Source organism: Providencia sp. PROV197 (assembly GCF_028479625.1).
In the GTDB taxonomy this organism is placed as follows: Bacteria; Pseudomonadota; Gammaproteobacteria; order Enterobacterales; family Enterobacteriaceae; genus Providencia; species Providencia vermicola.
This window is the reverse complement of the sequence record NZ_JAMPNZ010000015.1, coordinates 115343-173013: the sequence shown is the minus strand read 5'-3', so window position 1 is coordinate 173013 and position 57671 is coordinate 115343. Positions and strand designations below refer to the sequence as shown.

The window sequence follows — 57671 nt, the reverse complement described above, 5'->3', positions numbered from 1 at the left end:
GGTCTTGCTCCGCTTCTACCACTAACCAACCATTTTCATATTGGCTATTTTTCAATACTTTGAAAACTTCTGGGTAGTTAACACAGCCATCGCCAGGTACTGTAAAGACCCCTGCCAGTACCGCATCTAAGAAGCTTATTTTACGGTTTTTCACATCGTTAAGTACGTCAGCACGAACGTCTTTACAATGTACATGGTTAATACGTTTAGCCCAACGTTTCGCCACTTCAACAGGGTCTGCCCCTGCAAACGTTAAGTGACCCGTATCAAGCAATAAACCGACTTCATCACCCGTATATTTCATTAGGTTATCCACATCTTCGGCTGATTCAATCACGGTACCCATATGGTGATGATAGGCAATTTTAACGCCTTGGGATAACGTATATTTCGCAAATTCCGTCAGTTTCTTACCGTATTCTTCCCATTTGTCCGCAGGGAACAGTGGGCGCATATGCACAGGCTTATTTTGATCCCCATGAATACAATGGGTAACCTCAGCGAATACCATCACTTTCGCACCAAGGTCGCGTAGTAGCGCTAAATGGCCTTGGACGGCTTCAATTTCTTCTTCTACACTGCGGGTTAATAGCTCACCCGAATACCAGCCTGAAACTAATTGTAAATCGTGTTGTTTTAAAATTGGCCCTAAAACGTCGGCTTTACGGGGAAATTTATTTCCCAGTTCAAAGCCTGCAAACCCTGCCTGACGGCCTTCTGTCAAACAAGTTTCCAGTGACGTTTCCGCCCCCAGAGTGGGTAAATCATCATTGGTCCATGTTAAAGGGTTGATACCAAGTTGGATTGCCATGATGAAGCTCCTGTGTAGGTAAGAGGGATATTATTTACGCTGACGCCATAGGGCTATCAGGTTTAAATAGTTTGTTTTAATTTTCTGCACTAGCTCGTCATCATTTAGCTCGCCTTTCATCCATTCTAAGGAGGGTTTACCAAACAATGTGCGACCTACTGCGAATCCTTTAACAATTGGTTTTCCTGCTGCGGCATTAAAACCTGCTTGTAACTCATCTTGCGGTGCATCTAACCCTAATAACACCACGCCGCGGCAATACGGGTCACGCTCTTGAATTAAAGCATCCACCGCATCCCAATTTTCCGCTTTCAGCGGTGGCAGCTTCCACCAATCAGGCTTAATACCTAGGTTATAGAAGCGTTTGATGGCGCGTAAATACAGCTCGTCAGTGCGTTCCATATCTGCAGGTAAAATCACTTCAAGCAATAATTCATGGCCAGATTGGCAACATGCGCTATACACTTCTTGCACCGTTTTTTCTTGTTCTAAACGCAGAGGGTGGTTATCTTCTGGGTGGAAGAACACCAAACATTTCACGATATGCTCTTTCGGCCAGCTAATCAGTTGTGAGCCAATATTGCCATGCTCTAAACATAATGGCCTTGATGCTGGTAATTCGATTGGGCGACCAATCCACCAGCCACGACCTGTCACATCATTGAGTACATCTTGCCCAAAGGTACTGTCACACAGTAAACCAGCTTTACCTTGTAAATTCGCTTCTTGCGACACTTCAAGGCTGGCGCGGAAAATCAGTTTTTTCAGATGAGGGATGCAGGAAATATCTGCTCCAGCAGCACGCGCCATATCCACAAACTGAATACGATGGTCAAATGCCATCACACAAAGTTCATTCCACTGTGTGCTACGTGTGGTGACTCGGTGTAGATGATTTAATATTGGATCAAGATCTGGGCGCGGCACTGCGGCAGCTCGCTGAAGATAGTTATCCAACTCAACCTTTGTTGGCATTGCTGGCGCACAGCCGTGGCGTGAAACCACCAGCGCACCACAAGCATTCGCATAGGCACAGGCTTTTTCCCAACCATCACCATTTAGGTAGCCCCGCAGCAAGCCTGACATAAACGCATCTCCCGCACCTAACACATTAAGTACGTCAACTCGAACACCGTGAACCGTAATGCCTTCGTCCAGAGTCTCTGGGATAGCGCCACTGAATACCGAACAACCTAATGAACCGCGTTTACACACTAATTCAGCATCCGTTAGTCTACGGATATTTTTCAGTGCTTGAATGGTGTCGGTTGTTCCCCCTGCAATGTGAAACTCTTCTTCAGTTCCCACAATTAGGTCAAACATCGATAACACATCTTGCAGTTGCTGCGTCACACTATCTGAGGCAATAAAGCGGGTTTCGCCATCACCCAAAGAGGTTAACCCCCACAATACTGGCCGATAATCGATATCAATCGCAGTCTTCACATTATTGTGCTTCGCATATTCCAACGCTTTCAAAACTGCTGCGCGAGTTTTTGGGTTCGATAAATGCGTACCTGTGATCGCTAAACAACGGGAAGAGGCGATATATTCCTCAGTAAAATCATCTGGCGTAATAGCCATATCCGCACAATTATCACGATAGAAAATCAGCGGAAACGTATCTTGGTCTTTGATCCCTAAGATCACTAATGCCGTTAGTCTGTCTTTATCCGTGATCAAATGGCTCGTATCGCACCCTACGCGTTGCAGTTCCTCACGTAGAAAGCGCCCCATATGTTCATCCCCCACACGGGCTAACATCGATGATTTCAAACCTTGTATTGCTGTACCAAATGCAACATTACCTGATGAGCCGCCTAAATATTTGGCAAATGTACTCATGTCTTCTAAACGAGAACCTATCTGTTGTCCGTACAGGTCAACGGCAATACGGCCCATACAGATAACATCTAACTTCTTCTGCTTATCCATTAATCACCCCTTAACTACAACAGAATTAATTGATTTCTTTTACTTTGACCCAGCGCTGCTCTTCATAAGAACGCGCGATGGCATCTAAAATACGCGACACTTTCCAACCTTCTTCAAAGTCTGGCCACAGGGCTTTGCCTGTCGCTACACCATCAATTAAATCGCGCACTTCAACTGTTTTTTGATCGTTAAACCCGATTCCATGACCTGCCCCTCCGCAAAATGGCGCATAGTCTGGGTGCTCAGGCCCAACTAAAATTGTTTTGAACCCTTGACGGTTCGATGGCTCATCGTGGCGATATAGTTTTAATTCTGCCATTCGCTCTTGGGTAAATGACAACGTACCTTTGGTGCCCGTCACCACATAGGTCAGCCCCATTTTGCGGCCAGATGCGATGCGGGAAGTCTCGATCACCCCCATGGCACCGCCTGCAAAACGCACCATTGCATGTGCTTGGTCTTCATTTTCTACCGCAACCATCACTGAAGAACCTGCCTTTTCAGGGCGTTCTTTAATGACAATTTCCATATCGCCACACACCGTTTCAATATCGCCCACTAAATATTGCGCCATGTTGATAATGTGAGCGCTAAGATCCCCCAGCGCACCCAGTCCCGCCTTTTCTTTAAAGCAGTGCCAATGAATCGGCGCCGTTGGATCCGCCATATAATCTTCGTTATGGGTGCCGTAGAAATGGATAACTTCCCCGATTTCACCATTTTTGATGATCTCTTTTGCCAATTGCGCCGTTGGGTTCTTCATATAGTTAAACCCCACCAAGGTTTTTACTCCTGCTTTTTCAGCTGCGGCAACCATCTCTTTTGCATCGTGGGAATTAAGGGCTAGTGGCTTTTCGCAATAAACATGTTTGCCATGTTTAATGGCTTCCATCGCCATCTCTTTGTGTAAAAAGTTAGGGGAACAAATATCCACCACATCAATATTTGGATCCGCTACGAGTTTGCGCCAATCATCCGTTGAACGATTAAAGCCCATTTCCTGTGCACGGGTTTGTGCAAGCTCTGGTGTGACTTCCGCAATCATTTCGCGAACTAACGTTCCTTTTAGAGGGAAGACCGTTGATGCTTGTGCATAAGCAATCGCATGAGCGCGCCCAATGTAGCCTGTTCCAATCATACCAATACGGATTTCTTTCATTTGTTCTCTCCCTCGCACATTCTGTATGGCGCAATGGCTGTCCCAATGCTTTATTGAGTACTTTTGATTTGATAATACTGTTATACGGAATATTTATTTCACTTTCAATAAAATTAGAAATATTAATTTCATTATGTGATCTGGCATAGATTTTTCTGTAATTAGCTAATTTATAAAGAATTAAAAGTTCATAGTTTCTATTTAACCAAATAAGCAGAGAGGGAAAGTCAAATAAAAAGACACTAAATGAAATGAAAAATGAAATAAAAGGGGATGTGATTGGTATTGTATGAATTTAAATTACACTTATAGATTAATTGAATCTATAGCTTCATTTAACTCCTGAGTATCATTATTTCTCTTTTACTGTAATGTTCATGGAGGGTAACAATGTTTAAAATTAAAATTCATGAAGATGCATTATTGCAGGAATTAAAAGCTCTGCCAGCCTCATTACAAGGGAAAATGGTTCGCCAGATAAACAAACTATCTGAATTCGGTACCTTACTGAAAGAACCTGATGCTAAAGCTATCACAAATGGTTTTTTTGAACTTAGAGCAAAAGCAGGCAATATCGGTCGGGCGATTTACGTTTACCGCTATGGAAAAAAATCTACATTTTAAAGATTTTTGCTAAAAGTACGGCTAAATTACCATCAGCTATTTTAACTTCAGTAGCAAAGCGACTAGAGGAGATGCTAAACGATGAGTAAAAAATCAATTGCTTGGGAAGATGCTCTGCTGGGCTAACGAGTTCTCAAGTTGCAGCACAATTAGGCATTTCCCCTTCAGCCGTATCGAGAACCGAAAGGCATGCGGAAAAAGCAACAATCGAAACACTCGCTCGCTATGCCGCCGCATGGGGTATAAAAAAACCTAAAATTATGCTGTAAACTCGGAATATTACACCCACCATGTAAGTCAGTATCACCATGGTGGGCGCATTTATGTGCTAAAACATTAACGATGAAGGATACTCAAAAATTCCTCTTTGCTTGAGGTGAGTGATAGCGCATTCGCAATAAATTCATCACTAAAGATCAACGCAATTTCTCTGAGCACATCAATATGCTCCCTTGACTTTGCGATAACACCAATGGCGATGAACATCACATTTGTTCGGTCCCAAATTACCCCATCGGGAAATTGGAAAATCTCTACACCACTGTGCAAAATAATGTCATTCGCCGATTTGGGTAGGTGCGGTAAGGTAATACCATTACCTAAAAAGGTCGAAATTTGCTGCTCTCGCTCTGTTAAAAAGTGGACGCAGTCCCTATCGACATAGCCTTTTCGTTTAAATTCAGCGCCAACCATTTGCAATACTTCGGCTTTATTTCTTGCTTGGCAACCTAAATGCAAGCTTTGTGTGGTTAGTTGTTCAATCATATTCCACCCTATTGTAAATTCATTATGTGCATTCACTAGATGAATGCACTGTAATTACATTGATGACAATTCTTCTTCCAGCTGTTCCAGAGATTTGTTTGATGTTTCAGGCAATAATTTCACCACAAACACAATAGCAAGATAGTTTATCACCGCGAAAATCAAGAATACTGGGCCTAATCCTAGCTCTGCCTGCAATACAGGGAACAGATAACTGACAACCGCGTTCATGATCCACATAAAGAAAACAGAGATCCCCATGGATAGCCCACGAATTTTCAGCGGGAAGAGCTCTGCCAATACCACCCAAGTTAGGAAGCCCATAGTCCCTTGCATTACTCCGACAAACACCGCACCCAACAACCAAATTAAGGTCGCTTTCACATCTCCAGTTAAGAAGTAATCCGTTGCAGCGATTAATAAGTGCAATGAGGCCATCAAGGCAAACCCCCCCACAATCAGGGTTTTACGTTTGAAACGATCAACTAAGAAAAGTACTCCGATAACCATACCACCGACAGAGAATACTCCGTTAAGTACGTTGAAAACTAACGATGTTTGCTCAGAAAAACCTGCTGTTTTTAGGATTTCGGTCCCGTAGTACATAATCACGTTCACACCCGTGGTTTGCTGCAATGCTGCCCACACCATACCGATGAGAACTAACTTTAAAATCCACGGTGTATTGAGGATAAGGGCTAAATTTCGCTTGTTAGCATCTGGATTTTTCTTCGCTTCTGCCGCTTCAACGTCTAACAGCGTCACGATGTCTTCGTACTCTTGTATTGCACGTTTTTCAGGGCGAATTTGCTTTAGAATTTTCAATGCTTCTTCACGGCGATTTTTGCTCATTAACCAACGTGGGCTTTCAGGTGCTTTCCACATACCAAATAATAAGCACAATGCAGGAACAGCTTGAACAAGCAACATATAGCGCCAAACGTCGGGTAAATGTCCCCAAATAGAGCCAATAATGGCATTAATCGCAAATGCTGCTAGTTGACCAATAACAATAGCAACTTCGTTGAGCCCTGTGAGTTTTCCCCGCATTTCTGTCGGGGCCACTTCCGAAATAAAGGTTGGTGCTGTAACAGAGGCACCACCAACAGCAAAACCAAGAATAAACCTTGCCACTAATAAAACTTCGATATTTGGTGCAGCCGCGGATAAAAATGCCCCAAATAAGAATAAAAAGGAAAGGTAAAGTAGGTAAGTTCGTCGCCCCACATAGTCAGCGACACGCCCACCACAAACACTACCGAGCGCTGCGCCCACTAACAGAACGCTCATCACTAAGCCTTCAGTCGTTGGCGTGAGCCCCATATTTTCTTTCAGTGATGAAAATGCACCGTTGATAACACCAGTGTCATACCCGAAAAGTAATCCACCAAAAGTGGCAACCAGTGTAATTTGGTGCAACCTTTTTCGCTGTTGTTCATTGAGATTCATTATTAATGACATATTATTACCTTATTATTTGAATCATTATGTCAGTCAAAAAATACCTTTTCAGTATTTAAGTAAATGCTTTAATTTTAGGTTTAAATAATGAAAATATTTTTTAACACGCTGAATTGAATCACTATTTAATTAACTTCATTATGTTTTCAAACCAGCTCCACAGAGGGAATTAAAATCAATAAATACAACAAGTTAATTAAATAGAGCAAAAATAAGATTGTAAAAATCCCTCAATCTATATCGGAATATAAAAAGTCTGAAGAGTTTTTTATTAAGTATAAAATCCATTGTTTTTATATTTGATTGATGCGTGGACATCATTAAATACATTTAGGATTTTACTGCGGACGAAATTATTTTTCGCCCGCAAATTTGTAATCGAATTTAAAACATGTTCAAAGAAACAAATTACAACTTAACTTCTTTACCTGATTTTAATGACTCAAGTGCTTTATCCGCTAAGTACAGCGCTAACTCACCATCTGTTCCTGTCGTTTCTGATTGCGCGCGACCAGCTAAAATGTCCACGAAATGTTCCCATTCCGCCTTATAAGCTTCATGGTAACGTTGCAAAAAGAAATATTCAGGTTTCGCAGATAATGCCCCTGCTTCACTTAACAATGAAACACTGTTTTCCTTAATGTTCCCTGCGGTTAATAAGCCTTTTTCACCATGTAATTCGATGCGCTGGTCATAGCCATAACCTGAACGGCGGCTATTGGAAATGGTTGCCATCGCTCCTGATGGGAATTTCAATATAATAAATGCGGTATCGATATCACCAGCTTGGCCAATGGCAGGGTCAACGACATTGCTACCCTGAGCAAAAACTGAGCATGGTTCTTCGCCTATCATAAAACGCGCCATATCAAAGTCATGGATAGTCATGTCTCTGAACATGCCGCCAGATACTTTGACATATTCTGCTGGTGGAGGTGACGGGTCACGAGAAGTAATAATTAAAGATTCCGCTTTACCAATTGCGCCTTGTTGGAATAAATTTTTCAGGTGGCGAAACTGTGGGTCGTAACGGCGGTTAAAACCGATAAATAAGGGTACATTATGTTCTTTAACGCTTTTGATACACTGTTTAACACGTTCTAGGTCAAGGTGAACTGGCTTTTCACAGAAAATGACTTTTTTATGTTTAGCAGCAAGTTCGATTAAATCAGCGTGGGTATCTGTCGCGGAAGCAATCAGAACACCGTGAACATTCGGGTCTTGCATCGCTTCTTCTGTCGTTTGCACTTTTGCTTGGTATTTCTCAGCCAAGGCAACCGCGTTGGGTTGATAAGGGTCGATAACAGAATAAAGTGCGGTTTCTTTATGGCCGGCAATATTAACAGCATGAACCTGTCCGATACGTCCTGCGCCGAATAGTGCTATATTGAACATTCAAATGCTCCTTGATACTTTAAATCCACTATTTGGATAGTATGAAATATACCAAACAAAACGTTCATTTCAATTTATAATTTTTTGGAAATTATGTTTTTGGGCTCTAGGTAACAAATGTTACATTAAAGTGGATTTTTAGTGTTATTTAGATCACAAAATAATAATGCAAGCTATCAGCATCTGACAATAAAGTCTGCGCGCTATATCCCTTTTTTATTTCATTGTCTCCTTCATCAACTTACCAAAGTGATATTTTAAAACATTCATTCCATTTTATTTGTTTTTAAATTATTAAAACCATAAAAAAACCCAGCAAAAGCTGGGCTAAAATGAAAGTAAGCTAACGCGCACGTTAACCTCAGAGAATATAGAATAAAAAGCAATCCTTGCTAAATTTCCAATAACGACCCTACCTGACGATGTTAACGCTATAGGCATGACACACAGAAGCGCTCCTCGGCGGTTAACAACCGCCGATTCCATTCAATGAGTCACTAGACATTCATTAATAAAGACGAACGTTGTTCTCAACCATCTGTTTAATATTTTCTGCCGCTGCAACGATTTCTGGTTTCTCAGAGACTTGAGCCGTACCTGTACGCCACCATGCCTCATAGCCATTTGTCATTGTTTTTGGCAATACCTTAATATCAATCAATACACAACCTGAATGTTCTTTAGCACCCTTAAGTGCTTCCAAGAGCTGTGTTTCATCATGTACTCGATAACTTTTACATCCATAACTTTCTGCGTTTTTCGCAAAGTCCACTTTCACTAATGGCCCATCCATTAAGCCTGTTTGTGGGTTTCGATAGCGATTTTCTGTGCCAAAACTGCCCATACCTTGGCTCATCTGTAAGTTATTAATGCAACCAAACCCTGCGTTATCAAACAATAAAATCGTGATTTTAATGTTCTCTTGAATGGCGGTTTGTAACTCACTATGCAACATTAGGTAAGAACCATCGCCAACCATCGCATACACAGGTTGCTTCGGTGCGGCAATTTTAGCACCGACTGCTGCCGCAATTTCATATCCCATGCAGGAATAGCCGTATTCTAAATGGTAGGTATCGCGTTGTTTTGGTAACCAAATACGCTGTAAGTCACCAGGTAATGAGCCCGCTGCTCCCACAATAATGGCGTTATCTTCCAGATGTTGCTGCATCAGCCCCAGTACGCGGGTTTGCGTCAATTCGGTACCTAGAACTTTACAATATTCTTCAAGTTTATCATCGAGATGACCTGCAATTTCAGGAACAAAATCTAACGGCTGGTACTGAATACTAAACAAGCGGTCGAGTTCCGCTTTCCACTGTGATTTCGCCTGTTTAATTTCATCACCCCATTGCCCTTGGTAGCCCGTCACTTTCATTTTAGCATCAAGTGCTTGCAGTCCTTCTCTTGCATCTGCCACCACTTTTAATGCATCCAATTTACTTGCATCAAACTCAGCGACATTAATGTTCAAGAATTCAACTTGGGGATGACTAAATAAAGATTTAGAAGCTGTTGTAAAATCGGTAAATCGGGTGCCGACACCAATAATAAGATCAGCGTCTTTCGCTAATAAATTCGCCGCTAATCCCCCTGTCGTGCCGATCCCCCCCATGTTAAGTGGATGACTCGCAACAATAGCACTTTTCCCTGCTTGGGTTTCACCAAATGGAATGTGGTAATCTTCTGCAAACTGGATAAATGCATCATGTGCTTCAGAATAACGCACCCCTCCACCGCAGACTAACAGTGGCTTTTTCTTACTTTGAATCAGGGCAACTGCCTCTTCAATACTCACCGTTGTTGCAGGGCGCCGCTCGATACGATGAACTCGTTTTTCAAAGAAGTAATCAGGGTAATCCCACGCTTCACCTTGCACATCTTGTGGTAAGCAAATGGTTACCGCCCCTGTATCCGCAGGGTCAGTTAATACCCTCATGGCATTAACCATAGCAGCCATCAATTGTTCTGGCCGTGAAATTCTATCCCAATAGCGGGAAACAGGACGAAAGCAATCGTTGGTGCTGATAGTTCCATCACCGTATTGTTCGACTTGCTGTAAAACAGGGTCTGGCTGACGCGTTGCAAACGTGTCACCAGGTAATAACAACAATGGGATACGGTTTGCCGTGGCGGTCGCAGCAGCGGTGATCATATTCGCTGCACCAGGCCCCACTGAAGAGGTAACCGCAAAAATCTGCTTACGTTTTTTTTGCTTAGCAAAACCTGTCGCAATATGCGCCATGCCTTGCTCGTTACACCCTTGATAAACACGCAGGTGACCAGGCGCCTCTTCAAGCGCCTGACCTAAACCTACAACGTTACCATGGCCAAAAATCGTAAATACTCCCTGAATAAACGGATACTGCTCACCATCGACATCAACATATTGTTGGTTAAGAAACTTTACCAATGCTTGAGCTGTGGTCATTTTCTGCTTATTCATCTGGGTCTCCATTTATTCCATGGTTGGCATTGTGAAACTACTTTCGTGATGCTCTAAACGCACACTGGCTGGCCAACGGCTTGTCACCGTTTTCATGCGAGTATAGAAGCGTACACCATCATTTCCATGCACATTTAAGGGGCCAAAAATTGAACGTTTCCATCCACCAAAGCTGTGGAATGCCATTGGAACAGGAATGGGAATATTGATACCAACCATACCCGCTTGAACATTCTCTTGGAATTCACGCGCCGTTTCGCCATCACGGGTAAAAATCGCGGTTCCATTACCATATTCGTGTTGATTAATCAGTTTCAACCCCGTTTCAAAATCTGGTACACGGACAACGGCAAGCACGGGTCCAAAAATCTCTTCTTTATAAATGTCCATTTCAGGAGTGACATTATCAAATAATGTTGGCCCAACGAAATAGCCATTTTCAAACCCCGTCACTTTAAAATCTCGACCGTCAACTAACAGAGTCGCGCCTTGTTTTTCACCACTGGTAATGTAGTCACAAATTTTGGCTTTATGTTGCGCAGAGATAACTGGCCCCATATCATTTTCTTTACCTTCTGTGATACCAGGGCCAACTGTCATTTTAGCGATTTGCCCTTTCAGGTTCGCAATCAACGCATCTGCGGTTTCATCACCAACTGCTAACACCACAGATAGAGCCATACAACGCTCACCCGCGGCGCCAAAACCTGCACCCATAATGGCATTTGCAGCCTGACCCATGTCGGCATCAGGCATTAAGATACAATGGTTCTTCGCACCGCCTAATGCTTGGCAACGCTTGCCATGAGCAGATGCTGTTGTGTAAATATATTCTGCAATTGGTGTTGAACCGACAAAACTGACCGCTTGGACTTCTGGCGCGGTTAATAAGACATCAACAGACTCTTTATCCCCTTGTACAACGTTAAACACGCCATCTGGTAATCCCGCTTCTTTCAGCAGTTTTGCTAGTTCCAATGCTAAGGATGGATCTTTTTCAGAAGGTTTTAAAACAAAGGTATTTCCCGTTGCAATCGCTACTGGAAACATCCACATTGGCACCATTGCAGGGAAGTTAAACGGCGTAATCCCAGCACACACGCCTAAAGGTTGCATTAATGAATGGCTGTCTACGCCCGTTGCCACATTGGCTGAGTGCTCACCTTTTTGTAAATGCGGAATCCCACAAGCAAATTCAACAACTTCCAATCCACGGGTCAACTCCCCCACTGCATCGGAAAAAACTTTACCGTGTTCTTTTGAAATTAGGCGAGCCAAATCATCCATGTTGTCTTCGAGTAATGCTTTAAATTTAAAAAGGATGCGAGAACGTTTTAACGGTGATAATTTTGCCCATTTAGGGAATGCGTTATGTGCAACTTCTATGGCTTTTTTCGTTTCATCAGCGCTGCTAAGCCCCACTTGTGCAATTTGCGTTCCTGTTGCAGGGTTAAATACTGGCGCAAATCGCCCACTTTGACTGGATACGATTTCACCACCAATAAAATTATGAATCTGTTCCATGCTGCCTCTCTTTAGCTGATAGAGTTACCTTGTGTTATTTAATGTATATGAAATATTCATTTCATTTTCAACCAAATTTGAAATAACATTCAATTTATGTGATCCAGCCAAAGTTTTTATGAAATTTTCTATTCACTTTAAAGACACTCGTTTCAAAAACTGTATTTAGCCATTAACTCCCCCAAGAACAATCAAACTTATCGGGTTAAATGCGGCGGTTCTAGTGTATTCAATAAAAGAAGAACATGAGATAACCCATTCAATTTGTTGAATGAAAACTACATAGTTTAAGATAGGCGATGAGAAAAGGCTTGGTCGTATGAACTGATTGTTTCAAAAAGATTCGACTAACGGCACAAAACAACTACAATTAGAGCCAAATCATGGAGGTTATATGTCAAGTGCAGCAAATTTAAATGAGTTTCAAGAGCAAGTTCGTGCACGTTATGACGAACTCAGTAAACGCTTACAACAGGTAGCGAGGTATGTGCTCGATAATACTAACAGCGTTGCCTTCGATACCGTTGCCGTTATTGCTAAAGAAGCCGATGTTCCCCCATCAACACTGATCCGCTTCGCCAATGCTTTCGATTTCAGTGGCTTCAATGAAATGAAACAACTATTTCGAATGAATTTGGTTGAGGAAACCGCTAGCTATACAGATAGAGCAAGACTCTTTCGTGAAATGGATAGTGAGCAGGAGCTAAGCGATGATCCAGCTCAAATTTTAAAAGAATTTGCGCATTCAAACGCACAAGCATTGCAGCAAATGGCAGCAAGAACGCCTGCTGAAGATATGGAAAAAGCTGTATCATTATTGGCAGGAGCACAAAATGTCTACATTATTGGCTTACGCCGTTCCTTTAGCGTTGCAACTTATCTCAGTTACGCACTGAGTCATTTAGAATGCCGCCCAATTTTAATTGATGGGCTGGGTGGAATGTTTAAAGAGCAAATCAGCCGAATTAGCGAAAATGATGTTGTTATATCGATCAGTTTCACACCTTATGCCTCAGAAACTGTGATGGTAAGTGAAAAAGCGGCTCAAACAGGGGCAAAACAAATTGTTATCACAGATAGTCAAATCAGCCCATTGGCCAGTTTTAGTGATGTCTGCTTTGTGATTAAAGAAGCCCAAGTTGATGCTTTTCGTTCACAGTCTGCTACATTATGTTTAGCCCAATCACTTACTGTAGCCTTAGCCTATCGCCAAGGCAGCAAGCTCATATAAGCATAATTGCTCTTAACTCACTCCTCCATGGGTTAAGAGCCTTCTATTTAGCTGCTCTATATTAGCCATTCTTCCTCTCCCACACTTTTGTTCGACTCGACAATTTAAATGTGATTTTTCGACATTATTTTCTGTAAATTGTGAGTTACATCAGAAAATACAAATTCCAACAAAACATTAAAATGAAATTATTATTTCACCCTGTTATGTTGAGATTATGTGAATTTCCGATAGGCAGCAAAAATAGGGGTAAAACATGGTAAACACACACTTTCTGTATTTACTAGGTCACCTTCGTTTACTTGAAGAGCAACATTCCGTCACGTCCCTAGAGCGTACTGGCGTTGGTTTAATCGGAACGTACAACCAAAATTTACCGTATATTCAAGCAGTCAAGTTGAGCGCACATCATTGTGAGCTCAAAGCAATTTGTGATATTGAACCATCGTTACCATCAATGAGCTATTATATGTGCCAAAAGCGCAAAATCGAGGAACTGATAAATAATGATGATGTGAACTCCATCATCATGACATCAGTGTGCAGTGATGAATTACTCAAATTCACGATAGAACGCACTATCGATGCAGGAAAAGATCTCTTGCTGAATAATATCCCCAACTATAAAGAGCCTGAGCTAACTGAGTTATTTAAACAAGCAAAACGTAACGGCGTTTGCATTTATTACAACCCAGTGCTTTCTTTTGAAGATACATTTAATCAACTCAAAACGTCTTTAGCTGTCAAAAATAAATCCGAAACAGGGTTATTACGACTTTCTTCCCATCGAATGATCGAGCCTGAAAATAGACTCCCTTTCAATACATTACGCAGTGCATTGACGCAAAAAGTTGAATTACTTTTATCGTTATTACCTGACTTATCCCTAACCGAAACTTCAGTTCAATACTCACACCCTTTCGCAAAAATGGAAAATGGTGATGTTCTCATTATTAACCTTCGCCATAAAGGCGGGCTGCTCGTTTCAATTGAGCTATTTTTTAATACTGGAAATATTACCGATAAAATTTCACTTAAACAGTGTAATCACAGCTATGAAGCTGAGAGTGAATTTATTATTAATAAAGAAAATCAAAGCATTAACGAGAAAACATCTATCGTTAAGCAACTTGACCAATTTATCCTAAAATTACATAACGACGAAAAATTATTGCAAAAGAATCACTGGTTACAAGCGAACAAACTTACTGACGAAATAATAAACCATCTAACTAATAATGGTTTTATTTAGTGTAACTCCATTTTTGAATACCTGATGAAGTAAAAAGCAATTCGCTTTCGTATTTCATAACGTATTGAATTTATATAATGTATATTCAAAATGACAATTCACAAAAGACATCTTATAGAAGCTAGTCTGATGACTGACATTACAAATTAACTAATGCAATGTACTGCGCACTCCACTATTCGTGTTAACAACGCCATATAAAAAAGTGGTTGGCTCTAAATTAAATAAATAAGCAAATTGAAATAATGAATCAACATCAATACAGCTATCACCGTTCTCAAAACGACTCATTTCATCCTCAGAAACGCCAATTAAAGTCGCTGTTTGTTTTATTGTCATTTTATGACTCTCTCGTTGCATTCTAATTTTTAAGCCTAACATTTTAGCGATATTATCTTTACTCATAACTCCTCCAAATAGATTTAATAACATTACAATTAATCGAGGCGTAAATTACCATCCCCATTAAGTGTATAAATTGATTCATAATAATAAAACCTCAGTTAAACACATCAAAATAAGACTATTTCTTTATAGATAAAACCAAAAAATAGAAACATCCATTTGAAAACAAACGTTTTTTTAAGATTACATCATTACACTTTAAAGTTGAATTAGATCACAAATTAATTCCCCAAAAAACAAAATGGATTTTCTTTTTAAGAATAATCCAATAATGTTATTCTAGTTTTGTAATTTACTTTTTAATTAAGTTAAAATTCTAGCTTATTTTCCCTATCTTATAAAATCAATCTGAGCTATTTATTGTTATTTCCTTAGAATTAACGTGACAATTTGTTTTCAACCGTATCAATAAGTTTCCATCACCAAGGATTAGTCAATAAAAACAAGCTCAAAACTAATTTTCAACCTTCAAATCATAAAAAATTCAGATATCTATAAAAATATTCAAATAACTTATCCCCCCCATAAAATAAAGACAAGATTATCTGCTGCATACAATTCTTTTTTTAATAATCATTAAAATACCATCTAATATTGACGTATCATAAGTGATAATCTTCTACCTTATTTGACACCTTATTTTTATATATTAATTTAATACTAAAATTAAGTTTATAAAAATTGAGTTTTATCTTTTTATTAGGCAATAATTTAAGTTAACACCGAATAGGCGTATTGCGTTGATTTTTATTTAAATCATACAATTGCAAAACTTACTTAACTTCACATCTTTTTAATTAAATTGTCAGTAGACGTGCTATCCTTATTTAGAGGACTCATGAATACTCACCTAACATTGGCTCCTGCTATTGATAGTTTTGCATTCTGTTGATCTTAAGTAAAAAGCGAATTGAAAGGATTATCATGCTACAAGAAAGCGTTATCAGAGAAATCATTCTTTGGATTGAACAAAATTTAGAATCTCGCCTATCCCTTGATACAGTTGCCGATAGGTCTGGATATACTAAATGGCACTTTCAGCGTCTATTTAAAAACCAGACGGGCTTAGCATTAGGCTCTTATATTCGTGCTAGGCGTCTATCTTGTTCCGCTGTTGCGTTGCGATTAACCAATGATAGCATTATGGATATTTCTCTTCGTTATCGCTTTGATTCTCAGCAAACATTTTGCAGGGCCTTCAAAAAGCAGTTTAACCTGACACCATCTGAATACCGAAAACGTGAAGGCTGGAAAGTTGACGGATTCTGCCTCCCAATTCGAGATAGCAAAGAATTACAAGTGCAAGTTAGATTAACCCAATTAACTGCAACCAATTTATTGGGTGTCCAACACCGTTATACACAAGATATCAATGAATGGAACCTTAAGACTGAAGAGCTCAGACGTCATTATTGGAAATTATTCCTTGATAATAACCAATATGTTACCCAACATTTATATGCTATTCATGGTGTTGATTTAAATGCTACCGAAGAAGGCCGTTTCTTATATACCACGGCTTTAGATGAAAAAGATGTAGATATCGTTCCTGCACAAGCAAAAAACTTACAAGTCCCCGCAGGAAATTATTTAGAAATCAAATTCGATGGCAGTCTGCAAGGGATTGATTATAACGATATCATTTACACAGCATATGGCAAAGTACTCGCAGAAATGGACATTATGCGTGGGGATGGCTCCGATGTTGAGCTCTACATATTGAAGTCTAAGCCAACTTATCATGATTTTATTAATGACCCACATAACTATATTCAAGAACTCAATTATTATATACCCGTCATAATTTAAAAAATTTCTTAGTAACCCGCTAATAAATAGCGGGTTACTCTCATATTATAAATTAAAATGTCACGTTTACTTTAGCCCAAAACGTTCTACCAGGTTCATTCACTGGCATATTAGATGAATAACCAAATCCGCTATTACCCGCTAAATTTAAGTGCTCACTGTAGGTTTTATCAAACAGATTATCGACCCCAGCGCTTAATTTCACATTTTCATTCACTTTGTATGCAGTATTTAGTGAGAAAATGGTAAAGCCCGCGCTTTTGCTAAAGTCTTTTCCCACCACATTGCCGTCATTGATAGCCACACGGTTTTGGCGACTCACAACACGAACTAAGCCCGTTGTTGTCCAGTCCCCTTTTTCCCATGACAAACCAAAGCGACTTTCAAGAGGTGGCATCTGAGGAAGCGCTTTACCGTCTGTTCTGTTTTCTCCCCATGCATAAGCAAGGCTAGCATCAGCTTTCCACTCGTCACTAAGTTTTTGTGCTACGCCTAGCTCTCCCCCCATAATCATAGCATTCACATTTTCAACTTGACTCATCCGTGGATTGCTGGCGCTATAACGGAAAAGAATGAAATCATCAACACGGCCAATATAGGCAGAAACCCACGCATTGGTATTTTCATGGCTATACTTTGCCCCAATATCAAGTTGAGTTGTTTTTTCTGTTTTTAGGCGGTCAAAAACATTGTGGGTACCATCCGGCCCCATTTTCGGTGAAAATAATTCCCAATAATCTGGAAAACGTTCGGTGTAACCGACACCGGCATACAGCATAACAGGGGTATTTTCGAGGGAATGCTCATAACGAGCAAAACCTGCTGGCATAACGGTGTTACGACCTGATGAACCGATTTCTTTATTATTTTCAACAAGTACACGATCCAAACGTGCCCCGCTGACAACCTTTCCTTGTGTGGTAGCTTGCCATGTTAACTCACTAAATAGGCCGTAATCTTGGAATTGTGCATCTTTCATCCAACCACTTGTACTTTTGCTGCGGTGCTTATTGGTTTGCATATCTGCCCCCGCTCGCAGCTCATAGTCCGTCCAGAGCCATGTTCCCATCACACGGCCGCCCATCGTTTCACGGTCAACACGCATTTTCATTGGCATATTCATCATACCGTGACCGCCATGCCCCATCCCCATATATCCGCCCATTCCGCCACCTGATGGTGAGCGTAGAGAATAGTTATCCATAATATGGTCAGCATAATTGTAATAAGCACTAGCTTCTATTTTGTCGAGAACATCACCGATATTGCTCTTTTCAAAACGAAGTCCATAACTTTCACGTTTAAATTGAGAGCCATCCATGCCACGCCCTGCATAACGTGCTTCACCATCACCTTTCCCAGCAGTAAGTTCTAATAACGTGTATTCATCTGGCGTCCAGCCAATTGCAATATCCGCATTCCATTTGTCCCATTTCGACGGGACTTTATCGCCATTGCCATCTTTATAGTCATTAGAACGGGATTTATTGCCAATAACACGTAAGTAACCTGTTTCGTTGCCCACGCTAACATCCGCATTCGCATCCCAACGGTTATTTGACGCGGTTAGCGCGCTTGCATTTCCTTTAATTCCACCTTCGGTGAATAACGGTTTTTCACGTTCAAAACGAATTGTCCCTGCTGAATTACCAGGTCCCCAGAGCACCGTTTGAGGCCCTTTAATCATATTAAGCACATCAAAGTTTTCAGGGGATATATAAGATGTTGGCGCATCCATCCGTGATGGGCAAGCCCCTAGCATTTCGCTGTCATTGGTTAAAATACGCAAGCGCGAACCAAACATACCACGAAAAACAGGATCGCCATTGGTTCCACCATTACGAATTTGGGAAAAACCTGGGATAGTTTTGAGGTAATCAGAGCCATCACTAGCAGGAACAGGCTGCCTTGGTGTTTTTGGCGACGTCGTGATCGTTAATGGTGAATCAACGGGAGCAGTGACAATCATGACTGAGCTTTCAGTGATTGGGCTTTGGTTAATCTCATTTTTTGCCATAACCGAGGCGGAACAAATCGCGCTGATAACCAATGTTGCTGCAGGTGCAAATTTAAATTGCAGTGTATTCATTTTTAACCTGTTTCTTATATCAATAAAAATACCACCACCTTTGCTTTAATCACAAAATCAATGCTTCCCTACAGGGATGTTTCTTGAAAATATAATCAAATTCAAGACGTACGCAATCGACCTTGCTGAATAAGGCAAAAATAGAATTAGTTTGTTGAAATATTCATGCTAAAGAAAATCAGATTATTGGTGGTGCTCTGGCTAAACGCAAAGTCCAAGGTCTAAATAACCAAAGCTGGACACTACGTTCAAATGGTAGGAACAGTGTTAGCGTTGCGAGCTGCCGAATAACGGCTGCAATCAATAAGATAAGAAACGGAAAATGAACCAATAACTGACAGTAACCGCAGGCAATATCTTCCATCGGTGACTGCCCAATCCCCGTCATTAACAGGTGATTCATTGCACTGCTATGTTCACAACCTTCAGGCATCAACATCCCTTGATGCGAATGCATCGAATGCTCTGCCATTACAGTGTTCTCTGTAACGTTATTCGTCGCTATACAATGATTCATCTGTTCCATCGATTTAGAGATCAATGGCGCAATGAACAACATAGCAACGGCTAATAACGCCAGATAGGCAGCAAGTTGTCTGATTGAGGGGCGCAGGTGCAACGTTTTTCCGTCATCTGGGTAGATATTTATAGCGCGCAATTGTATCTTATTTAGATTCTCATTGTTATTTATATTTGTGTAATATGTTAATTCAATATGAGTTTTATGAGTATTTTTAGTGATATGCGGTCAATATTCTTCAAGAATAAAATCAATCAGTTGTCTGATTAACAAACTCACTCAAGCTCCTTGAAATACCTTATCAAACTAAAAAACAAAAATGCGGCACTCCAATAAAGTGCCGCACATGTTTTCTCTTCAGATAAAACGCGAAATAGATCAGTGTATTTATGCCAATAAATTTGCTGGGTTATCAATACAAAGACGGTTAATCATTGATTTATCAATACCTTTTTTCGCAAGTAAGGATAAGAAAACATTAGGAACAAACCCCCAACCATTTCCACCATTTTTAGCCCACATCTGCTTAAGGAACACATCATGGCTTAACACAATTTGCTGACCATAGCCCATCTCAATCAACTTACAAACCGCATCTGCAGTTTCTGTCACTGTAGGAGCAACCCCTTCTTTTGGAAATGAAATATCAAGGCCTATCATGTCAAATTCAAGCCAAACTCCTCGGTCTAACATCCGACGCTGGTAATCAAAGTCTTTCCCTGATGGGTCTGAGTGCGCTAATGAAATTTTAGCTGGGTTTACGCCCATTTCCTTAATTAAGATATCAAGGACTTCATCACCACGACGCTGCCAGCCTGGCATGTGGATATTCATAGAAACGTGGTCATTTGCCAACTGTGCAACAGAGGCCGCGCGTAAACTGTTCTTTTCACCTTCAGTAAAAAAAGGTGAAACACCGATTTCACCAATCATACCAGCACAGATATCGGTTCCATCAATACCAATATTCAGCTCATCATCAATCATTTTAGCCATGGCATCGATATCGTTGACGAGGCGAGAGCCTTCAAACTTTTCGATATATAAACCAGAAGAAGCGACAACATTAATGCCCGTTTCAATCGCCACTTCACGTAATTGGTGTACATCGCGACCAATCGCCTTTGAGCCTGTTGCATCGACTAATGTTCTGCCACCTAATTCTTTGAAGTTATTCACTTCATAGATAACATCTTCAATGGGTTTTTTATCCATGTTATCGCAACAGCAATACGGGTCATGTTTAAGGCCCCATTGGATGTCTGCACTCACTTTTTTATCAACCAGAACGTGCGAGAAATCATAGAATGGTTCATCGACAACCGTTGATAAATCGTTAAACAAATGTTCATGTGGTAGTGTCAGTCCCATATCTTCTTTTTTAACAGGCCCAATCGCTGTTTGGATATACCCTTTCATCTTTATACTCCTGCGGCTTTTGTCGCTTTTGCTTCTCTAAACTCAGGAATGGTGGTGATAATCGCTCCCACTAAAGCAAATACAGTGCCGATGATAGTGACTAAATAAACGGTATTACCGAGAGATGGTAATAGAAGGTCAATTAATACAGAACCAAGTAACTGGCCAGCCGTTGAAGCCACACCTAACATCAACAAACCTAAACCGCGAACTAAAATAGCCATTAATGCAATCGACATAAGCCCTAATGGACCACCTAAATACATCCACCAAACGCCAGGTAAATCAAGGGTCAAATGGCCTAATGCCATACGGATCACTAACGCAATCGTTAAAACAGTAAAGCCAATAATAAAGTTCCACGTGATAGAAACCATCATAGAGCCAGTGGCTTCGGCCACTTTTGAGTTACCTGCAGGCTGCCAACCTGCTAATAAACCCGCTAAGAAAGGCAGAATAGCTAAATAAATTGCTGAGCTAGAATGCCACTGTGGCGACACCACAAATAAAGTAGCAACGACAGCAAAAACGGCGCCTAATACACGAAAAGTAGTAAACGGTTTTTTCTCATCAATACCAATGCCAAAACGGTCGCATAATAATCCTGAAAGTAATAATGCTGAAATCAGTGCTGTTTGGAAGGTAGCAATCCCTAATGCGCTGGCTGATGCCCCTTCAGAAAATACCACCATTGCGCCACATAACCCTGCAAACCAATTCCACAGTGGGATTTTTTTGTTCTTAATTAAACTCGGAATTGCTGCAAATTGTTGTCGAGTTTGTTTTTTCGCAATAATGATAAAAAACATCACAACCAAACCACTGGCAAAGGAAATAACCGCACTCGCATTACCATCTTTTAAAACATCACCGAGCTGCCCATTCACTGCAGATTGCATTGGCGATAACATACCGGCCAATACCGTTGCTATCATTAAAAACGGAGTAGAATAACTTTTAACACTCATAAAATATTCCTTTTGGATTTTGACTATGAGTCATTATTTTTTGTAATCGGCTTACAAAGTGCTGAACACAATTCAGCACTTATTTTCTTTATTGTTTGGTTTTTTACTTTTAAAGAATTAATTAACGTGCGATTTGCTTTAGAATATTTACCCACATATCTGAATAATGTTCCCAAGCCATAAACTCACGACTTCCCCAATGCGGTGAACAGTCACTCATAAAACAACCTGTTTTTCCGTTTTCATATTGGCCAAAGACCAGTAATGGATCATCACCAATATTTAAAACAACTTCTGTATTTTCTCTTGGCTTAACTTTGTTATAGCCTAAGAACATCGGCCAATTACCAAATCCTTTAATTGCTTCATGCTGCATATTTTGGGGTGTTGCGAAAATACCTTCTGGCGTTTCCACACGGTCATCGCCATCTAACATTTCGACTGGTAATACATCGGCTAATAACGTATTTTTATAATTCGCTTTGGCTTCAATACCCATAAAAGATAAATAACCACCGATCATTAATAAGCCGCCACCTTGGCTAACGTATTGCTTAATTAGGCCTAATGCATTTGGTAATACTTTCATATTATAGAAAGTATCATTTTGTAATAGGAACGTATTAGCACCGATATCACTGATTACAACAACATCATATTTTTCTAATTCTTCGACAGTTTTCGGAAATGCCATTTGCACTGTGTGGGCTGGCATATAATCAATTTCTACACCTTTATTTTTTAAGCACTCTAGTAAAAATGTAGCACCTTCTTCATATTTACTTGATGTAAAGCTGTCATAACCTTTTGTGTGGATCATATGGATATGCCATGATTCACCAATAAATAAAATTTTCATTTTTTTCCTCGTTTCAGAATATTAATTTATTCAGGGGATTGAGTCACAACCTGCGAGTAGGTTGTTTGATTAATACGATGCATAACATTAATATCTTCAGGCATTTCTGAAGCGTTGCTTGTTTCAACAGCCAGGGATGAAAACGCTGATGCATAACGTAAGGCATAAGAAAATTGTTTTCCTTTTGCTAATGAAGCGGCTAGAGCCCCATTAAATGCATCACCTGCACCCGCCGTATTTTTAACAACGGCAGTGTAAGCCGGAGAATAAATGAACTTATTACCATCAAATGCAATAGAGCCTTTACTTCCGAGTGTAATGACAACCTTTTTTACGCCTTTGTTATAGATAATTTCAGCTGCTTTTTTGGCAGTTTCAATGTCCACAACATTGATGTCAGAAAGCAAACTTGCTTCTGTTTCATTCGGTGTCAAAATATCGACCTTTCCAATTAGCTCATTTACGATGTTATTGTAAGGCGCAGGGTTTAAAATAATCGGAATTTTATATTCATTGCCAATTTCGATTATTTCCCTTAATGCTTCAATATTCGTTTCTAATTGAAGAAGAATAATATTTGAATTTACAATTTTATCTTTCTGAATTTTAACTTCATCCGCAGAGATATCCATATTTGAACCTGGATAGATAGAAATAATATTTTCCCCACTATTTTCAGAAACAAATATAGATGCCGTTCCTGTTTGGTATTTTTCTGTTTGGTATATTGTTGATGTTTTTATTTTTGATGAAGAAATAAAATTTATTGCATATTCACTAAATTGGTCTGTTCCTATTTTAGTAATAAAATGCACAGGAGAATCAGAATAACTTGCAGCTAATGCTTGATTACACCCCTTTCCACCTGGTGAAAAAATAAATTTATTCGATAATAATGATTCACCCGCTTCAGGAAGTCGAGGTAAATAACTAATCATATCAACGTTAAATGAACCTAATACACATACTTTACCTAACACGGCATCATCCTTATCTGTTCTTTCATTAAAACTTTCATTGCACTCAAGAAATTGAATAATTTCTTTTTTAGCAACTTTGTCTAGGGTTTCAAATTCAATATATGCGCCACCATGGCAACGGCTAATAATTCCTTTTTTTGCTAAAGAATTTAAATCCGCCCTAATGGTTTCTTTCGTGACATTAAGTTCTTTCGATAAAACAGAAACTTTTGCTGCGCCTGTATTTTTTAAAATACTAATTATTTTCTTATGTCGTTCTGCTTTCATGCCATTTTTACCTCATGGCATTTACTCTAATTTATACCTTGTTGCGTTAATGTGACTATACTCATACCTTCCTATTCAAAAGCAAAAAAAAGCAAAAAGCATAAAAATAAAAACAAAAAAAACCAAAAAAGAACAACCAAAGTAAAATACCCTATTATTATCAATATAATATTAGAATTGATTAATTAATTTAATTGAATTTCAACTAATCACTTTAAAGATAAGAAAATATTAACTCTCATTTTATTCGTTATTTAATTTTCAAATAAATAGTTTGTTTATTATTTTAAAGTTAAATTATCAATCTGTTATGCGATACAGGTTTAATTTTATTGTAATAAATATATTTATTCATCGCTATAATCTATCAATAAAGAAGAAGTGTCTATTTGTGATGATATTCACAATTCAATAAATTAAAAAAAATCTAAAATAGGAACACGCTTAATTTGATAAATAGGGCAAAGGTAAGCTAAGTGGAATTGGGATGATCTGATAGAAACGTCCCCCCCCTTAAAGCAAAAAGTTGTTCGCTGAAGGCGCTAACGTGACCTGAATGAATTTGAAACTATAAAAACAAAACGGGGGCTTATGCCCCCGTTTAGATCATATTGAGCAAAATCGATACTACTTATCAGCTGACGAGCCTTTCTTTTCGTGCACCATCATCAGTGCTTGCTCCACGCTACGCTCAATAATCACTCGGCGCTGGTCATTCTCGGGCAACAGTTTTAGCATCATTTGCCATGCTGAAATTGCCTCTGCATAACGTTCTTGTTCAAATGCATTGAAGGCAAAAATGCTTAACGCTTTTACATTCGTGCGGTCTTCTGCAATCAGCTTTTTCAGTAACTCTGCACCTTGACGGTTATCTTCAGGATCAGAAGAACGCGTTAACACTTCTGCATAACCTATCACTACATTTTCATCTTTCGGCGAAAGACGATACGCGCGGCCATAAGCATCAGTTGCCATAGTTGCATTACCAAGCACCATACCAATGCGCCCTAGCATCACCCATGCTTCTAAATTTTGCGGATCTTCTTGTAAGCGAGTACGCAAGCCTAATGCTAAATGCTCCATTTCTGCATTATTCAGCGGTGGCTCAGAAGGGTCTAAGGCTCTATCCAGCAAAGCAGGTGCTTGTTGATAAGCATTGTTCCAATCAGTCACCTTTTCATAACTACCCACTTGGTAATATGCCCCCGCCGCAACACCTAGTGCAATCAATACGCCTGGTAAATAGACCCAATTACTTGCCCGTGAAGCTTCAGGAACTTCATCTTCTTCACCGTTTTCCACCTGCTTGATACGCACACGTTTTTTCGAGCGGGCAAAAATAATCCAGCCACCAATGATGATAGCGACAAATGGCAGCCCCCATAACATCATTGTTAATGGCGTTAAGGGTGGGTTATAAGTAACAAAGTAACCATAACGCGCCACCATATAATCGACGATTTCATCACGGTTTTTGCCTTCTTTCATCAACTCATACACTTTTTGGCGTAAATCCAGCGCAATCATCGAGTTAGAGTCGGCAATACTGTTATTTTGGCACTTAGGACAACGCAGCTCTTCTGTTAATTTACGAAATTGCTGCTCTTGTTGTTCGTTATCAAACGTAAATACTTCCGTAGAGGCATACGTGATTGTTGCACTGAGTGCAAGCATCAATAGACCGAGTAAATACCTCATTGGTTCGCCTCCTGGTTATAGCGCTCCCAAAGGGGTTTAAATTCTTTTTCCCAAATACGTTCATCCATTGCCCCTGCGTGGCGGTAACGAATAATCCCATTGCCATCAATAAGGAAGGTTTCTGGTGCACCATAAACCCCGAGATCGAGCGCTAACATACCTTCACCATCAAATAGGCTTAATGCGTAAGGGTTACCCAGCTGACGCAACCATACAATTGCTTTATCGCGTTTGTCTTTATAATTTAAGCCAACCACACGAATACCTTGCGCTGATAACGAGTTGAGGTACTGGTGCTCCGCACGGCAAGTGACGCACCATGTTGCCCAAACATTCAATAAGATAGGCTGACCTTGCGTTAACACCTCTGACTCGTAATGCTTTCCAGGGTTTTCTAACGATTCCAAGCGGAAAACAGGTACGGGCTTACCAATTAATGCAGACTCTAATAAACGTGGGTCATCGCCTTCTGCATTACGCATTAACTGCCACAGCAACACCGCGGCTATCCCTGCGAAGATAATAAAAGGGATTAAAAAGACTTTGCGGTTCATGCCGTTTCCCCTTGTAATTTACGACGACGATAACGTGGGTCAAACAGGCAGAATAATGCGCCAATTGCCATTAACACACCACCAGACCAGATCCAGCGAACAAATGGCTTATAATACAAACGCATAGTCCACGTATTTTTATCGACTTCCTCACCAAGGGCGGCGTATAAATCGCGGGTAATACCACCATCAATCGCGGCTTCCGTCATGACAGCACGGCTCACGCTATAAAAGCGTTTTTCAGGCATTAAGATACTCACCACTTTGTCGTTTTTGGTGACAGAAATACTGCCGATAACCCCTTGATAGTTCGGGCCATCTGCTTCACGTACACCATTAAAGGTGAAGGTGTAACCGTGAATAGCAATGTTATCCCCTGGTTTCATTTTCACATCACGCTCAATGCTGTAGTTTTGGCTAAAGGCAATCCCTACAATCGTTACCGCTAAGCCTAAATGAGCACATACCATACCCCAGTAGCTTGGCGTCAGTTTGATTTTTTTGCTGATGCGCACTTTCATTTCAGCGAACGCTAAAATGGCAATCCATATCGCCATCATCAAACCAACAACGGTCAATGCCTCAACGCGGTCTTCCATTAGCATTGGTAATGCGAATGACAGAATGAGCGTCATCACTGTCGCAATAATCAGCATTTTTTTAATCGCTGCAGGACGGTCTCGTCCCCAACGAACCAATGGTCCAATCCCTAATAACAAAGCAAATGGCACCATCAATGCAATAAACATGGTATTAAAGAACGGCTCACCGATAGAAATGGTGCCTAACCCAATTTGTTTATGAACTAACGGCAGTAATGTGCCAAGCAGCACGACGAGCATCGCCGCAGTTAAAATCACGTTATTACCCAATAACATGGATTCACGCGACCACAGCGCATTGTTAACGCGTGAACGTACTTTATGGCCTCGCAGTGCAAACACGAGCAGCGAACCGCCGATCACCAGCACCATAAATGCTAGGATGAAAAGCCCACGGGATGGGTCAGAGGCGAACGCATGCACAGAAACTAACACGCCCGAACGCACCAAGAATGTGCCGAGTAAACATAATGAGAAGGCAAATATCGATAAGAGCAATGACCACGCTTTAAATGTCGCTCGTTGTTCCGTCACCGATAAAGAGTGAATCAATGCCGTTCCCACTAGCCATGGCATAAAGGAGGCATTTTCTACTGGATCCCAGAACCACCAGCCGCCCCAGCCAAGTTCATAATAGGCCCATGCGGAACCTAACATGATCCCAAGCGTTAAGAAAAACCATGCAGCCATCGTCCAAGGACGGGCAAAACGGGTAAAGGAGCTGTCTAATCGCCCACTGAGCAAGGCCGCAATCGCAAAGGCAAATGCCACTGAGAAACCCACATAGCCCATATACAATAAAGGTGGGTGGAAAATAAGACCGGGGTCTTGTAACAATGGGTTCAGGTCGCGCCCTTCAATTGGGAACGACGGTAATGTGCGTGAGAATGGGTTTGAGGTAAAAATGATAAACAGTAAAAAGCCAACACTCACCATCCCCATCACCGCAAGCACACGAGCTACGATGTCTAATGGCATACGATAGCTAAACAGCGCGACCGCAAATGTCCAGCCACTCATCAACAAGACCCATAACAACAATGAACCTTCGTGAGCACCCCACGTTGCGGCAACGCGATACCAAATCGGTAGTTGAGTATTCGAGTTGTTCGCCACATAAGTGACAGAAAAATCATTTACGACAAACGCATTGACGAGAACAAGAAATGCCCCCGTCACACAAAGAAACAGTAACCACGCCAACGGACGCGATGAGGCCATTAAACGCGTATCGTTACGCGCCACTCCCCACAATGGGTAGATAGACAGCAAAACGGCAAGGCCGAGTGCCAAGCACAGTAAAATGCTACCAATTTCTGGGATCATGACGCATTTTCCTTATAGGCTGCGGCTGGTCTCCGATGGTTTTCTTGCATTGCTTTTTCCACTTCTGGCGGCGTGTAATTTTCATCATGTTTGGCTAACACTTCTTTCGCTAGAACATGATTATTTTCTTGTAATTCACCTTGTACGACCACACCTTGCCCTTCTTTAAATAAGTCTGGCAAAATTCCGTCATAACTGACATCAATTTCTGCTTCTGCATCATAAACGGTGAAGGTGATTTTTAATGATTTTGGATCAGCATCACGCACAACACTGCCTGGCATGACCATACCACCCACACGTAAACGCTGCCCAACTTCAGGCATCTGCTGAGTTTCACGTTTACCGTAAATGATTTCACCGGGTGTATAAAAGAGATCAATGCTTGAGCGCAGTGCGTAGAGGATCAGCGCTAGCGTTAAGCCAACACCAATAAGTATGGAACAAATTAACCAAAGTCGGTTACGACGACGAATATTCACATCTCCTCCCTACGCGCTCTTGCGGTTTTTTGTCTTTGTTCGCGAGCTTGCTGTTGAATAATGGCATTAATGATCATTTTTCGTTGGATAACGGTATGCACACAGAGTAGCAATATAGGGATTAAGGTCAGCGCCACCGCCAACCAGACATAAAACCCATAGCCTCCCATCGCAAAGAAATCGCTCCAAGATGCAAATGCGCTGGTCATTTAAGGCGCCCTCCTTTTTTCACAATATCGAGCACCCAAGGGCGGTTACGTTCGAGGATCAATAACTGATTACGTAAGCGAATGAGTGTTAAAGAGATAAATAAGAATAGATACCCAAGGATAGCTAGGCGCAGTGGTGTGCGCATCGCTGGGTTGATACTTTCTTGCATGCGTGTCGACGGCTGATGCAGTGTTTGCCACCATTCAACAGAGTAATGAATGATAGGTAAGTTAATCACGCCAATTAATACTAAAATCGCCGCAGCTTTGCCCGCTGTACGGCGGTCATCAAAGGCATGCCATAACGCAATAACGCCCACATACAGAAAAAATAGAATTAATTCAGAGGTTAAACGTGCATCCCACACCCACCAAGCGCCCCACATCGGCTTACCCCATGTCGCGCCAGTGACTAATGCAATAAAAGTAAAGACCGCGCCAACGGGTGCCATTGCGGCAATCGCCAGCTCCGACACTTTCATCTGCCACACTAGCCCAATAAAAGCAGTGATCGCCATCGTGGCATAAATCCCCATTGACCACATCGCAGCAGGTACGTGAATATACATAATGCGGTAACTCTCGCTTTGCACTTTATCGGTTGGTGCAAAACCAAAACCCCAGACCCAACCTACCGCTAAACAAATCACACTTAATATAATAAACCACGGTACTAGACGCCCACATAACCGGTAAAGGTTAACGGGGATGGCAAGTTGATGAAGCTTTTTCCACATAGTTTAATTACCCTGATTTATTATATTGTTAGTAAATGCTGAGTGACAGCATCATACAATACACATTAAAAAAGCAAAGATATTGATTTAACACAAATATAACTTAGGCTGATTATACTCTTATGCATAATCAGCCTATTTCGTGATCATCACTTATAATTCATTGAGATAACCAATCATAAAACGATAACTCCAGATTAAAAGCCTGGTTCAACTTCACGCATATCAGGAAGCTTATGTGCAATCCCTTTATGGCAGTCTATACAGGTTTTACCCTCCGTAACGGCTTGGTCATGCATTTTGGCAGCCACCCCTTTTTGGGCAGTGAAGTCCATATACTCAAAGTTGTGGCAGTTACGGCACTCCTGCGAGTCATTGTTTTTCATTCGCCGCCACTCACTTTGCGCCATCGCTAAACGGTGATCTTCAAATTTTTGCGGCGTATCGATAATGCCAAAAATTTTCCCGTATAATTCTTTACTGGCTTGGATTTTACGCACCATTTTAGGACCAAATTCGTGAGGTACGTGACAATCTGGACAGGTTGCACGAACACCACTACGGTTAGTATAGTGAATCGTATCCATATATTCTTCATAGACATTTTCACGCATTTCGTGACAGCTAATACAAAACTCTTCTGTATTCGCCATCTCCATACCTGTGTTAAAGCCACCCCAGAAGATCACGCCACTGACAAAACCAATCAGCAATAACGTGCCTAATGCTAAGCGGCTAGGTCTACGCCACCATTGCCATATACGTCCAATCAGCCCAAACAAGCCTTTTTTCTTCGGCTTTTCACCTGTTGTTGGTTTTTCGTTATTATTTGCCATAATTCCCCCTTATTTCCCAAAACCTTTGGATGGGGTAAATGTGTTATCAATGATTGCCGGAGTATCCGATTGTGGTACATGGCACTGTAAACAGAAATAACGGTTTGGTGCGACTTCCCCCAATACTTTCCCAGTTGCATCCATAAAGTGTGTTGGGCTAACACGTGGAGCACCTGTGGTACGGTAGTTTTCAACGCCGTGGCATTGTAAACAACGGTTCGTGTTGGTGGTAATTTGGTAACCCTCAACGCTATGTGGGATCATCGGCGGCTGGTTCACATAGTTTAGTGCCATTCTTTCTTGCTCTTTAGGAATATGAATACTTCCCTCAGTCGTACCAGACACTTCTGGCGATTGCGTCAAATCGACACCATTAGCAGCCCAAACTAGACCACTGACAACAAAGACCATACCTGCGATTGCGCGGCTTAGCGTCTTTTTCAGGACTGAATTTTTCATGATTTAGCTCCCGAGCTCCATCGTAGTGTTATTTTAAAAACATCCTCAGAACAGACATCGATACAACGACCGCAAGTAATACAGTCTTTATCAGAAATCAGTGCTGGGGCTTGTTTATCGAGGACCGGCGCACGCAACACTTGCGGCTCCGGGCAAACGTGGAAACAATCCATACAGCGGCTACAGTCTTTTTTATTCACCGCAGTGACGACCAGTGCGCCCTTACAACCCGCGACACCATACAGTGCGCCTAATGGGCAAAGGTGACCGCACCAGCCATGTTCCACTACCAATAAATCGAATAAAAACAGCGCAACTAAAACCAATGCACCACTTCCAAAACCGAAAATTAAACTACGCCCCATTAATGAAACTGGATTTAGCCATTCCCACAGTAAAGTACCTGTCACCGCTGACCCCACTAAAATCACCACCAGCAACACATAACGAATGTAGCGTGGAATGGTGGCGGATTGGTTCAAATCAAACTTACGGCGCAGCCATGCTGCAGCATCAGTTATCGGATTAACAGGGCAAACCCAACTGCAAAAAATACGTTTACCTAATAGCGCATATACACCGAACACAATAGCGGCACCGATCAGCGCAGAGATCCCTGGTAAGTAACCACTTGCTAAGCTCTCTAATGTAATCAGTGGGTCGGTCAATGGAACTGTGTCTAACAATAAGCTACTGCTATAGTTTCCGTGTAAGATCCACACACCAAGCCATGGACCACTCAAAAACATCGCTAGTACCAATAATTGGCTGACACGCCTTAACACCAACCATTTGTGGCTTTGCCACCACCCTTTTTTTGCCTGAGCTTCACGTCCGGCGTCGCGTTTACGATTTGCCATTGTTTCCCTCCAGCCAACCAAAACGGTAATGATGGCCTAATTCACCTTTCGCCAAGTCTCTTGGCAACACTTTGATAGCCGCTTCTTCCAGCACACAAGCTTGCTCGCACTTACCGCAACCCGTGCAGTAATTGCTGTTTACCGTTGGTAAGAAACGCGCGTGTTTACCTGTTCGATGATTCTGCTCAAGCTCCAATGTGATCGCTTCGTCAATAAGCGGACAAACGCGGTAACACACATCACAACGCAACCCTTGGAAGTTCAGACAGTTTTCTTGGTCAAGTAACACAGCCAAGCCCATACGCGCATCATTGATAGACTCAATGTCTTTATCCAGCGCACCACTTGGGCACACTTTTGCACATGGAATGTCTTCACACATTTCACACGGGTTTTCACGGGCGATAAAATACGGTGTTCCCGCTGCCAGACCCGATGCCAATGTCGCTAATTTCAACATGTCATAAGGGCAGGCTTGAACGCATTGACCGCAGCGCACACAGGCACTCGCAAATGCAGCTTCATTTAGCGCACCCGGCGGGCGAAGTCTCACACCGCTCGCTCGGGAGGTTTGTTGCTGAAGCCCCAGTACCACACCAACAGCCACTAACCCACCCGCAGCACGCCCTACATCACGCAAAAAGCGACGGCGACTGTTCTGAGACTTAACCTTGTTAGGATGCGTTTTCTGGGGCATTAGCAATTACACCTTTTCCAGTTTAACGGCACATTTTTTGTAGTCCGTTTCTTTCGAAAGTGGGTCAGTCGCATCCAGTGTTAAATTGTTCACTAATTGCGCTGCATCAAAGAATGCCATGTACACCAAACCTTTTGGTGGTCTATTACGGCCGCGAGTTTCAACAATCGTTGTCACATCACCACGGCGAGAAACCACTTTGACTTTGTCGCCACGACGTAATCCACGATCTTTCGCATCAAGTGGGTGCATAAACACTAATGATTCAGGGAAAGCGCGGTGAAGCTCAGGCACACGACGCGTCATACTGCCAGTATGCCAATGTTCAAGAACACGCCCTGTTGATAACCACAAATCGTATTCTTTATCTGGTGCTTCTGCAGCGGGTTCAAACGGCAGTGCAAAAATAACCGCTTTGCCATCAGGTTTACCGTAGAATTGATAACCTTCACCCGCTTTAACGTAAGGGTCATTTCCTTCGCTATAACGCCACTGGGTTTCTTTGCCATCCACTACTGGCCAACGAATACCGCGAGCTTTGTGGTAAGCATCAAAGTCTGCTAAGTCATGACCATGTCCACGACCAAAACCTGCATATTCTTCAAATAAGCCTTTTTGTAAATAAAAGCCTAACTCACGGGATTCATCGTTTAATTGGTCTTCTGCTAACTCTGTCACTGGGAATTTAGTGACAGCTTCGTTGGCAAATAACACGTCATACAAGGTTTTACCGCGTAGTTCTGGTTTTTTCGCCAGTAACTCTTCAGGCCACACTTCATCCGTTTTAAAGCGTTTAGAAAATAACACCATCTGCATTAAATCAGATTTTGCTTCACCTGGCGCTTGAACTTGTTGACGCCAAAACTGGGTACGACGCTCTGCGTTGCCGTAAGCCCCTTCTTTCTCTACCCACATCGCGGTAGGTAAGATTAAGTCAGCGGACAATGCACTGACAGTTGGGTATGGGTCAGATACCACGATAAAGTTACGCGGATCGCGCCATCCCGGCATACGCTCTTGATTGATATTTGGGCCCGCTTGCATGTTGTTATTACACATGACCCAGTAGAAATTTAGCTTCCCGTCTTTTAAGGCGCGGTCTTGTGCAACGGCGTGTAAACCAACTTTTTCTGGGATGGTGCCCGCAGGTAATCCCCAAACACCTTCCACTTTTTCACGGTGTTTTTCGTTAGTGACTACCATGTCCGCAGGTAAGCGGTGTGAGAACGTCCCCACTTCACGCGCGGTACCACAGGCTGATGGCTGGCCTGTTAAGGAGAAAGGACCACAGCCTGGTTGAGAAATTTTGCCCGTTAATAAATGCAGATTGTACGCAAGATTATTTGCCCAAACTCCGCGGGTGTGCTGGTTAAAGCCCATAGTCCAGTAAGAAACTACTTTGGTTTTCGGGTCTGCATACAGCTTCGCTAACTCTTCTAACTGGTCTTTTGGTACCCCGGTCATTTCCGCGGTTTTATCTAAGGTATATTCCGCAACAAAGGCTTTATATTCGTCCCATGTCATTGGTTCAGAGGCATCAGAACCTGCATTTTTCGCGCTTTTTTCTAATGGGTGAGTTGGGCGTAAGCCATAACCGATATCTGTTGCACCGCGGCGTAGGTTAACGTGTTTATCCAGGAAGTCCTGATTAACTGCATTATTTTGAATAATATAATTCGCAATATAGTTCAGGATCACCAAATCAGACTGCGGCGTAAATACAATGCCGTTATCGGCAAGTTCAAAGCTACGGTGTTTAAACGTAGACAATACTGCAACACGTACATCTGGGTTAGATAAACGGCGGTTAGTAATGCGAGACCACAAAATAGGGTGCATTTCAGCCATGTTTGAACCCCACAGAACAAAAGCATCTGCGTGCTCAATATCATCATAACAACCCATCGGTTCATCCATACCAAAAGTACGCATAAAACCCACTACTGCTGACGCCATACAGTGACGCGCGTTCGGATCTAAGTTGTTAGAACGAAAACCACCTTTAAACAGTTTAGAAGCTGCATAACCTTCCCAAACAGTCCATTGGCCTGAACCGAACATGCCGATCCCTTCTGGCCCTTTTTCTTTTAAAGTGGTTTTGACTTTTTCTTCCATGACATCAAACGCTTGTTCCCACGTGATCGGTGTGAACTCACCATTTTTGTCATATTCGCCATCTTTCATGCGCAACATTGGCTGCGTTAAACGGTCTTTTCCGTACATGATTTTTGGTAAAAAATAGCCTTTGATGCAGTTCAGGCCACGGTTTACAGGGGCTTCAGGATCACCTTGGCTCGCAACAATACGGCCATTTTGAGTGCCAACAAGAACGCCACAACCTGTACCACAAAAACGGCAAGGGGCTTTGTCCCATTTAATACTTTCTTGTTGACCGACGACCGCTTTGGCAATACTGGGAGTGCCAATACCTGCCGCCGCAGCAGCGGCCGCTATCGCATTGGCTTTCATAAAGCTACGACGACTGAGTTTCATAATCTTCCTCACCTTGCTCATCCTGCTGGTGATACACCAGCGAAACATCTAGCACGCCTTCGATATCGCGTACTAAATCAATAGTATCTAACAACGTTTTACTGCCTTGCCCTTCAACAACGACAATCAGTTTTCCATTTTCAGGGGCGCTAATCGCCACTTCACAGTTCGGAAACTGATTTATTTTTTCGGTCACAGCAGACATTCGTTCGCTTTTTATTTGTACAATCAAACTGCACACTTGATATTTACTGTGCATGTTCATGCTCCACGGTAATGGCTGATACAGGGCAGCCTGCAACACAGGCACCACAGCCTGTACAGCCTTGTGTTTCTATTTTTGGCTGGTAAATACCTGCCAGTGACGGACGAAAAGAGATAACTTCAGGCTCACAACTGTCTTGGCAACGGCGACATTCGATAGATTTAAACGCAAGGCAGTTCTGACCGATAGAAACGGTAATATCCCAGGGTTGGGTTTGTTGTGGCAGAAAAATAGGTTCAGGGCAGGCGGTCGCGCACGCGTAGCAAAAGGTGCATTCGCCACGTTTAAAATCGACAACAGGGTACCCACCTGCGCCAGCGTATAAAATTGTTGTTTCACAACTTTCTACACAAGCATTGCAGCGGGTACACTTTTCAATAAAGTGCGCTTCACTACCACTCCATGGCGGTCGAACCACTGGAGCGGCATTACGCCACGCACCAGTTAATACTCCCCGACGGGTGAGATCAACCATGTTGATTTCCTTTACATTGCCAACAAAATCGTAAAAAAGTACTGATAAACCGCAGTTTTTATATGTGTATTATTTATGAGAAATATTAACGATAGAGGTTAGAAAAATACATACTACCAAGTAGGTAAAAGGAGTAATAACACCACTTACAACGGAAAATCACCGCATTCGAATTCTTGATAACTTTTGAACATCAGAATGACTCAAAACAGGGAATACCGACAGTTTTTTAATTATTTTTTAACAATCATTCAATATAGATATTTAATTTAATCGTGAGTTTTAATGTTGCAAGTTTAAATTAACACCAAGAACTACCACTAAAGTGGTAGATGCAATGTCATTTTAGAAAAAAATAATTGCAAGTTTTTTGATATTACGCACGATTTATTTCTTATTTTAATTTACGAAATATAAAAAGGATTACACCTAAAAATATTATTCTTAAAAATCAAATAACTAAATAAAACAAATCGTGTTGGTAAAAATAAGAATCATTACTAAATTATTATCCTAAGTGATCAGTTTAAAACCAGTCATTAATAACTATAGCAGTTTCTTTAATACTCCGTATTTATTATTTATCTGCATTCTATTTCTTTAATCCAAATTATATTTTGATCAAAAACAATATTTTTTGTGTGGTTTTTTGTTACACATATAAGTTGGCAATGTCTTGATAGCATCCATCTGCTTGCTATCAAACCTATATAACAAAAAATACCCAAAATCGTTCGAGCTGATATACCCCCCCTAAAATAGTCGCTCGAAAAATGAAGGGATGGTTGGCTCACATTACTCGAGGCCCTTTTTATGGCAAACATAAGAAATAATGTACTGTGCTTACTGAGTCTAGTGGCAGGAATATTTCTCTTTACCTCTGTTCATGCACAAACCCCTACTCCGACTAAGGATGGTACCTCCACAATAAATACACGAAATGAAACTTTCGAAGCCGCTCATCCAGACCAATATCACTCTTGGCGAGCAACTTCTGAACAAGCGAACCGCGAAGATGCCCTCGCAGAAGACCCGCGTTTAGTCGTTCTTTGGGCGGGATACCCATTCTCCCGTGACTATAACAAACCGCGGGGTCATGCGTATGCCATCATTGATGTACGCGAAACATTGCGCACAGGTGCACCAAAAGATGCACAAGATGGCCCATTACCAATGGCTTGCTGGAGCTGTAAAAGCCCTGATGTTGCAAGGCTTATCCAAGAACATGGTGAAGATGGCTATTTTGAAGGCAAATGGGCAAAAGGTGGCCCAGAAGTCGTTAACGTTCTCGGTTGCGGTGACTGCCACAAAACTGATTCCCCTGACTTTGCGAAAGGAAAACCCGAGCTAACTCTGACACGCCCTTATGCAGAGCGCGCGATGGAAACCATAGGCAAGCCTTTCGATAAAGCCAGTCGTTTCGACCAACAATCCATGGTGTGTGGTCAATGCCACGTTGAGTACTATTTCTCTGGCGATAAAAAAGCCGTTAAATTCCCATGGGATAACGGAACCAAAGTCGAAGAGATGGAAGTGTACTATGACAACATTGGTTTTTCTGATTGGACAAACACACTATCCAAAGCACCAATGTTAAAGGCACAGCACCCTGAATATGAAACCTGGAGTGCAGGTATTCATGGCAAAAATAATGTGACCTGTATTGATTGCCACATGCCGAAACTACAAAACGAAAAAGGCGAACTGTATACCAGTCATAAAATTGGTAATCCGTTCGATAATTTCGAGCAAACCTGTAGTAACTGCCACACACAAAGCAAACAACAGCTGCAAGATGTCGTCGCAGAGCGTAAACACGCTATCCAAGAAATGAAAATCAAAGTGGAAGATCAGTTAGTTCGTGCTCACTTTGAGGCGAAAGCCGCATGGGATGCAGGTGCAACCGAAGACGAAATGAAACCAATCTTAACCGACATTCGTCATGCACAATGGCGCTGGGACTTAGCGATTGCGTCTCACGGTATCCATATGCATGCGCCTGATGAAGGTTTGCGTATGTTAGGTGGCGCAATGGATAAAGCCGCTGATGCGCGTACCAAACTTGCTCGTTTGCTCGGTTCGAAAGGCATCACCCATGAAATTGCCATCCCAGACATTTCCACCAAAGAAAAAGCGCAACAAGCCATTGGTTTAGATATGCAAAAAATCAATGCTGAGAAACAAGAGTTCTTAAAAACTGTTGTACCTCAATGGGATGAACAAGCTCGTAAAAATGACCTATTAGCCAAATAACCGTCATTTGCCCCGATGATAAGGGGCAATACAACCAATGGAGTAATTATGAGCGTACTACGTTCGTTATTCACTGCTGGGGTGCTGGCAACAGGCTTATTATGGGCAACTGCCGCCTCCGCTACACCTCAACTTGCTGAGGAAAATGCCGATGGCCGTTGGGTTGTCACACAGCAACGCAGCGCTGATGGCGCATGCTTGGATTGCCACAAACCAGACAAAGAAGGCATGCACGGCACGCACTCAGAAGTGGTCAATCCAAACAATAACTTACCAGTGACTTGCACCAACTGCCACGGTAATCCTGGGCCTGATCACCGCGAAGGCGTAAAAGATGTTATGCGCTTCAACAACCCAATGTACACCGTGGAACAACAAAACAGCGTCTGTTTATCCTGTCACTTACCAGAGCAACTGCAAAAAGCGTTCTGGCCCCATGATGTCCACGTGACAAAAGTGGCCTGTGCCAGTTGCCATGACCTCCATCCAAAACAAGATACGATGAAGGTCCTGACCGATAAAGGCAAGGTGAAGATTTGTGTTGATTGCCACTCTGAGCAGCGCGATAACCCTGCTTTCAACCCAGCAGCGGTGAAATTGCGTAAGGAGCAGCCATGAGTTGTTCTCGTCGTCAATTCATTATTTATTCAGGAGCACTGGCGGCGGTAGGAGGAATAGCTGGCCAAACTCTAGCGAATACCATGAAAATAGACGGCGTTCGCTACGGCATGATCCACGATGAAAATTTGTGTATCGGCTGTACGGCATGCATGGATGCGTGCCGTGAGATTAACCAAGTCCCAGAGGGAGTTTCACGGTTAACCATTATTCGTAGTGAACCCATCGGACAGTTCCCAGATATCAAATATCGCTTCTTTCGCCATTCATGCCAACACTGCGAAAGTGCACCTTGTGTTGACGTCTGCCCAACAGGCGCTTCTTTTATCGATAAAACGACAGGCATTGTTGATGTCAATCCTGACTTATGCGTGGGCTGCCAATACTGTATCGCGGCATGTCCTTACCGTGTGCGGTTTATTCATCCTGTCAATAAAACAGCGGATAAATGCGATTTTTGTCGAAAAACCAATCTAAAAAATGGCAAGCAACCTGCTTGTGTTGAATCTTGCCCAACCAAAGCACTTACATTTGGTAATTTAGATGATCCTAAGAGTGATATTTCCTTGATGCTAAAGGAAAAACCCACTTATCGATTCAAAATCGCACTCGGTACTCACCCCAAAATGTACCGAGTCCCATTCAAATATGGGGAGGTTAGCCAATGACAACCGCTTCTGCTTTCCATTTTGAATCACTGGTTTGGGACTGGCCTATTGCGGTATACCTATTTTTAATCGGTATTTCTGCAGGTCTAGTTGTATTGGCCGTGTTACTGCGCCAGTACTACCCTAACGCTGCTGGTAGTAACAGTACTCTAATGCGTACTACGCTAATTTTAGCACCAACCACCATTGTACTGGGCTTGTTAATTTTGATTTTCCATTTAACACGTCCATGGACGTTTTGGAAATTGATGTTTCATTACAGTCCAACTTCCGTCATGTCGATGGGGGTAATGCTATTCCAAGTATATATGGCGGTCTTAGTGGTATGGCTGGCTAAAATCTATGAGACAGAACTGATTAGCCTGCAACAAAAATGGCTACCGAAACTCAGCATAATTCCTCGTGTACTCGCGATGCTTACTCAAGCTATGCGCTTTCTCGATATTATCATGCTGGTTTTAGCAGTATTACTGGGCGCCTATACGGGGTTCTTACTGTCTGCCTTAAAGTCCTATCCATTCTTAAACAATCCATTATTACCCGCTTTATTCCTATTTTCTGGAATATCGTCAGGAATTGCCGTGTCATTAATAGCATTAGCGTTACGCTACCGCAAAAATATTCATAATCCAGAATCAACCTTTTTACACCGTGTAGAAGGGTTTGTGATTTGGTTAGAGATATTCCTACTGGCGGCCTTTTTTGTCGGCTTAGCCTTAGGTGATGACGGTAAAATTCGTTCATTAATTGCTGCACTAGGCGGTGGTTTCTGGACATGGTGGTTCTGGATTGGTGTGGTTGGCTTCGGCTTTATTATCCCATTAGGCTTAAAAAAATGGGTAGATAAAAGCCATCGTGCAACAAGAATTTTGCTGGTCAGTGGTTCGAGTTTATTCGGCGTATTTTGCCTGCGTTTCTTTGTGCTATACGCAGGGCAATTAACGGTTGCATAATTTATTCAAGATTAAAGGTGATAATTGGAACTAATACTCCCAGAAGTGGGTTTCATCTGCCTTGTGCTAGCTCTGGGTCTCACCAGTTTTCAAGCACTATTTGGGTCTATTGGTCACTTCAGACACGTTCCGAGGCAAATGTCTCAGAACGTGTTTTGGACATCTTTGCAGTTTATCCTATTACTCAGTGCATATATTTGTTTAACCATCAGTTTTGTTAACAGTGATTTTTCGGTGGTTTATGTTGCTCAACATAGCCACCGACTCTCTCCGTTATCCATTAAAATTGCCGCCGTTTGGGGCGGGCACGAAGGGTCATTATTCCTCTGGTTATTGTTTATCTCAGCTTGGAGCACCTTATTTGCGTGGCGCTATCGCCAGCAAAAACACCCATTATTTTCATTAACACTCACCCTAATTGCGGTCATTAATGCGGCTTTATTGCTGTTTATCGTCCTGTACTCCGACCCTTTTGCTCGTATTTTTCCACCTGCAATTGAAGGGCGAGATCTCAACCCAATGCTGCAACATTGGGGTTTAATCTTGCATCCTCCGCTGCTTTATTTAGGTTATAGCGGTTTAATTATTGTTTGTGCTTTAGTCATTGGCTCACTGTTATCAGATGCATTTAATACAACAACAGCTTGGTTGTGCTGGCGCTTTCTAGTACCAAGTTGGTGCATACTCACTCTCGGTATCATTCTAGGTTCTTGGTGGGCTTATAGCGAATTAGGCTGGGGCGGGTGGTGGTTTTGGGACCCAGTCGAAAATGCTTCTTTACTACCGTGGCTCAGTGCCACCGCACTGCTTCATAGCTTAGCTGCATCACGAAAAAATGGGCTTTATCGCCACTGGTCTATGTTATTGGCAATCGCCACATTTATTCTCTCTTTATTAGGAACCCTGATTGTTCGTTCTGGTATTTTAATGTCTGTACATGCCTTCGCATTAGATAATGTGAGAGCCGTCCCCCTCTTTATATTATTCAGTTTTTTAAGCCTAACCTGCTTACTTATCTACGGATGGAAAGCCAAAACTACTGACAATGCAACACAAGGCAAAACACAGCGTGACGTTTATTTATTACTCACATTAATCCTATTTGTCGCTGTGTTATTTATTGTGCTTACAGGCACATTGTACCCGATGATTTATACGTTATTTGGTTGGGGGAAAATTTCGGTTGGTGCTCCTTACTTCAACCAGACCTTGTTGCCCTTTGGCATTTTAATGTTGCTGGTAATTACATTAAGTGCATTTAATCCAAATCCAAAAAAACGTCGTATTCTTTATATTGCATTTTTCGGCTTACTACTTGGCCTAGTTTTAGCGGCACATGGTATTATTATTGCTACGGCGTGTAGTTTATTAACTGTTGTTTTATTGGTTTTATGGTTAAAACCTTTCTACATTATCCGACAACAACTCCCTGCTTTATTAGCACATACTGGCGTAGTTATTTTTGCTGCGGGTATTGCATTTTCAATCGGTAGCCGCCAAGAAACTAGTGTTAATCTGGCGGTTGGACAAACTATCACATTAGCAGGCTATCAATTCAAATTTGCCGATTTACAACTCGCGGCACAGCCTAATTACACCACTGAAAAAGCTATTATTCACATTACTCAAGAGAGCCAATTTCAACATAATTTAATTACTGAACGCCGTTTTTATCTTGCTCGTCAGCAATTAATGATTGAACCAGGCATTAACTGGGGATGGTTACGTAATTGGTATGTGGTGCTTGGTGAAAAGACCGGTGATCAACATTATGCAATTCGCTTTTATGTGCAAGATGGCATTCAATGGATATGGGGCGGCGGCATATTAATGTGCCTAGGACTCTTATTTGGCTGGATACGAGGGCGAAAAAAATATGCTTAATCTTTTACGTGCCCTATTTTTATTATGTATTTCAACCGTAGCGAATGCGCAAATTGTCGATACATGGCAATTTAACAGTGCTGAAGAACAAGAGTATTCTTTACAGATTGCTGCACAACTACGCTGCCCTCAGTGTCAAAATCAAAACCTATTAGAGTCTAACGCCCCTACCGCCGTCAGTATGCGCCATCAAGTCTATAAAATGGTATCCGAAGGGAAAAACCAACCCCAAATAGTGCAATATATGAGGGAACGTTATGGCGATTTTGTTCTGTACAACCCACCCGTCAATTTTACTACCGCCATTCTTTGGTTATTGCCTTTTTTTGCATTTTGTCTGACTTCTTACTACCTAATACGCGCTCTCCGCACACAGAGAAAACAGGCGTCGACACAATCATCAATAACCCCTTCAGAACAATTACTGACGATACCTAAAATAAACCCAAACCTTAATACATGGAATCGTAAGCTCAATGCTTTACTCATCGTATTGGTCGTAGGGATCACCGCAAGCTATTTTTTATTACCCCGTTTTCAATTAGCTTATAATGAATATCAACGCATTTCAGATCCCATAAATGCCTTCACGCCATTAGAACAAGAACAAAGTGACCTATTACGCTTACAAAATGATATTCGCCAATCACCTAAAAACGGTGAACTTTGGGCCGTACTTGGGGAGTATTATTTATACCAGAATAGTTATGACAATTCGTTAATTGCCTACCAGAGAGCACTAAAATACACGGGGGAAAATGCACAACTGTACTCCGCTATCGCCACTGTTTTATATTATCAAGCGGGCCAGCACCTCACTGATGAGACATTAGCCGTTATCAACAAGGCACTTAGCCTTGATAATAATGAAGTCACTGCGTTGATGTTAATTGCTTCCGATGCGTTTATGAATGCAAACTATGATAAAGCTATTCAAATTTGGCAAACTCTACTCGATAGTAATAGTCCACGAATTAATCGAGCACAACTTATTGAAGCAATTCAAATGGCAAATATCATGAATAATAAACAATAATAAATTTATTCTAATATTACTAACGCTAGGTATTAATACATGGTAATCTATCACTAAGTAAAATTGTCACTAGCAAAATAATGACAATCTATTTAAATATGTAATTTTTCGTTTCTTATTGATTGTCATTATTTCCTTTCTATATTACTTAAAAAAAATTTATGCTAGATTTAATAAAATCAGCATTTCTTAATACACATACGTACAAAACCGTAATTAATATAGTCATATAGCTACATATACTGCTTATATGCATTTTCCTGTTTGTGTGTTTATTAAGGATAATTAAAATAACTACATATAGAAATAAATACTATGAGAAATAAAATATTTTCATTTTTAGTCGTAGGCCTTATTGCTGGCGTCTCCTTTATTGGCGGCGTTGCGAGTAATTATACTCCTGATTTAGATATTGTCTCTAAATCACAAAAAGCAGTAGAGGACTTTTTAGCATTCCCGAAGACAGCAAAGTATAAAAACGTTAAATATCATGAAATAAGAGAAACACTAGATCATGGCATGCTCGGGTATGTTTGTGGTGAAGTTCTTATCTTCACGACCCAAAACTCATACAGTTTTAAGCGATTTATTGTCAAAACATACCTACATCAAGATGGACGTAATGTCGTTTCTATTCCATTAATCGATAGTGATGAAAAAGAATTTCCAAACGATGAATTTAATATCATTTGGAATAAATACTGCAATAGTTAACAAAACGTAAATATCTAATTCTATTTATTATAAATTTAACTTAAAAGAAAAAATGAAATAGATATAAATTAAATATAGGATTTATATCTAATGTCAATAACTGCACTTCATTTATATGATAGTTGATAACAAATTAGAGTCCCATATTTTCATATGGGCTTTTTATTGGTCAGCTTAACGGTTGAGCAACAACAAGAAGACGAGCCATTAATTTCGGCCTCTTGAATCGGTGGACATTTAACTGAACCATAAGAGCAAAAAACACAACAATCCCCTTTTAATGGCTTCAATAAAACACCACAGTGCTTGCATTCATAAAACCATTGGCATGCATTTGTTGGCATTTCTTCCGCTTCAGATTTCCTACACTCAGGGCACGTGATCACTGATATTAATTCTATCTGTTTATGACTCATTTTAGCTCCATAACATCCGCGTTTTATTTTCATAAGAATAGCCCTTCTTCATTACAAATTCCTTGAGCTAAGAACAGATCAAGCTAAAAACTACTATTCTGATAGTAATTCTAATCTGCTTGATATAAAGTCTTCCCCCTTTTTTCTTTGGTCACTTAATTTTTGGAGATGAGATGTTTATTGGTTTTGATTATGGAACATCCAACTGCGCTGTCGCGATAATGGAAAATGGCGTACCTAAATTGCTGCCTTTAGAAGGTGAGCAGGCTTATATTCCATCGACTCTTTGCGCGCCAACGAGAGAGTCCGTTTCTGAACATTTATTTCGCCATTGCAAGATTTCACCTTCCGATGATATTGGACAACAAATTTTAAGAAGATCAATGGCATTTAACCAAGAAGAAGGTGTTGAGTTAGTACCTGAAGACATTGTATTCGGTCAAGCTGCGTTAGATTTATATTTACGGGATCCTCGTGATGTCTATTACGTCAAATCACCAAAGTCATTTTTAGGGGCTTCTGGTTTACATGAAACACAAATAAGTTTTTTTGAAGATCTTGTCTGCGCCATGATGCGCAATATAAAAGACACCGCCGAAATAAGTACACACAATCCAATTACAGATACCGTTATTGGACGCCCTATTAACTTCCATGGCCGTGGTGGTGAAACAGCCAATCAACAAGCAGAAGCCATTTTATACCGCGCGGCAAAACGTGCAGGTTTTCATAATATTGCTTTTCAATTCGAACCCGTTGCGGCAGGTTTAGAATATGAGTCAACGTTAAATAATGACCAAATAATCTTAGTCGTTGATATCGGTGGCGGAACAACAGATTGCTCATTAATTCAAATGGGGCCAAGTTACCGTGGTTCAGAAGACAGAACCCAATCATTATTAGCTCACAGTGGCCAACGTGTCGGTGGGAATGATCTCGATATCTACCTCGCTTTAAAACAACTTATGCCGCTTTTTGGCATGGAGAGCCAATCATCATCCAGGTTAAAAATGCCATTTTTGCAATTTTGGAATCCCATAGCCATTAATAATGTCGAAGCACAAAAAGAATTTTATTCAAGACCGAACTTATTGGCACTTACGCGTTTAAAGCAAGATGCGAAAGAACCTGAAAAAATTGCGCGCTTGCTCGAAGTCTATAACCAAACATTGGGCTATAGCCTTGTTCGTAAAGCTGAAGAAGCCAAAATTGCCTTATCAAATAGCCCTGAGTATTTGGCTCAAATAGCCTTAATGAATGAAGCGTTAGAAGTGAATATTCAGCAAGATCAGATGGTTGAATCTATTGAATCACCAAAAAGTAAAATGATTGAACTAGTAAAAGAAGCCGTAATTCAAGGTGGCGTACAACCAAATGCTGTTTTTGTCACGGGAGGAAGTGCTCGTTCACCGATACTACACCAAGCTATTGCTCAGGAACTGCCAAATATTCCTATTGTAAAAGGTGACGATTTTGGCTCTGTCACGGCAGGATTAGCACGTTGGGCAGAAACCTGTTTTAAATAAAAAACGATAACTTGCCTAAAATTAATGCCGCATTAAGCGGCATTAATTAGAAACTATTTTTTTACTTTATGGACAATATCAAAGTACTTATCTTTGCTATCTTGTTCAGGGTAAATACGGTAAGTATATTCTTCTGGTGTTACTGTGACGTTTTCAACAACACGGGTAAATAATACTTCACCTTTATCATTTTTCGCCGTTAATGAGCGAGTTTTTCCATTTTCATCAAATGACCAATCCCCTTTCATTTTCGGTTTGCCATCGAAAGTGGTCATATTAAATGTGCCATCAGGGTAATACTCAGCTAAGCCAAAGAAATTAGCGACTTGCTTATCATCAGCACTTACTGCTTTTTTGTCTTGATCCAACGCTTCCGTGGTTGTCCAAACTTTACCGACCATTATTTCTTCATAAGCATTTAATTTATGCTCCGCGCTCTGAGCCTGGCTCACAGCTTGAGTTGTAGCGGCATGAATACCAAATGACATAGTAGATACAACAGCAAATAATGTAGGTACTAATAATTTTTTCATTTTCTTCCTCTCAATTAACGCTAACAACAGAACTTGTTTTATTTAGGTTAACGACATGAGTCTTATTATCAAAATAGTATTACGTTTATTTACATGAAAACATTTTGTTACATACAATATTTAGTTTTTTAATCTAAAAATGACATAAAAAATCCACAATAACAAAACTAAAAAATATTTATTTAAACCTTTTCCTCAAGTAGCTTATTGATTAACCAATAGCCTGCTTTTCCAGGTGGCGTATTTTTAGACCAAACTAAATCAACATCGATTTTTCGTGGCCACAAATCATAATTAAGGCTAACTAACACATCATGGCCAAATTGTTTAACTAACCATGTGGGTAAAATAGTCCAGCCAATACCTTGCTCCGCCATTTCCAATAACAATAAATAGTTAGGTGCTAACCAGTTTTTCTCGCTATTAATAATAATTTGACTACTGCTACTCAAACGTAACTGACGAGTCATCGTTAAATGTTGGTAAGTCACCTTTTTTACTAGCGCTAAAGGATGTGTTTTTAATACATATAATCCGAGCTCACCTTGAATAGGTAACCGTGAATATGAAATATCCGCGGGGTATTCAGTTCTTGATTCTATCATTCCAACATGGGCCTGCTGATTTTGGATCATCTCAATAACCGCATTATTTTCTGCAATTAGAAATTCAAATTCGATATGCGGAAATTGTCTATTGAGTGTTGTGAGAATATGCTCAGCATGAGGTGGCTGATAAATATCCGAAAAAGCACAACTTAATTGTGGCTCAATATCTGGAGATAACTCGACTCTTAATGCTTGCAAGCGCTCATCAGCTGATAATATATCTTCAACCAAGCTCAGCACTTTTTTCCCGGCCAACGTTAACGTCGATTCACGCCCTTGACGGTCAAATAATACAAAGCCCATATCATCCTCAAAACCACTGATTGTGCTACTAATCGTGGACTGACTTTTATTGAGCTTCCTTGCCGCCGCAGAAAATGATTTTAACGATGCCGCTTCTACAAAGGTACGTAATGTTTCAATGGAATAATTCATAAGGTATCGGTTTTATCGATGGCTGCCATTTTGTATATATAGTAAAAATCACCAATAATTGCACCTGTTTTTTTACTAATACATTATTTTGCTATAAGTTTGAGGTTGTTATGAGCAAGCATACAAAAACATTAACTGAACGAGTTTTTCACGCAGTTTCATTCGAAGTCATTGCAATAGCAATAACTGCACCGGTCAGTGCGTGGGTTTTAGGACGCTCAATTTTCCAAATGGGAACAGTGGCTATCGTACTTTCCACACTCGCCATGTTATTAAACCTATTTTATAACATGCTGTTTGACCATTTTTGGCCTTTATCAAAAGGACCAAGATCTACAAAAGTACGTATTGGCCACGCCGTTGGTTTTGAACTTAGTTTCGTTATCTTAGGTGTCCCAATGTTGGCTTTATTATTAAACATGACCCTATGGGATGCCTTTATTTTAGAAGTTGGCTTTTTTACTTTTTTCTTATTTTATACGTATGCATTTAATCTGGTATATGATGTTTTACGCGTACGTTGGTTTGAACATCAAGAAAAACACGCCAAAGCTGCTAATCCTATCGTAAAACGTACTTAATTCGCCCAGTAACACCGGATATCGATATATTCGGTGTTACCTGTGTTTTCTCTTCTATTTCCCCAAACTATCCATCTCTATAATTGCAAAAAAATTCCGTTTATTAATTAATAGATGCGTTTTTTGCATTCAACATTTGCAGAAATGTCAATTTTCCCTTTGCTTTTCATCACTTATATTTAGCGCATTAAAGAAACAAACACTTAAAGTCACAAGCCAATATTAGCTGGCTAAACTGTTTAAAGGTATTTAAATGAAAAAAATATTTATCTCATCAGCATTTTTTTTAATTTTTCACATGAGCGCACAAGCCGATATCCGCGCACATGAAAATGCAATTGTTTCATTAAGCTTTAATGAAAATAACACATCTTATGCAAATGAAGCGGCAATCGCGGCCCATGCAAAGGCCGCAAATTTACCTAAAAGTGGCATCAATGGAGTGGCTAAGCCTTTTTCACAAATGAACATTCATGAAAAAGCCATAACCACATTAAATTCCACTGAAAATAATACGTCGCCCCCTATTTTGCATATTATCGAGTCGCATATTAAAGTAAGCCAACTACCTTCTAATAAAATTTCAGGAGTTAGCAAATCTCTTTCAGACATGGATTCCCATGAAAAAGCAGCTGTTGCATTAAGTTTTACCCACAACAACCAGTCCCCTTCAATGATTTATGCAATGGAACAACACTTAATCCAGAGCCAAACAAAATAAGAAAATTCGTTATTAACGCACTATTTCGATTTATCACACACTAATCATGCTCAAGGCTTAGGAACTATTCTGAGCCTTTTTAGTTACCCCGCATCTCAAAAAACCTATTAGCCGATTAGCCTCACGAAAATTTTGGCACAATCATTTATACTGAATATTGAATTTAATTAATTTTAAAAATAAAACTCATTCCCATTAAACTTAATAATTACAAGCCAACTCACGAATAATAAATTCAATTAGAAACTTATGTTAAAATAATGAAAATATTTTTCATTAGATAAATCACATCATATAAATAAAGATAACTATTTTTTTCGTCCACAGATAAAATATTTCTCTATTTCGCATTCAAGAATTAAAAATAGAGAAACATTTTTCATCTATCAGTTATTATTAACAAAACAATCGTACTCCCCCAACCAAGATTCAATTAAAATCATTTATTATCAATAGATTGGAAACTTAATATTTTTTAATGAAAATTAATTATTATCAATAAGTTACCAACCAATAAAATATTAATTCATTGATATGACGCAACAAATCATCTTAATCAAATAGTAAGATGATTTCCTGAAAACCATATATTTAGTATGGTCATAAAGGTCATCACAATGAAGATAAAAAATAAATTATTAAATAGCCCTATTTCAAGACGTAATGTCGTGAAATCAGGAGCTGCAAGCGGACTATTTGCAGCTGTGGGTGGTTTGTCTCTTCCTTTTAATGCAAAAGCAATGAATGCCTCCTCTTCAACAAACTTCTCTGAGGATAAAGTCGTTTGGAGTTCATGTACTGTAAACTGTGGAAGCCGCTGCTTACTTCGTTTACATGTCAAAGATGACGAAGTGTTTTGGGTTGAGTCTGATAACACGGGTAACGACGAATATGGTAACCATCAAGTACGTGCTTGTTTACGTGGCCGTTCAATTCGCCGTCGTATGAATCACCCTGACAGATTGAAATACCCAATGAAACGAGTGGGTAAAAGAGGTGAGGGTAAATTTACCCGAATTTCATGGGAAGAAGCACTCGATATCGTTGGCGATAGCTTACGTAACACATTGAAAAATTATGGTAATGAGGCTGTACACGTTTTATATGGAACGGGTGTTGATGGTGGCAACATCACCAACTCTAATGTCCCTTATCGCTTAATGAATTCATGTGGTGGTTTTTTAAGTCGCTATGGCAGTTATAGTACCGCTCAAATCCGTGCAGGTATGAACTACCTATATGGTTCTCAGGAAGCCAATAGCCCCGATGACATCGCAAATACTAAACTTGTCGTGATGTTTGGCAACAACCCAGCCGAAACTAGAATGAGTGGCGGCGGAGTTACCTATTATGTCGAGCAAGCTCGTGAGCGCTCAAATGCACGAATGATTGTTATTGATCCTCGTTATAACGACACCGCTGCAGGTCGTGAAGACGAGTGGTTACCAATACGTCCAGGTACTGACGGTGCTTTAGCAGCAGCATTAGCCTATGTCATTATCACAGAAGACATGGTTGACCAGGATTTTGTTGATAAATATTGCGTAGGCTACGATGAAAAAACATTGCCAGCTTCCGCTCCACGTAATGGTCATTATAAAGCCTATATTTTAGGTGATGGTGCTGATGGCATAGCTAAAACACCACAGTGGGCCTCGACTATTACAGGGATCCCCGCTGATAAAATTATTAAACTCGCACGTGAAATTGGGCAAGCCAAACCCGCTTATATCGTTCAAGGTTGGGGGCCTCAGCGCCATTCAAATGGAGAGCAAACTGTACGAGCCATTGCAATGCTCGCCATTATTACAGGTAATGTAGGGATTAGCGGAGGAAATTCAGGTTGCCGTGAAGGCACTTATGATTCAGGCGTTGAATGGTTCCCTATGCTTGATAATCCTGTAAAAACGCAAATTTCGGTGTTTACATGGACCGATGCGATTGAACGTGGAACTGAAATGACCGCCACTCGCGATGGCATTAAAGGAAAAGATAAACTGGATGTACCGATTAAATTCTTATGGTGCTATGCCAGTAATACGTTAATTAACCAACATAGCGAAATTGCACGCACTCATGAAATTTTACAAGATGACAGTAAATGCGAAATGATTGTCGGTATCGACCATTTTATGACCGCATCGGCAAAATATTGCGATATTTTATTGCCTGATTTAATGCCAACTGAACAAGAAGATTTAATTCCGAGTGAATCAGCTGGGAATATGTCCTATATGATTTTAGGGCAACCCGCCACCAGTGCTAAATTTGAGCGCAAACCAATTTATGAAATTTTATCTGAAATTGCAAAACGCTTAGGTCCAGATGTTGAAAAAACCTTTACAGAAGGTCGCACTCAGCATGAATGGGTTAAATACCTCTGCGAAAAAAGCCGCGAACGCTTCCCTGATATGCCAACTTATGAAGAGATGAAAACAGTGGGTATTTTCAAACACAAATGCCCTGATGAACATGTCATTGGTTTTAAAGAATTTCGTGATAACCCACAGGCCAACCCACTGAAAACGCCATCAGGAAAGATCGAGGTCTACTCGGAAGCTCTTGCTGAAATTTCAAAGAATTGGGAGCTATCCCCAGATGATATTATCGACCCATTGCCAATTTATGCCAAAGGGTTTGAAGGGCATCAAGATAAATTAAGCGAGAAATATCCACTCCAAATGACAGGTTTCCACTACAAAGCTAGAACACACTCAAGCTACGGTAATATTGATATTTTAAAACAAGCTTGTCGCCAAGAAATCTGGATTAACCCTATCGATGCTAAAGCTCGGGGCATTGAACAAGGTGATATTGTTAAAGTTTTTAATGACCGAGGGGAAGTGCATATTCCTGCCAAAGTCACACCGCGGATTATGCCTGGCGTAACTGCGATGGGGCAAGGTGCATGGTTAGATGCTGACATGTTTGGTGCAAAAGTCGACCAAGGCGGATGTATTAATGTTCTAACAACGCAGCGCCCATCACCGCTTGCGAAAGGAAATCCGCAACATACTAACTTAGTCGAAATCGCAAAACTGTAAGGAGCCCGATATGTCACAACAATATGGTTTTTATATTGATACACAACGATGTACGGGCTGTAAAACCTGTGAACTCGCTTGTAAAGACTTCAAAAATTTATCAACGGATGTTCACTTTCGCCGTATTTATGAGTATGCCGGTGGGGATTGGACTGAACAAAATGGTGCTTGGCAACAAAACGTTTTTTCCTACTATCTGTCCATCTCTTGTAATCATTGCGATGATCCTGCCTGCGCTAAAGTATGCCCAAGTGGCGCAATGCATAAACTTGAAGATGGTTTTGTTGTTGTCGATGAAAGTGTTTGTATTGGCTGCCGTTATTGCCATATGGCATGTCCATACGGTGCACCTCAATTTGATGCAGAAAAAGGTCACATGACCAAATGTGATGGCTGTTTTGAGCGAGTTGCTGAAGGTAAAAAACCGATTTGCGTTGAATCTTGCCCGTTACGCGCGTTGGATTTTGGCCCTATCGATGAATTGCGAGCAAAATACGGCAACATTAATGAAATTGCCCCTCTTCCACCTGCACATTACACCAAACCGAATATTGTTTTAAACCTTAATAATAATTGTCGCCCCGTTGGTGATACTACGGGCTATCTTGCAAATCCGGAGGAGGTATAAAATGGGTGCTGGCTTACATGAATATCCATTAATACTCTTTACTGTTATCGGACAAACCGTCGCTGGCGCTTTTATTTTAATGGCGCTTGTTTTACAACTTAAACCTTCCGCGCAACAGCATCACCAAATCGTGATGAGTATGTTCGGATTATGGTTATTAATGGGTATCGGCTTTTTATTATCCATGTTACATATGGGTTCACCCTTACGCGCTTTTAATTCGATGATACGTGTAGGACATTCTGCATTAAGTAATGAAATTGTCAGCGGCTCCCTCTTTTTTGCTTTAGGCGGGTTATATTGGCTTATTTCATTTTTCAAAAAAATGCCTCGATCACTTGGTCAAATTTGGTTAATGATCACCATGTTTGCTGCTGCATTTTTTATTTATGCAATTTCTCGCGTTTATCAAATTGAAACAGTACCAACCTGGTTTAATCAATATGGTAGTTTGCAATTTATTTTAACTAGCTTAATAGCAGGCCCTGTATTAGCTGCTTTTTTATTGCGTATTGCCAGCTATGACATTAGTCGGGTACGTTCTTTTGCGCTCATCAGTATTATCGGCATAATAGCTAGCTGTATTTTAGTCACGGCTCAAGGATATGAACTTGGTTCAATTCAAAGCTCTGTGCAAAAAGCCAGTCAACTAGTACCTGACTACGCATCATTAATGGGATGGAGAACTATCTGTTTATTCCTTGGTTTAGCTTTTTGGCTTTATCCTCATATTAAGATGAGAAATCCCTCAATTATCAGCTTATTCATTGCTGTTTTATTTGTAATGTTTGGTGAACTTATTGGTCGGGGTATTTTCTACGGATTACATATGACTGTTGGTATGGCAGTAGTAGGTTAAGTGCTCTTCATGAGGGGGATATCCCCCTCTTCTCGTCGACAAATATCTGATGATTCGTTACGATGGTTAAATCAATATGTTGATATTTCCATAAACAAGTACAATCGAAAACCACCCTTTATTTCATTTGAAACTCAAATGGTTAAAAATTTTTAGTAAAATTAAAAGACGAAGTGAATCAGTATGGAACAAAAACAATTAGATGACATGTCACTGTGCACCCAAACTTTAGGCGCACTCTTTTCCTATGACCCTTCAGACCCTCGAGTTAGCAGACTCATTGAGCTATTTAGCACCAGTGAATGGTTAACCGAGTGGCCTCTCACCGCTCATTATGATTGCCAACGAATTAATCAGTTATTTCAAGGTGATACTAAGCAATCTGAAACGCTAAAAGAGGCCTATGAGCGATTATTTATTGGCCCTAATGCACTCCCTGCTCCGCCTTGGGGTTCTGTTTATCTCGATAAAGAAAATGTTTTATTTGGAATTTCTACCCTTGAGTTAAGAGCTTGGCTACGTAACAACCAAATTAATATTGAATTGAATGCCAATGAACCAGAAGACCATGTTGGCTTATTGTTCTTATTAACAGCGTGGGTTATCCAAAATAAGCCTGAATTGCTAAATGATTTATTGGAAATTCATTTCTTACCTTGGGTATATCGTTATTTGGAAAAAATGCAATTACAAAGCGGTAATAACTTTTATGAAGCTACTGCGTTATTAGCAACAGAAACCTTAAAATACTTGCAGAAAGAAGCTCAATTGACACCGGTGAATAAAGAGCTTTATCTATAGTTTCCATTATTTATTCAATGACAAGCACCCTAAAGAATATTAGGGTGCTTGTTTTTATTATGGATGCTGTTTAGGTATATGGTAAGTATCTACTAAAAACGCAATGATTTGGCTTAAGTCAGAAATATAAGACGTGTTTTTATACACCCCAGTTTGATAAGAAGACGTTATCCCCTCTGGTAATATTAAAGCAGGTAAAGATTGATTCTCCTCGCCACACATATCCACTAATTCTTCTCGTGGTTTCTCAAAAGGCAGATAACTTACATCAATGAAATTGGATAACCTCGGGTTTTTAGCGAGTATTCCCTCTAGCATTGTGCAGTCTGGGCAAAAAAAAGTGTCATCTTGATAATTTTTATCTGAAAAACCCATATCTAAAAGATACAATTTACATTTCATTGTGATACCCATTTTTGTAAGGAATAAAGATGAAAAATAAGCCTTCTGGTTATAACGTTGATAGTGCGTTATCTAAATCAGCTAATAAGTCACTAATGTCTTCACAGCCAACTGAAAAACGTAGCAACCCATCCGTTACTCCCTGTGCAATGCGTTCCTCTTTAGGAATACAGGCATGGGACATAATCTTAGGATAAGAAATAATTGACTCAATTCCCCCTAAGCTAACAGCGACCAATGGGATACGAATCGCATCTAAAAATAATTTCACATTTTTTTCATTGCCTAAATCAAACGAAACGACCATTCCGCCATTTTTTGATTGCTGCATATGAACCTGGTGATTTGGGTGTGAAACCAAGCCTGGGTAAAACACCTTTTTTACTTTCGAATGCTGGTTAAGATATTCTGCAAGCTTCTGTGCATTTTCACTGGAACGCTCAACACGCATTGCCATTGATTTTAAACCGCGCATGGTCAGCCAACTATCAAATGGTGCAGCAATACTGCCTATAGCAACCGCTGATTTGTGTAACCATTTGGCATATTCGGCATTATTTGTTGCAACGGTTCCTAAAATAACGTCGCTGTGCCCATTAATAAATTTAGTGGCACTATTAATCGAGAAATCAATACCTAACGAAATCACATCCGACAATAACGGCGTCATAAATGTGTTATCACACACAGTGATTAAATTATTCTTTTTTGCCAAACCAATGACCGCATTTAAGTCTGTTACTTGCAGTGTCGGATTCGATGGCGTTTCAATGTAAAATGCCTTAGTATTTTCTTGTATTGCATCTGCATAGTTTTTAGGATCTGTCGCATCAACAAATGTCACTGAAATACCGTAACGAGGTAAAAACTCAGTCATTAACTGAAAAGTGCCACCATAAATACTTTTACAGGCAACAATGTGATCTCCCTGGCTAAACCCTAATAAAACTGCACTAATAGCAGCCATGCCCGATGAAAAAACCTCAGCAAATTGTGCGTTTTCAATTGAGCAAATAGCTTCGCTTAGTGCATCACGGGTTGGGTTTGAAAAACGCGAATAAATATACGCGTAATTTTCTTCAATATTACTTTGCGAGTAAGTTGACGATTGATATAACGGAATAGATGAACTTCCCGTGTACTTATCCGTCATTGGATAACCGTGTATAACTTTAGTATTAATCTTCATAGGTACATCACATCTTTAATATAGTTTTAAATACTTGCCACATTGATTTCAGGATAAGCAAATAAGGCAGGTGAACCGCCAGTATGAATAAATAAAAGCGGCTGACTGCCTTCAATAGTTTCTTTTAATACATTATCAATTAACCCTGCCATGGCTTTGCCAGTATAAACAGGGTCGAGTAAAATCCCTTCTTTTTGTGCTAATAATTCAATTGCTTGTTGCCCCTTGCTATTCGGTGCACCATATGCAGGTGAAAAGTATTGATCCCATAATTGTACATTCGGAAAATCAGCAAGGTTTAATAATTCACTTATTTCATTTTGCAGCTTTTCAACTTTTGGCTGTTGTTGTTCAACCGTACGCGAGACTGTTACGCCAATAACAGGAGTTTGAGGTAAAACGACCTGTAACCCTATAGCTAAACCAGCATGGGTTCCCGCACTACCTGAAGCAACAATCACCGCAGCAAAATCAATATCTTTTGGCTTTTGTTGTGCAATCTCCAAAGCACAACTGACATACCCCAGTGAACCTAGAGCATTCGAACCACCGACAGGTACAACATACGCATTTTCTAACCCTAATGACTCAATTAATGCTTTCATTTGTTCATTAGGGTCACTTAATTCTTCACAAAAATAACAGCGAGTATTAAATAAATCTGTCAGCAGCTTATTGCCATTATTTAAAAATAGGGAATTTCCACTTTGCAGCGGGTTTTCCAATAAAGCCACACACTCTAAACCATACATTGCTGCAATAGCGGCTGTTTGGCGAACATGGTTAGATTGTATAGCGCCTGCAGTGACTAATACTTTAGCTTTTTTCTGTAGTGCATCCGCAATAATAAACTCTAACTTACGCAGTTTATTGCCCCCCATCGCAAGGGGGGTCATATCATCACGTTTAATATAAATTTCTCGACCAAGGTATTCAGATATATTATTCAATTTCACCAATGGCGTTGCGGTATACAATAAATTAATTTTCGCTATTGCTGAAAGCCTTTCTTGTATATTCATTTGAATATTATCCAGATTAATATGTGAAGCCTAAATAGAGGTAGACCATCAGAGCAAATGCAGCTGTCACAGTAGCATAAGGCATTTGTGTTCGGATATGTTCAATATGGTCACAATCTGTTGCCATGGAAGCCACAATCGCATCACTGGAAATTGGGGATGTCATATCGCCGTAAATAGACCCTGCGATAGCTGCACCAATCATATATTCCACTGGCATTCCCACTGAAATACCTAATTGCACACCGATAGGGATCATAATGGCAAACGTTCCCCACGATGTGCCTGTTGCCAATGACATTACAGCACTAATTAAGAAAATAAAACCGATTGAGAATGCAGGGGAAATAACACCAGAAGTCACTTCAGCAATATAAGCCCCAGTATTTAAATCTGAGGAAACTGTCCCCATTAAGAATGCTAATATCATGACTGAGCTGATTTTCACCATGCTAGCGTAACCGATATATAGTTCTTTAAAGAAACTCTCAATATTTAATACGCGACGCGCTAAGAACCAGACAAAAGAAACTAGCGTTCCAAACATGACCCCCCAATAAACAGATGTTGAGCCGCTGCCTTTACTAAAGTCACCATTACCAGTGATATATAAAGCCACTGGGACCATTAATACCGTTGATAAAATTGGGATAAAGAAATTTAAAGATGTATGGCAATTAGGATGTTCAATAATATCTTCATCATCTTGCTCAGTATTTTCCGCGGATAAGATGGTTAACGATTCTTCATGAGCTCGCAATTCTGCTTTTTTCATCGGCCCCCAAGAAAAATTGGAGAAGATATAAAATAAAACCGAAGCTAAAGAAAACCATGCCATGATATTAAATACCATCGAGCTGGCTAAAATTTCAAAAGGTTCACCCGTAATAAAACCTTTTGATATCTGTACGCCAATCACCCCCATCATTGCCGCCCCCCAACCGTTTATCATCGCTGACGAGCACACCGACACACAGGATGTTTGCACGATATAAGACATTTTTTCTGGCGAAACACCATAATTCTTCGCGAGTGTTTTTGTTGACGCACCTGCAATTAACTGGTTAATTGAACTTTCAATAAAAATTAATGACGTAATAATCATTGCCATTAATTGAACTGCTTTTCTATTTTTAATCAACTTGGTTTTATTAGTCAATAATCTAAC

The 57671-nt window shown here is 40.6% G+C and carries 54 protein-coding genes (2 of these 54 running past the window's edge); 19 read left to right on the top strand and 35 right to left on the bottom strand.

The window, feature by feature from the left end; translation table 11 throughout:
* The 3 genes in view from iolE to PR808_RS08370 are tightly spaced (at most 30 nt apart) and all read right to left on the bottom strand, a layout consistent with a single transcriptional unit that may run on beyond the window.
* Positions 1-811, bottom strand: partial view of a myo-inosose-2 dehydratase gene (iolE, locus tag PR808_RS08380; RefSeq protein ID WP_272539097.1) — the 5' portion only. Its footprint begins 83 nt before the window's first position; the window shows 811 of its 894 coding nt (coding positions 1-811); its start codon is at positions 809-811; the stop codon falls past the left edge of the window.
* Positions 812-841: 30 nt separating this feature from the next.
* Entirely contained in the window at positions 842-2746 is a 1905-nt protein-coding gene (locus tag PR808_RS08375; protein ID WP_272539096.1) for a bifunctional 5-dehydro-2-deoxygluconokinase/5-dehydro-2-deoxyphosphogluconate aldolase, read from the bottom strand.
* 25 nt (positions 2747-2771) lie between these two features.
* Positions 2772-3905, bottom strand: a complete 1134-nt coding sequence (locus tag PR808_RS08370; RefSeq protein ID WP_225819225.1) for a Gfo/Idh/MocA family protein — start codon at positions 3903-3905, stop codon at positions 2772-2774.
* A gap of 390 nt (positions 3906-4295) precedes the next feature.
* Here PR808_RS08370 and PR808_RS08365 point away from each other — a divergent pair, with 390 nt between their 5' ends.
* Both PR808_RS08365 and PR808_RS08360 read left to right on the top strand, forming a co-directional pair.
* Positions 4296-4529, top strand: coding sequence for a type II toxin-antitoxin system RelE/ParE family toxin (locus tag PR808_RS08365; protein ID WP_241016781.1), 234 nt, complete (start codon positions 4296-4298; stop codon positions 4527-4529).
* Between the two features lie 101 nt (positions 4530-4630).
* A complete protein-coding gene (locus PR808_RS08360) occupies positions 4631-4798 on the top strand; it encodes a helix-turn-helix domain-containing protein (RefSeq protein WP_272539095.1) in 168 nt (55 codons plus the stop codon).
* Between the two features lie 67 nt (positions 4799-4865).
* Here PR808_RS08360 and PR808_RS08355 read toward each other — a convergent pair whose 3' ends face one another.
* The 5 genes from PR808_RS08355 to PR808_RS08335 all read right to left on the bottom strand — a co-directional run bounded on the left by PR808_RS08355 (position 4866) and on the right by PR808_RS08335 (position 12120).
* Positions 4866-5294 (bottom strand): PTS sugar transporter subunit IIA, encoded by a 429-nt coding sequence (locus tag PR808_RS08355; RefSeq protein ID WP_206082750.1) that lies wholly within the window; start codon positions 5292-5294, stop codon positions 4866-4868.
* Positions 5295-5348: 54 nt separating this feature from the next.
* A complete protein-coding gene (locus PR808_RS08350) occupies positions 5349-6755 on the bottom strand; it encodes a sugar porter family MFS transporter (RefSeq protein WP_206082751.1) in 1407 nt (468 codons plus the stop codon).
* A 408-nt stretch (positions 6756-7163) separates the two neighbouring features.
* A complete protein-coding gene (gene iolG, locus PR808_RS08345; protein ID WP_206082752.1) occupies positions 7164-8150 on the bottom strand; it encodes an inositol 2-dehydrogenase in 987 nt (328 codons plus the stop codon).
* Positions 8151-8658: 508 nt separating this feature from the next.
* Positions 8659-10596, bottom strand: a complete 1938-nt coding sequence (gene iolD, locus PR808_RS08340; RefSeq protein ID WP_272539094.1) for a 3D-(3,5/4)-trihydroxycyclohexane-1,2-dione acylhydrolase (decyclizing) — start codon at positions 10594-10596, stop codon at positions 8659-8661.
* 12 nt (positions 10597-10608) lie between these two features.
* A complete protein-coding gene (locus tag PR808_RS08335) occupies positions 10609-12120 on the bottom strand; it encodes a CoA-acylating methylmalonate-semialdehyde dehydrogenase (RefSeq protein ID WP_206082754.1) in 1512 nt (503 codons plus the stop codon).
* Positions 12121-12514: 394 nt separating this feature from the next.
* Here PR808_RS08335 and PR808_RS08330 point away from each other — a divergent pair, with 394 nt between their 5' ends.
* Together PR808_RS08330 and PR808_RS08325 are read left to right on the top strand one after the other, a co-directional pair.
* Positions 12515-13351, top strand: coding sequence for a MurR/RpiR family transcriptional regulator (locus PR808_RS08330; RefSeq protein WP_206082755.1), 837 nt, complete (start codon positions 12515-12517; stop codon positions 13349-13351).
* Positions 13352-13607: 256 nt separating this feature from the next.
* Entirely contained in the window at positions 13608-14603 is a 996-nt protein-coding gene (locus PR808_RS08325; protein ID WP_272539093.1) for a hypothetical protein, read from the top strand.
* 150 nt (positions 14604-14753) lie between these two features.
* Here the strand turns inward: PR808_RS08325 and PR808_RS08320 are convergent, their stop codons facing one another.
* Positions 14754-15008, bottom strand: a complete 255-nt coding sequence (locus PR808_RS08320) for a helix-turn-helix domain-containing protein (protein ID WP_206082756.1) — start codon at positions 15006-15008, stop codon at positions 14754-14756.
* 924 nt (positions 15009-15932) lie between these two features.
* Between PR808_RS08320 and PR808_RS08315 the strand changes: the two genes are divergently transcribed.
* Complete coding sequence (locus tag PR808_RS08315) at positions 15933-16817, top strand: helix-turn-helix domain-containing protein (protein ID WP_206082757.1); 885 nt, start codon at positions 15933-15935, stop codon at positions 16815-16817.
* A 52-nt stretch (positions 16818-16869) separates the two neighbouring features.
* On the opposite strand, the gene PR808_RS08310 is transcribed toward PR808_RS08315, so the two are convergent.
* The 19 genes from PR808_RS08310 to napF form a co-directional block, all read right to left on the bottom strand.
* Positions 16870-18906 (bottom strand): TonB-dependent copper receptor, encoded by a 2037-nt coding sequence (locus PR808_RS08310; protein ID WP_272539092.1) that lies wholly within the window; start codon positions 18904-18906, stop codon positions 16870-16872.
* Positions 18907-19084: 178 nt separating this feature from the next.
* A complete protein-coding gene (locus PR808_RS08305) occupies positions 19085-19564 on the bottom strand; it encodes a DUF2946 domain-containing protein (RefSeq protein WP_272539091.1) in 480 nt (159 codons plus the stop codon).
* 249 nt (positions 19565-19813) lie between these two features.
* Positions 19814-20845 carry a phosphotriesterase family protein gene (locus PR808_RS08300; protein WP_272539090.1) on the bottom strand — a complete coding sequence of 344 codons (1032 nt, stop codon included), beginning with the start codon at positions 20843-20845 and terminating at the stop codon, positions 19814-19816.
* Positions 20846-20847: 2 nt separating this feature from the next.
* Positions 20848-21813 (bottom strand): DMT family transporter, encoded by a 966-nt coding sequence (locus tag PR808_RS08295; protein ID WP_272539089.1) that lies wholly within the window; start codon positions 21811-21813, stop codon positions 20848-20850.
* A 121-nt stretch (positions 21814-21934) separates the two neighbouring features.
* The gene (locus PR808_RS08290; protein WP_206082761.1) at positions 21935-22672 is read right to left on the bottom strand and encodes a glutamine amidotransferase; all 738 of its coding nucleotides are present in this window, start codon (positions 22670-22672) and stop codon (positions 21935-21937) included.
* 26 nt (positions 22673-22698) lie between these two features.
* Positions 22699-23919, bottom strand: a complete 1221-nt coding sequence (locus PR808_RS08285; RefSeq protein ID WP_206082762.1) for a PfkB family carbohydrate kinase — start codon at positions 23917-23919, stop codon at positions 22699-22701.
* A gap of 627 nt (positions 23920-24546) precedes the next feature.
* On the bottom strand, positions 24547-25617 hold the full coding sequence (locus PR808_RS08280; RefSeq protein ID WP_206082763.1) for a cytochrome c-type biogenesis protein CcmH: 1071 nt from the start codon (positions 25615-25617) through the stop codon (positions 24547-24549).
* Positions 25614-26171 carry a DsbE family thiol:disulfide interchange protein gene (locus tag PR808_RS08275; protein ID WP_272539088.1) on the bottom strand — a complete coding sequence of 186 codons (558 nt, stop codon included), beginning with the start codon at positions 26169-26171 and terminating at the stop codon, positions 25614-25616. The genes PR808_RS08280 and PR808_RS08275 overlap by 4 nt, the downstream gene beginning before the upstream one ends.
* The gene (locus PR808_RS08270; RefSeq protein ID WP_206082765.1) at positions 26168-28099 is read right to left on the bottom strand and encodes a heme lyase CcmF/NrfE family subunit; all 1932 of its coding nucleotides are present in this window, start codon (positions 28097-28099) and stop codon (positions 26168-26170) included. Before PR808_RS08270 ends, PR808_RS08275 begins: the two co-directional genes overlap by 4 nt.
* Entirely contained in the window at positions 28096-28581 is a 486-nt protein-coding gene (gene ccmE, locus PR808_RS08265) for a cytochrome c maturation protein CcmE (protein ID WP_206082766.1), read from the bottom strand. Before ccmE ends, PR808_RS08270 begins: the two co-directional genes overlap by 4 nt.
* Positions 28578-28790, bottom strand: a complete 213-nt coding sequence (ccmD, locus tag PR808_RS08260; RefSeq protein ID WP_206082767.1) for a heme exporter protein CcmD — start codon at positions 28788-28790, stop codon at positions 28578-28580. Before ccmD ends, ccmE begins: the two co-directional genes overlap by 4 nt.
* Positions 28787-29527: a heme ABC transporter permease gene (locus PR808_RS08255; RefSeq protein WP_272539087.1), complete on the bottom strand. Its 741-nt coding sequence runs from the start codon at positions 29525-29527 to the stop codon at positions 28787-28789. Before PR808_RS08255 ends, ccmD begins: the two co-directional genes overlap by 4 nt.
* A gap of 197 nt (positions 29528-29724) precedes the next feature.
* Positions 29725-30363 (bottom strand): cytochrome c-type protein NapC, encoded by a 639-nt coding sequence (gene napC / locus PR808_RS08250; RefSeq protein WP_206082769.1) that lies wholly within the window; start codon positions 30361-30363, stop codon positions 29725-29727.
* A 9-nt stretch (positions 30364-30372) separates the two neighbouring features.
* The gene (gene napB, locus PR808_RS08245; RefSeq protein WP_206082770.1) at positions 30373-30822 is read right to left on the bottom strand and encodes a nitrate reductase cytochrome c-type subunit; all 450 of its coding nucleotides are present in this window, start codon (positions 30820-30822) and stop codon (positions 30373-30375) included.
* Positions 30819-31682 carry a quinol dehydrogenase ferredoxin subunit NapH gene (gene napH / locus PR808_RS08240; protein ID WP_272539086.1) on the bottom strand — a complete coding sequence of 288 codons (864 nt, stop codon included), beginning with the start codon at positions 31680-31682 and terminating at the stop codon, positions 30819-30821. Before napH ends, napB begins: the two co-directional genes overlap by 4 nt.
* The gene (gene napG / locus PR808_RS08235; protein WP_206082772.1) at positions 31669-32379 is read right to left on the bottom strand and encodes a ferredoxin-type protein NapG; all 711 of its coding nucleotides are present in this window, start codon (positions 32377-32379) and stop codon (positions 31669-31671) included. Before napG ends, napH begins: the two co-directional genes overlap by 14 nt.
* A gap of 6 nt (positions 32380-32385) precedes the next feature.
* Positions 32386-34872, bottom strand: a complete 2487-nt coding sequence (gene napA, locus PR808_RS08230) for a nitrate reductase catalytic subunit NapA (RefSeq protein ID WP_206082773.1) — start codon at positions 34870-34872, stop codon at positions 32386-32388.
* Positions 34853-35131, bottom strand: a complete 279-nt coding sequence (napD, locus tag PR808_RS08225; RefSeq protein ID WP_206082774.1) for a chaperone NapD — start codon at positions 35129-35131, stop codon at positions 34853-34855. Before napD ends, napA begins: the two co-directional genes overlap by 20 nt.
* Positions 35121-35612 (bottom strand): ferredoxin-type protein NapF, encoded by a 492-nt coding sequence (gene napF, locus PR808_RS08220; RefSeq protein WP_206082775.1) that lies wholly within the window; start codon positions 35610-35612, stop codon positions 35121-35123. Before napF ends, napD begins: the two co-directional genes overlap by 11 nt.
* Before the next feature lie 813 nt (positions 35613-36425).
* Between napF and nrfA the strand changes: the two genes are divergently transcribed.
* From nrfA to PR808_RS08185, 7 genes are all read left to right on the top strand, one after another.
* Positions 36426-37865 (top strand): ammonia-forming nitrite reductase cytochrome c552 subunit, encoded by a 1440-nt coding sequence (gene nrfA, locus PR808_RS08215; RefSeq protein ID WP_206082776.1) that lies wholly within the window; start codon positions 36426-36428, stop codon positions 37863-37865.
* A 48-nt stretch (positions 37866-37913) separates the two neighbouring features.
* Complete coding sequence (gene nrfB / locus PR808_RS08210; RefSeq protein ID WP_272539085.1) at positions 37914-38483, top strand: cytochrome c nitrite reductase pentaheme subunit; 570 nt, start codon at positions 37914-37916, stop codon at positions 38481-38483.
* On the top strand, positions 38480-39151 hold the full coding sequence (nrfC, locus tag PR808_RS08205) for a cytochrome c nitrite reductase Fe-S protein (RefSeq protein WP_272539084.1): 672 nt from the start codon (positions 38480-38482) through the stop codon (positions 39149-39151). The genes nrfB and nrfC overlap by 4 nt, the downstream gene beginning before the upstream one ends.
* Positions 39148-40104, top strand: coding sequence for a cytochrome c nitrite reductase subunit NrfD (gene nrfD / locus PR808_RS08200; protein ID WP_206082779.1), 957 nt, complete (start codon positions 39148-39150; stop codon positions 40102-40104). The genes nrfC and nrfD overlap by 4 nt, the downstream gene beginning before the upstream one ends.
* A 24-nt stretch (positions 40105-40128) precedes the next feature.
* Complete coding sequence (locus tag PR808_RS08195; RefSeq protein ID WP_272539083.1) at positions 40129-41988, top strand: heme lyase CcmF/NrfE family subunit; 1860 nt, start codon at positions 40129-40131, stop codon at positions 41986-41988.
* On the top strand, positions 41981-43024 hold the full coding sequence (gene nrfF / locus PR808_RS08190) for a heme lyase NrfEFG subunit NrfF (RefSeq protein ID WP_272539082.1): 1044 nt from the start codon (positions 41981-41983) through the stop codon (positions 43022-43024). The genes PR808_RS08195 and nrfF overlap by 8 nt, the downstream gene beginning before the upstream one ends.
* Before the next feature lie 315 nt (positions 43025-43339).
* Complete coding sequence (locus PR808_RS08185; protein ID WP_206082782.1) at positions 43340-43738, top strand: hypothetical protein; 399 nt, start codon at positions 43340-43342, stop codon at positions 43736-43738.
* Positions 43739-43887: 149 nt separating this feature from the next.
* On the opposite strand, the gene PR808_RS08180 is transcribed toward PR808_RS08185, so the two are convergent.
* The gene (locus PR808_RS08180) at positions 43888-44154 is read right to left on the bottom strand and encodes a GDCCVxC domain-containing (seleno)protein (RefSeq protein WP_206082783.1); all 267 of its coding nucleotides are present in this window, start codon (positions 44152-44154) and stop codon (positions 43888-43890) included.
* Between the two features lie 173 nt (positions 44155-44327).
* Here PR808_RS08180 and yegD point away from each other — a divergent pair, with 173 nt between their 5' ends.
* Positions 44328-45680: a molecular chaperone gene (yegD, locus tag PR808_RS08175; RefSeq protein WP_272539081.1), complete on the top strand. Its 1353-nt coding sequence runs from the start codon at positions 44328-44330 to the stop codon at positions 45678-45680.
* Between the two features lie 53 nt (positions 45681-45733).
* Here yegD and PR808_RS08170 read toward each other — a convergent pair whose 3' ends face one another.
* Both PR808_RS08170 and PR808_RS08165 read right to left on the bottom strand, forming a co-directional pair.
* Positions 45734-46213, bottom strand: coding sequence for a DUF4822 domain-containing protein (locus PR808_RS08170; RefSeq protein WP_206082785.1), 480 nt, complete (start codon positions 46211-46213; stop codon positions 45734-45736).
* A gap of 182 nt (positions 46214-46395) precedes the next feature.
* Positions 46396-47256 (bottom strand): LysR family transcriptional regulator, encoded by an 861-nt coding sequence (locus PR808_RS08165; protein WP_272539080.1) that lies wholly within the window; start codon positions 47254-47256, stop codon positions 46396-46398.
* A gap of 110 nt (positions 47257-47366) precedes the next feature.
* On the opposite strand from PR808_RS08165, the gene PR808_RS08160 reads away from it, so the two are divergent.
* The 6 genes from PR808_RS08160 (at position 47367) to dmsD (ending at position 53890) form a co-directional block, all read left to right on the top strand.
* On the top strand, positions 47367-47837 hold the full coding sequence (locus tag PR808_RS08160; protein ID WP_206082787.1) for a multidrug/biocide efflux PACE transporter: 471 nt from the start codon (positions 47367-47369) through the stop codon (positions 47835-47837).
* Positions 47838-48090: 253 nt separating this feature from the next.
* Complete coding sequence (locus PR808_RS08155; protein WP_272539079.1) at positions 48091-48558, top strand: hypothetical protein; 468 nt, start codon at positions 48091-48093, stop codon at positions 48556-48558.
* A 617-nt stretch (positions 48559-49175) separates the two neighbouring features.
* Positions 49176-51602 carry a selenate/tellurate reductase subunit YnfF gene (gene ynfF / locus PR808_RS08150; RefSeq protein WP_206082789.1) on the top strand — a complete coding sequence of 809 codons (2427 nt, stop codon included), beginning with the start codon at positions 49176-49178 and terminating at the stop codon, positions 51600-51602.
* Positions 51603-51612: 10 nt separating this feature from the next.
* Entirely contained in the window at positions 51613-52230 is a 618-nt protein-coding gene (locus tag PR808_RS08145; protein WP_272539078.1) for a DMSO/selenate family reductase complex B subunit, read from the top strand.
* 1 nt (position 52231) lies between these two features.
* On the top strand, positions 52232-53089 hold the full coding sequence (locus PR808_RS08140) for a DmsC/YnfH family molybdoenzyme membrane anchor subunit (RefSeq protein WP_206082791.1): 858 nt from the start codon (positions 52232-52234) through the stop codon (positions 53087-53089).
* Between the two features lie 183 nt (positions 53090-53272).
* On the top strand, positions 53273-53890 hold the full coding sequence (gene dmsD, locus PR808_RS08135; RefSeq protein ID WP_206082792.1) for a Tat proofreading chaperone DmsD: 618 nt from the start codon (positions 53273-53275) through the stop codon (positions 53888-53890).
* A 57-nt stretch (positions 53891-53947) separates the two neighbouring features.
* On the opposite strand, the gene PR808_RS08130 is transcribed toward dmsD, so the two are convergent.
* The 4 genes in view from PR808_RS08130 to PR808_RS08115 are tightly spaced (at most 49 nt apart) and all read right to left on the bottom strand, a layout consistent with a single transcriptional unit that may run on beyond the window.
* Entirely contained in the window at positions 53948-54292 is a 345-nt protein-coding gene (locus tag PR808_RS08130; RefSeq protein ID WP_206082793.1) for a DUF3088 family protein, read from the bottom strand.
* A gap of 49 nt (positions 54293-54341) precedes the next feature.
* Positions 54342-55481, bottom strand: a complete 1140-nt coding sequence (locus PR808_RS08125) for a trans-sulfuration enzyme family protein (protein WP_206082794.1) — start codon at positions 55479-55481, stop codon at positions 54342-54344.
* Between the two features lie 26 nt (positions 55482-55507).
* Complete coding sequence (locus PR808_RS08120) at positions 55508-56503, bottom strand: D-cysteine desulfhydrase (RefSeq protein ID WP_272539077.1); 996 nt, start codon at positions 56501-56503, stop codon at positions 55508-55510.
* A 16-nt stretch (positions 56504-56519) separates the two neighbouring features.
* Positions 56520-57671: the 3' portion of a Na+/H+ antiporter NhaC family protein gene (locus PR808_RS08115; protein WP_206082796.1), read on the bottom strand. It continues 273 nt past the right edge of the window; the window shows 1152 of its 1425 coding nt (coding positions 274-1425); its start codon lies off the right edge, out of view; the stop codon is at positions 56520-56522.

Coding starts and splice junctions, on each gene's coding strand:
- PR808_RS08375 (WP_272539096.1), bottom strand. CDS start 2,746: ATGGATAAGCAGAAGAAGTTAGATGTTATCTGTATGGGCCGTATTGCC.
- PR808_RS08370 (WP_225819225.1), bottom strand. CDS start 3,905: ATGAAAGAAATCCGTATTGGTATGATTGGAACAGGCTACATTGGGCGC.
- PR808_RS08365 (WP_241016781.1), top strand. CDS start 4,296: ATGTTTAAAATTAAAATTCATGAAGATGCATTATTGCAGGAATTAAAA.
- PR808_RS08355 (WP_206082750.1), bottom strand. CDS start 5,294: ATGATTGAACAACTAACCACACAAAGCTTGCATTTAGGTTGCCAAGCA.
- PR808_RS08350 (WP_206082751.1), bottom strand. CDS start 6,755: ATGTCATTAATAATGAATCTCAATGAACAACAGCGAAAAAGGTTGCAC.
- iolG (WP_206082752.1), bottom strand. CDS start 8,150: ATGTTCAATATAGCACTATTCGGCGCAGGACGTATCGGACAGGTTCAT.
- iolD (WP_272539094.1), bottom strand. CDS start 10,596: ATGAATAAGCAGAAAATGACCACAGCTCAAGCATTGGTAAAGTTTCTT.
- PR808_RS08335 (WP_206082754.1), bottom strand. CDS start 12,120: ATGGAACAGATTCATAATTTTATTGGTGGTGAAATCGTATCCAGTCAA.
- PR808_RS08330 (WP_206082755.1), top strand. CDS start 12,515: ATGTCAAGTGCAGCAAATTTAAATGAGTTTCAAGAGCAAGTTCGTGCA.
- PR808_RS08325 (WP_272539093.1), top strand. CDS start 13,608: ATGGTAAACACACACTTTCTGTATTTACTAGGTCACCTTCGTTTACTT.
- PR808_RS08320 (WP_206082756.1), bottom strand. CDS start 15,008: ATGAGTAAAGATAATATCGCTAAAATGTTAGGCTTAAAAATTAGAATG.
- PR808_RS08315 (WP_206082757.1), top strand. CDS start 15,933: ATGCTACAAGAAAGCGTTATCAGAGAAATCATTCTTTGGATTGAACAA.
- PR808_RS08310 (WP_272539092.1), bottom strand. CDS start 18,906: ATGAATACACTGCAATTTAAATTTGCACCTGCAGCAACATTGGTTATC.
- PR808_RS08300 (WP_272539090.1), bottom strand. CDS start 20,845: ATGAAAGGGTATATCCAAACAGCGATTGGGCCTGTTAAAAAAGAAGAT.
- PR808_RS08295 (WP_272539089.1), bottom strand. CDS start 21,813: ATGAGTGTTAAAAGTTATTCTACTCCGTTTTTAATGATAGCAACGGTA.
- PR808_RS08290 (WP_206082761.1), bottom strand. CDS start 22,672: ATGAAAATTTTATTTATTGGTGAATCATGGCATATCCATATGATCCAC.
- PR808_RS08285 (WP_206082762.1), bottom strand. CDS start 23,919: ATGAAAGCAGAACGACATAAGAAAATAATTAGTATTTTAAAAAATACA.
- PR808_RS08280 (WP_206082763.1), bottom strand. CDS start 25,617: ATGAGGTATTTACTCGGTCTATTGATGCTTGCACTCAGTGCAACAATC.
- PR808_RS08275 (WP_272539088.1), bottom strand. CDS start 26,171: ATGAACCGCAAAGTCTTTTTAATCCCTTTTATTATCTTCGCAGGGATA.
- PR808_RS08270 (WP_206082765.1), bottom strand. CDS start 28,099: ATGATCCCAGAAATTGGTAGCATTTTACTGTGCTTGGCACTCGGCCTT.
- ccmD (WP_206082767.1), bottom strand. CDS start 28,790: ATGACCAGCGCATTTGCATCTTGGAGCGATTTCTTTGCGATGGGAGGC.
- PR808_RS08255 (WP_272539087.1), bottom strand. CDS start 29,527: ATGTGGAAAAAGCTTCATCAACTTGCCATCCCCGTTAACCTTTACCGG.
- napC (WP_206082769.1), bottom strand. CDS start 30,363: ATGGCAAATAATAACGAAAAACCAACAACAGGTGAAAAGCCGAAGAAA.
- napB (WP_206082770.1), bottom strand. CDS start 30,822: ATGAAAAATTCAGTCCTGAAAAAGACGCTAAGCCGCGCAATCGCAGGT.
- napH (WP_272539086.1), bottom strand. CDS start 31,682: ATGGCAAATCGTAAACGCGACGCCGGACGTGAAGCTCAGGCAAAAAAA.
- napG (WP_206082772.1), bottom strand. CDS start 32,379: ATGCCCCAGAAAACGCATCCTAACAAGGTTAAGTCTCAGAACAGTCGC.
- napA (WP_206082773.1), bottom strand. CDS start 34,872: ATGAAACTCAGTCGTCGTAGCTTTATGAAAGCCAATGCGATAGCGGCC.
- napD (WP_206082774.1), bottom strand. CDS start 35,131: ATGCACAGTAAATATCAAGTGTGCAGTTTGATTGTACAAATAAAAAGC.
- napF (WP_206082775.1), bottom strand. CDS start 35,612: ATGGTTGATCTCACCCGTCGGGGAGTATTAACTGGTGCGTGGCGTAAT.
- nrfA (WP_206082776.1), top strand. CDS start 36,426: ATGGCAAACATAAGAAATAATGTACTGTGCTTACTGAGTCTAGTGGCA.
- nrfB (WP_272539085.1), top strand. CDS start 37,914: ATGAGCGTACTACGTTCGTTATTCACTGCTGGGGTGCTGGCAACAGGC.
- nrfC (WP_272539084.1), top strand. CDS start 38,480: ATGAGTTGTTCTCGTCGTCAATTCATTATTTATTCAGGAGCACTGGCG.
- nrfD (WP_206082779.1), top strand. CDS start 39,148: ATGACAACCGCTTCTGCTTTCCATTTTGAATCACTGGTTTGGGACTGG.
- nrfF (WP_272539082.1), top strand. CDS start 41,981: ATGCTTAATCTTTTACGTGCCCTATTTTTATTATGTATTTCAACCGTA.
- PR808_RS08185 (WP_206082782.1), top strand. CDS start 43,340: ATGAGAAATAAAATATTTTCATTTTTAGTCGTAGGCCTTATTGCTGGC.
- PR808_RS08180 (WP_206082783.1), bottom strand. CDS start 44,154: ATGAGTCATAAACAGATAGAATTAATATCAGTGATCACGTGCCCTGAG.
- yegD (WP_272539081.1), top strand. CDS start 44,328: ATGTTTATTGGTTTTGATTATGGAACATCCAACTGCGCTGTCGCGATA.
- PR808_RS08170 (WP_206082785.1), bottom strand. CDS start 46,213: ATGAAAAAATTATTAGTACCTACATTATTTGCTGTTGTATCTACTATG.
- PR808_RS08165 (WP_272539080.1), bottom strand. CDS start 47,256: ATGAATTATTCCATTGAAACATTACGTACCTTTGTAGAAGCGGCATCG.
- PR808_RS08160 (WP_206082787.1), top strand. CDS start 47,367: ATGAGCAAGCATACAAAAACATTAACTGAACGAGTTTTTCACGCAGTT.
- PR808_RS08155 (WP_272539079.1), top strand. CDS start 48,091: ATGAAAAAAATATTTATCTCATCAGCATTTTTTTTAATTTTTCACATG.
- ynfF (WP_206082789.1), top strand. CDS start 49,176: ATGAAGATAAAAAATAAATTATTAAATAGCCCTATTTCAAGACGTAAT.
- PR808_RS08145 (WP_272539078.1), top strand. CDS start 51,613: ATGTCACAACAATATGGTTTTTATATTGATACACAACGATGTACGGGC.
- PR808_RS08140 (WP_206082791.1), top strand. CDS start 52,232: ATGGGTGCTGGCTTACATGAATATCCATTAATACTCTTTACTGTTATC.
- dmsD (WP_206082792.1), top strand. CDS start 53,273: ATGGAACAAAAACAATTAGATGACATGTCACTGTGCACCCAAACTTTA.
- PR808_RS08130 (WP_206082793.1), bottom strand. CDS start 54,292: ATGAAATGTAAATTGTATCTTTTAGATATGGGTTTTTCAGATAAAAAT.
- PR808_RS08125 (WP_206082794.1), bottom strand. CDS start 55,481: ATGAAGATTAATACTAAAGTTATACACGGTTATCCAATGACGGATAAG.
- PR808_RS08120 (WP_272539077.1), bottom strand. CDS start 56,503: ATGAATATACAAGAAAGGCTTTCAGCAATAGCGAAAATTAATTTATTG.